The 56,682-nt window shown below is 72.0% G+C and carries 53 protein-coding genes and 1 riboswitch (2 of these 54 running past the window's edge); of the genes, 27 read left to right on the plus strand and 26 right to left on the minus strand.

Annotated elements, in window-relative coordinates; all coding sequences use genetic code 11:
- Together EDD93_RS24270 and EDD93_RS24275 are read right to left on the minus strand one after the other, a co-directional pair.
- Positions 1–444 carry the start of an agmatine/peptidylarginine deiminase gene (locus EDD93_RS24270; RefSeq protein ID WP_123527155.1) on the minus strand. 714 nt of this gene lie to the left of the window's left edge, so the window shows 444 of its 1,158 coding nt (coding positions 1–444); the start codon lies at positions 442–444; the stop codon falls past the left edge of the window.
- A 228-nt stretch (positions 445–672) separates the two neighbouring features.
- Positions 673–1,314, minus strand: a complete 642-nt coding sequence (locus EDD93_RS24275) for a TetR/AcrR family transcriptional regulator (protein WP_123527156.1) — start codon at positions 1,312–1,314, stop codon at positions 673–675.
- A gap of 182 nt (positions 1,315–1,496) precedes the next feature.
- Here EDD93_RS24275 and EDD93_RS24280 point away from each other — a divergent pair, with 182 nt between their 5' ends.
- From EDD93_RS24280 to EDD93_RS24330, 10 genes are all read left to right on the plus strand, one after another.
- Positions 1,497–2,078 (plus strand): TetR/AcrR family transcriptional regulator, encoded by a 582-nt coding sequence (locus tag EDD93_RS24280; RefSeq protein WP_123527157.1) that lies wholly within the window; start codon positions 1,497–1,499, stop codon positions 2,076–2,078.
- 349 nt (positions 2,079–2,427) lie between these two features.
- Positions 2,428–3,144, plus strand: a complete 717-nt coding sequence (gene ureA, locus EDD93_RS24290) for an urease subunit gamma (RefSeq protein ID WP_123527159.1) — start codon at positions 2,428–2,430, stop codon at positions 3,142–3,144.
- Positions 3,141–4,889, plus strand: coding sequence for an urease subunit alpha (locus EDD93_RS24295; RefSeq protein WP_185092428.1), 1,749 nt, complete (start codon positions 3,141–3,143; stop codon positions 4,887–4,889). Before ureA ends, EDD93_RS24295 begins: the two co-directional genes overlap by 4 nt.
- Positions 4,890–4,970: 81 nt before the next feature.
- Positions 4,971–5,984 (plus strand): agmatine/peptidylarginine deiminase, encoded by a 1,014-nt coding sequence (locus tag EDD93_RS24300; protein ID WP_123527160.1) that lies wholly within the window; start codon positions 4,971–4,973, stop codon positions 5,982–5,984.
- A 13-nt stretch (positions 5,985–5,997) separates the two neighbouring features.
- Positions 5,998–7,653, plus strand: coding sequence for an ABC transporter substrate-binding protein (locus EDD93_RS24305; protein WP_123527161.1), 1,656 nt, complete (start codon positions 5,998–6,000; stop codon positions 7,651–7,653).
- Complete coding sequence (locus tag EDD93_RS24310; protein ID WP_123527956.1) at positions 7,650–8,609, plus strand: ABC transporter permease; 960 nt, start codon at positions 7,650–7,652, stop codon at positions 8,607–8,609. The genes EDD93_RS24305 and EDD93_RS24310 overlap by 4 nt, the downstream gene beginning before the upstream one ends.
- A complete protein-coding gene (locus EDD93_RS24315) occupies positions 8,606–9,463 on the plus strand; it encodes an ABC transporter permease (RefSeq protein ID WP_123527162.1) in 858 nt (285 codons plus the stop codon). The genes EDD93_RS24310 and EDD93_RS24315 overlap by 4 nt, the downstream gene beginning before the upstream one ends.
- A complete protein-coding gene (locus EDD93_RS24320; RefSeq protein WP_123527163.1) occupies positions 9,460–10,437 on the plus strand; it encodes an ABC transporter ATP-binding protein in 978 nt (325 codons plus the stop codon). Before EDD93_RS24315 ends, EDD93_RS24320 begins: the two co-directional genes overlap by 4 nt.
- The gene (locus EDD93_RS24325) at positions 10,430–11,227 is read left to right on the plus strand and encodes an ABC transporter ATP-binding protein (protein ID WP_123527164.1); all 798 of its coding nucleotides are present in this window, start codon (positions 10,430–10,432) and stop codon (positions 11,225–11,227) included. The genes EDD93_RS24320 and EDD93_RS24325 overlap by 8 nt, the downstream gene beginning before the upstream one ends.
- 87 nt (positions 11,228–11,314) lie before the next feature.
- Positions 11,315–12,484, plus strand: coding sequence for an agmatine/peptidylarginine deiminase (locus EDD93_RS24330; protein WP_123527165.1), 1,170 nt, complete (start codon positions 11,315–11,317; stop codon positions 12,482–12,484).
- 117 nt (positions 12,485–12,601) lie between these two features.
- Here EDD93_RS24330 and EDD93_RS24335 read toward each other — a convergent pair whose 3' ends face one another.
- Positions 12,602–13,018, minus strand: coding sequence for a hypothetical protein (locus EDD93_RS24335; RefSeq protein WP_148083900.1), 417 nt, complete (start codon positions 13,016–13,018; stop codon positions 12,602–12,604).
- Here EDD93_RS24335 and EDD93_RS24340 point away from each other — a divergent pair.
- From EDD93_RS24340 to cobM, 3 genes are all read left to right on the plus strand, one after another.
- Positions 13,017–13,247: a hypothetical protein gene (locus EDD93_RS24340; RefSeq protein ID WP_148083901.1), complete on the plus strand. Its 231-nt coding sequence runs from the start codon at positions 13,017–13,019 to the stop codon at positions 13,245–13,247. The two genes, EDD93_RS24335 and EDD93_RS24340, sit on opposite strands and share 2 nt — an antisense overlap.
- A 150-nt stretch (positions 13,248–13,397) precedes the next feature.
- Positions 13,398–14,699 (plus strand): precorrin-6y C5,15-methyltransferase (decarboxylating) subunit CbiE, encoded by a 1,302-nt coding sequence (cbiE, locus tag EDD93_RS24345; protein WP_123527168.1) that lies wholly within the window; start codon positions 13,398–13,400, stop codon positions 14,697–14,699.
- Positions 14,696–15,445 (plus strand): precorrin-4 C(11)-methyltransferase, encoded by a 750-nt coding sequence (gene cobM / locus EDD93_RS24350; protein ID WP_123527169.1) that lies wholly within the window; start codon positions 14,696–14,698, stop codon positions 15,443–15,445. Before cbiE ends, cobM begins: the two co-directional genes overlap by 4 nt.
- Before the next feature lie 26 nt (positions 15,446–15,471).
- Here cobM and EDD93_RS24355 read toward each other — a convergent pair whose 3' ends face one another.
- On the minus strand, positions 15,472–16,587 hold the full coding sequence (locus tag EDD93_RS24355; protein WP_123527170.1) for a cobalt-precorrin-5B (C(1))-methyltransferase: 1,116 nt from the start codon (positions 16,585–16,587) through the stop codon (positions 15,472–15,474).
- A gap of 11 nt (positions 16,588–16,598) precedes the next feature.
- Between EDD93_RS24355 and EDD93_RS24360 the strand changes: the two genes are divergently transcribed.
- Entirely contained in the window at positions 16,599–17,360 is a 762-nt protein-coding gene (locus EDD93_RS24360) for a cobalt-precorrin-6A reductase (RefSeq protein WP_123527171.1), read from the plus strand.
- Here the strand turns inward: EDD93_RS24360 and EDD93_RS24365 are convergent.
- The 3 genes from EDD93_RS24365 to cobG form a co-directional block, all read right to left on the minus strand.
- Positions 17,345–18,856, minus strand: coding sequence for a precorrin-2 C(20)-methyltransferase (locus EDD93_RS24365; RefSeq protein ID WP_123527172.1), 1,512 nt, complete (start codon positions 18,854–18,856; stop codon positions 17,345–17,347). The genes EDD93_RS24360 and EDD93_RS24365 overlap by 16 nt on opposite strands.
- A 2-nt stretch (positions 18,857–18,858) precedes the next feature.
- Positions 18,859–19,485: a precorrin-8X methylmutase gene (locus tag EDD93_RS24370; protein ID WP_123527173.1), complete on the minus strand. Its 627-nt coding sequence runs from the start codon at positions 19,483–19,485 to the stop codon at positions 18,859–18,861.
- Between the two features lie 137 nt (positions 19,486–19,622).
- Positions 19,623–20,960 (minus strand): precorrin-3B synthase, encoded by a 1,338-nt coding sequence (gene cobG / locus EDD93_RS24375; protein ID WP_185092520.1) that lies wholly within the window; start codon positions 20,958–20,960, stop codon positions 19,623–19,625.
- Positions 20,961–21,064: 104 nt separating this feature from the next.
- Positions 21,065–21,140, plus strand: a riboswitch (cobalamin riboswitch).
- A gap of 91 nt (positions 21,141–21,231) precedes the next feature.
- Between cobG and cobN the strand changes: the two genes are divergently transcribed.
- Positions 21,232–24,828 carry a cobaltochelatase subunit CobN gene (cobN, locus tag EDD93_RS24380; protein ID WP_123527175.1) on the plus strand — a complete coding sequence of 1,199 codons (3,597 nt, stop codon included), beginning with the start codon at positions 21,232–21,234 and terminating at the stop codon, positions 24,826–24,828.
- A 94-nt stretch (positions 24,829–24,922) separates the two neighbouring features.
- Here the strand turns inward: cobN and EDD93_RS39685 are convergent, their stop codons facing one another.
- Positions 24,923–25,159 carry a hypothetical protein gene (locus EDD93_RS39685; protein WP_185092528.1) on the minus strand — a complete coding sequence of 79 codons (237 nt, stop codon included), beginning with the start codon at positions 25,157–25,159 and terminating at the stop codon, positions 24,923–24,925.
- 71 nt (positions 25,160–25,230) lie between these two features.
- On the opposite strand from EDD93_RS39685, the gene EDD93_RS39935 reads away from it, so the two are divergent.
- The 3 genes from EDD93_RS39935 to EDD93_RS24395 all read left to right on the plus strand — a co-directional run bounded on the left by EDD93_RS39935 (position 25,231) and on the right by EDD93_RS24395 (position 28,105).
- On the plus strand, positions 25,231–25,407 hold the full coding sequence (locus tag EDD93_RS39935; RefSeq protein ID WP_221217332.1) for a hypothetical protein: 177 nt from the start codon (positions 25,231–25,233) through the stop codon (positions 25,405–25,407).
- A 131-nt stretch (positions 25,408–25,538) separates the two neighbouring features.
- Positions 25,539–26,597: a vWA domain-containing protein gene (locus EDD93_RS24390; protein ID WP_123527176.1), complete on the plus strand. Its 1,059-nt coding sequence runs from the start codon at positions 25,539–25,541 to the stop codon at positions 26,595–26,597.
- 122 nt (positions 26,598–26,719) lie between these two features.
- Positions 26,720–28,105 carry a rhodanese-like domain-containing protein gene (locus EDD93_RS24395; protein WP_123527177.1) on the plus strand — a complete coding sequence of 462 codons (1,386 nt, stop codon included), beginning with the start codon at positions 26,720–26,722 and terminating at the stop codon, positions 28,103–28,105.
- 9 nt (positions 28,106–28,114) lie between these two features.
- Here the strand turns inward: EDD93_RS24395 and EDD93_RS24400 are convergent, their stop codons facing one another.
- Positions 28,115–28,393, minus strand: coding sequence for a metal-sensitive transcriptional regulator (locus EDD93_RS24400; protein WP_073737603.1), 279 nt, complete (start codon positions 28,391–28,393; stop codon positions 28,115–28,117).
- A gap of 95 nt (positions 28,394–28,488) precedes the next feature.
- Between EDD93_RS24400 and EDD93_RS24405 the strand changes: the two genes are divergently transcribed.
- Complete coding sequence (locus EDD93_RS24405; RefSeq protein ID WP_123527178.1) at positions 28,489–29,088, plus strand: rhodanese-like domain-containing protein; 600 nt, start codon at positions 28,489–28,491, stop codon at positions 29,086–29,088.
- A gap of 109 nt (positions 29,089–29,197) precedes the next feature.
- Here EDD93_RS24405 and EDD93_RS24410 read toward each other — a convergent pair whose 3' ends face one another.
- From EDD93_RS24410 to EDD93_RS24435, 6 genes are read right to left on the minus strand one after another with little or no spacing between them, the layout of a single operon-like run.
- Positions 29,198–30,430, minus strand: coding sequence for a cytochrome P450 (locus EDD93_RS24410; protein WP_123527179.1), 1,233 nt, complete (start codon positions 30,428–30,430; stop codon positions 29,198–29,200).
- A gap of 8 nt (positions 30,431–30,438) precedes the next feature.
- The gene (locus tag EDD93_RS24415) at positions 30,439–31,653 is read right to left on the minus strand and encodes a cytochrome P450 (protein ID WP_123527180.1); all 1,215 of its coding nucleotides are present in this window, start codon (positions 31,651–31,653) and stop codon (positions 30,439–30,441) included.
- Positions 31,650–32,282 (minus strand): ATP/GTP-binding protein, encoded by a 633-nt coding sequence (locus tag EDD93_RS24420; protein ID WP_185092429.1) that lies wholly within the window; start codon positions 32,280–32,282, stop codon positions 31,650–31,652. Before EDD93_RS24420 ends, EDD93_RS24415 begins: the two co-directional genes overlap by 4 nt.
- On the minus strand, positions 32,260–32,613 hold the full coding sequence (locus tag EDD93_RS24425) for a DUF742 domain-containing protein (protein ID WP_123527181.1): 354 nt from the start codon (positions 32,611–32,613) through the stop codon (positions 32,260–32,262). The genes EDD93_RS24420 and EDD93_RS24425 overlap by 23 nt, the downstream gene beginning before the upstream one ends.
- Entirely contained in the window at positions 32,610–33,032 is a 423-nt protein-coding gene (locus EDD93_RS24430; protein ID WP_123527182.1) for a roadblock/LC7 domain-containing protein, read from the minus strand. The genes EDD93_RS24425 and EDD93_RS24430 overlap by 4 nt, the downstream gene beginning before the upstream one ends.
- Before the next feature lie 2 nt (positions 33,033–33,034).
- Positions 33,035–34,447 (minus strand): ATP-binding protein, encoded by a 1,413-nt coding sequence (locus tag EDD93_RS24435; protein WP_123527183.1) that lies wholly within the window; start codon positions 34,445–34,447, stop codon positions 33,035–33,037.
- A gap of 770 nt (positions 34,448–35,217) precedes the next feature.
- Here EDD93_RS24435 and EDD93_RS24440 point away from each other — a divergent pair.
- The 3 genes from EDD93_RS24440 (at position 35,218) to EDD93_RS24450 (ending at position 39,202) form a co-directional block, all read left to right on the plus strand.
- Entirely contained in the window at positions 35,218–36,126 is a 909-nt protein-coding gene (locus EDD93_RS24440; protein ID WP_123527184.1) for a helix-turn-helix transcriptional regulator, read from the plus strand.
- Positions 36,127–36,415: 289 nt separating this feature from the next.
- Positions 36,416–37,759 carry a helix-turn-helix domain-containing protein gene (locus EDD93_RS24445; RefSeq protein WP_260255845.1) on the plus strand — a complete coding sequence of 448 codons (1,344 nt, stop codon included), beginning with the start codon at positions 36,416–36,418 and terminating at the stop codon, positions 37,757–37,759.
- A 189-nt stretch (positions 37,760–37,948) separates the two neighbouring features.
- The gene (locus EDD93_RS24450; RefSeq protein ID WP_123527186.1) at positions 37,949–39,202 is read left to right on the plus strand and encodes an FAD-dependent monooxygenase; all 1,254 of its coding nucleotides are present in this window, start codon (positions 37,949–37,951) and stop codon (positions 39,200–39,202) included.
- A 74-nt stretch (positions 39,203–39,276) separates the two neighbouring features.
- On the opposite strand, the gene EDD93_RS24455 is transcribed toward EDD93_RS24450, so the two are convergent.
- The 7 genes from EDD93_RS24455 to EDD93_RS24485 all read right to left on the minus strand — a co-directional run bounded on the left by EDD93_RS24455 (position 39,277) and on the right by EDD93_RS24485 (position 48,554).
- Entirely contained in the window at positions 39,277–40,005 is a 729-nt protein-coding gene (locus tag EDD93_RS24455; RefSeq protein ID WP_123527187.1) for an ABC transporter ATP-binding protein, read from the minus strand.
- An 11-nt stretch (positions 40,006–40,016) separates the two neighbouring features.
- Entirely contained in the window at positions 40,017–40,865 is an 849-nt protein-coding gene (locus tag EDD93_RS24460) for an ABC transporter ATP-binding protein (RefSeq protein WP_123527188.1), read from the minus strand.
- Complete coding sequence (locus EDD93_RS24465) at positions 40,862–42,901, minus strand: ABC transporter permease subunit (RefSeq protein ID WP_123527189.1); 2,040 nt, start codon at positions 42,899–42,901, stop codon at positions 40,862–40,864. Before EDD93_RS24465 ends, EDD93_RS24460 begins: the two co-directional genes overlap by 4 nt.
- 1 nt (position 42,902) lies before the next feature.
- Positions 42,903–44,105 (minus strand): ABC transporter substrate-binding protein, encoded by a 1,203-nt coding sequence (locus EDD93_RS24470; protein ID WP_123527190.1) that lies wholly within the window; start codon positions 44,103–44,105, stop codon positions 42,903–42,905.
- A 97-nt stretch (positions 44,106–44,202) separates the two neighbouring features.
- Positions 44,203–44,607 carry a roadblock/LC7 domain-containing protein gene (locus EDD93_RS24475; protein WP_123527191.1) on the minus strand — a complete coding sequence of 135 codons (405 nt, stop codon included), beginning with the start codon at positions 44,605–44,607 and terminating at the stop codon, positions 44,203–44,205.
- Complete coding sequence (locus EDD93_RS24480) at positions 44,604–47,054, minus strand: nitrate- and nitrite sensing domain-containing protein (protein WP_123527192.1); 2,451 nt, start codon at positions 47,052–47,054, stop codon at positions 44,604–44,606. The genes EDD93_RS24475 and EDD93_RS24480 overlap by 4 nt, the downstream gene beginning before the upstream one ends.
- Positions 47,055–47,738: 684 nt before the next feature.
- The gene (locus EDD93_RS24485; protein WP_123527193.1) at positions 47,739–48,554 is read right to left on the minus strand and encodes an SAM-dependent methyltransferase; all 816 of its coding nucleotides are present in this window, start codon (positions 48,552–48,554) and stop codon (positions 47,739–47,741) included.
- A 255-nt stretch (positions 48,555–48,809) separates the two neighbouring features.
- Between EDD93_RS24485 and EDD93_RS24490 the strand changes: the two genes are divergently transcribed.
- Positions 48,810–50,216, plus strand: coding sequence for a lipase family protein (locus EDD93_RS24490; RefSeq protein WP_123527194.1), 1,407 nt, complete (start codon positions 48,810–48,812; stop codon positions 50,214–50,216).
- Positions 50,217–50,326: 110 nt separating this feature from the next.
- Here EDD93_RS24490 and EDD93_RS24495 read toward each other — a convergent pair whose 3' ends face one another.
- Both EDD93_RS24495 and EDD93_RS24500 read right to left on the minus strand, forming a co-directional pair.
- Positions 50,327–50,695, minus strand: a complete 369-nt coding sequence (locus EDD93_RS24495; protein WP_123527195.1) for a metalloregulator ArsR/SmtB family transcription factor — start codon at positions 50,693–50,695, stop codon at positions 50,327–50,329.
- Positions 50,696–50,712: 17 nt separating this feature from the next.
- Positions 50,713–51,159 carry an SRPBCC domain-containing protein gene (locus EDD93_RS24500; RefSeq protein ID WP_123527196.1) on the minus strand — a complete coding sequence of 149 codons (447 nt, stop codon included), beginning with the start codon at positions 51,157–51,159 and terminating at the stop codon, positions 50,713–50,715.
- A gap of 204 nt (positions 51,160–51,363) precedes the next feature.
- Here EDD93_RS24500 and EDD93_RS24505 point away from each other — a divergent pair, with 204 nt between their 5' ends.
- Together EDD93_RS24505 and EDD93_RS24510 are read left to right on the plus strand one after the other, a co-directional pair.
- Positions 51,364–52,005 (plus strand): CatB-related O-acetyltransferase, encoded by a 642-nt coding sequence (locus EDD93_RS24505; RefSeq protein WP_123527197.1) that lies wholly within the window; start codon positions 51,364–51,366, stop codon positions 52,003–52,005.
- 236 nt (positions 52,006–52,241) lie between these two features.
- Positions 52,242–53,420: a macrolide family glycosyltransferase gene (locus EDD93_RS24510; protein ID WP_260255846.1), complete on the plus strand. Its 1,179-nt coding sequence runs from the start codon at positions 52,242–52,244 to the stop codon at positions 53,418–53,420.
- 171 nt (positions 53,421–53,591) lie between these two features.
- Here EDD93_RS24510 and EDD93_RS24515 read toward each other — a convergent pair whose 3' ends face one another.
- Both EDD93_RS24515 and EDD93_RS24520 read right to left on the minus strand, forming a co-directional pair.
- Positions 53,592–54,554 carry an electron transfer flavoprotein subunit alpha/FixB family protein gene (locus EDD93_RS24515; RefSeq protein WP_123527198.1) on the minus strand — a complete coding sequence of 321 codons (963 nt, stop codon included), beginning with the start codon at positions 54,552–54,554 and terminating at the stop codon, positions 53,592–53,594.
- Between the two features lie 52 nt (positions 54,555–54,606).
- On the minus strand, positions 54,607–55,392 hold the full coding sequence (locus tag EDD93_RS24520) for an electron transfer flavoprotein subunit beta/FixA family protein (RefSeq protein WP_123527199.1): 786 nt from the start codon (positions 55,390–55,392) through the stop codon (positions 54,607–54,609).
- 107 nt (positions 55,393–55,499) lie between these two features.
- Between EDD93_RS24520 and EDD93_RS24525 the strand changes: the two genes are divergently transcribed.
- A complete protein-coding gene (locus tag EDD93_RS24525; RefSeq protein ID WP_123527200.1) occupies positions 55,500–56,219 on the plus strand; it encodes a TetR family transcriptional regulator in 720 nt (239 codons plus the stop codon).
- A 188-nt stretch (positions 56,220–56,407) separates the two neighbouring features.
- A protein-coding gene (locus EDD93_RS24530; RefSeq protein ID WP_123527201.1) for a Zn-ribbon domain-containing OB-fold protein crosses the window boundary here: on the plus strand, positions 56,408–56,682 show its 5' portion. The gene runs 136 nt beyond the window's last position; 275 of the gene's 411 nt are visible here — the first part of the coding sequence; its start codon is at positions 56,408–56,410; its stop codon lies off the right edge, out of view.

Genomic DNA, 56,682 nt, shown 5'->3' on the forward strand with positions numbered 1-56,682 from the left:
GTCGATACCGAGGAGGTCGTCCCCCTCCTCGACGAACACCGGAACGGTGTCGCGGGCCCAGAGATCGTCGACGGCCAGGGGAATGACCTCGACGCCCGAGCCGCACGCGCGCTGCGCGGCCGCCCGCTGCTCGGGCCTGGCCATCATGACGACGTACTCGTACTCGGCGACGGCACGGGCGATGCGGGCGATGTCCTCGCGTACGTAGGGGAGGTCCTCGCCCCACACCGACTCCAGCGCCGGCCACGACATGAAGGTACGGGTGTGGCTCTCCCACTCGGCCCCGAACCGGCGCTCGGTGTCCGTCGCGGCGTCTTCGGTGGTGGGGGAGGACCCGGCTGACGAGGAGCCGCCGGGGCCGCAGGCCGCCGCGCCGGAGACCAGGGCGCCTACTCCGGCCAGGACGCGGAGGGTCGCTCGCCGGGTGGGGGGACGACGGTGCACGGTGGAACTCCGATCGTGATCTCTCAACACTACGAGGTGGCTGCCGTCCGGGCGCGGTGAGGCGCGGCAGGGGCGGCGGGGATGTGGCGGGGATGGCGGGGGGCGAGGGGCCGGAAGGGCGCGCCGCAGGTGCTGCGACGGCCGGTGGCGTCATCGCCTCACCCTCATGTCCCCACTCTGACACTGACTGGAAATTCAGTCAAACATTGCGAGGGTGACCTTGCCCCGTCAGTGCAGCGTGTACTCCGCGACGGTTTGGCGCGGCAGGCCTCCGAGGGGTGCGGGCCGAGGCTGTCGGTCCAGATGGGCCAGCTCCACCGCGACGGCTTCGCGCAGCAGGCCGCGCGCCCTCTCCAGCGGCAGGATTCCGCTCAGCCAGCGGGCGCTCACCCCTTCGACCAGTGAGGTCAGACGTTCCGCAGCCGCGACGAGGGCCAGGTCCGGGGGGCCGGGGCTTGCCCGGCCGAGGAGGTCCGCCACCTCGCGGACCCAGCGGCGGCCGGCTCGGGCCAGGTCGTCCCGCAACCGGGGGTCGAAGACCGCGCTGGCCTTCAGCTCGCCCCACGCGATGCTGTTCTCCCGCACCTCGTCCTTGTTCTGGAACTCCAGCAGCAGGACCCTCTCCAGCTCCTGGCGGGCTCCGGCCGGAGGGCCCGGGTCCGGCCGCTGCCCCGTTCCGCGCCCCGCCCGGGTGTTGATGAATTCGAGTGTGTGGCGCAGCAGGTCGGCCCGGTCCGCGTAGTGGTGGTAGATCAGCGCCTTGGACACCTGCGCCTCGGCCGCCACCTCTTCCACCCGCAGCGCTCGGGCTCCTCGGCGCGAGAGGGTGCTGGCTGCTGCCCGCAGGATGGCTGTTCTGCGTTCCGGCACTGTGTGCTCCTTCTTTCGCTCCTGACTAATCGCTCTCCATATTGACTGAATCTTTAGTTAGAGGCACGATCGACTTCTGTTCAGTCCTTTAGTTAGAGGCACGATCGACTTCTGTTCAGACCGCCTCGCCGCGTGGCAGCCCGGATCATGTGGCCGAACGCGGCCGGATAAGGTGGGTGGTCATGGCGTCGCGCAGCACTCAGATCCTCGAAGCGGCCGCCCGGGTGATCGCCCGGCGCGGGGTCCGCGGTCTCCGTGTGGAGGAACTCGCCGCGGAGGCGGGCGTCTCCACCGGGCTGATCTATTACCACTTCAAGGACCGGACCGGGATCCTCCGCCACACGCTCGAGTTCATCAACGACCGCGCCGAGCGCTACACCACCGCGCACGTCGCCGAAGCCGGGCCGCTCGGCCCGCGCGAGGAGCTCGACCAGATCCTCCTGCTGGAGCTCCAGGACACCCCAGAGGTGCGTGAGAACAGCTCGGCCTGGGGTGAGTTGCGGGCGAGCGCCGTCTTCGAAGAGGTGCTGCGCGAGGACCTTGCCAAGGCGACACTCGTCTGGGTGCAGGAAGTGGCGGGCCTGCTCGGTCAGGTGCAGCCGATGGCTTCTCCCGCCGCGCTGGCCGGCGCCGCCGAGCGGCTGACCGCCCTGCTGGAGGGGCTGAGTATGCGGTGGCTCAGCGGAGGACTGCGTATCGACCATGCGCGGGACCTGATGCACGATGCCGTCGAGGCTGAGCTCGGGCAGCTGCGGCAGGCGTAGCGCCGCCGTCCCCGCCGCCGCTCTCCGTTTCCGCCGGGACCCCCGTTCCCGCTGAGGTCCCTGCTCCGGCCTGAGCCTCCGCTCGACGTCGGAACTCCTGTTCGCTCAGCTGTAACCAGAGTATTGACTGATTTTTCAGTCAGTGCCACAGTGACTCCACTGCCGCAGCGGCAACCCGCCGCTCGCTCGCTTCCTGGGTCACGTCGACCGCGTCGAAGCGGCCCGCACCGCGCTTTCCCGTAACGGGTATCCCGCGCGGCGGGGCCGGCAGTCTGCCGACTTCCCGGAGAAGGAAGACCATCATGTACCCGACCGGCATTTCAGTCCGGGCAGTCGATCGGGGGCCGGCGTGCCCCTGATGCCCAACGAGCGGGACCGCCTGCTGCTGTTCACCGCCGCCGAGCTCGCCAGGGCCCGCCGGGGCCGGGGGCTGCGGCTCAATGTTCCCGAGGCCACCGCGCTGATCGCGGACACCGTCTGCGAGGCGGCCCGCGACGGGCTGCGCCTGACCGACGCCGTCGAACGCGGACGCCGCCTGCTGGGGCCCGAGGACGTGCTGCCCGGGGTGACCGACGTGGTCACCGAGATTCAGGTCGAGGCCGTCTTCGACGACGGCACCCGCCTCGCCGTGATCAGCCGGCCGTTCGGCGCCCAGGGCGGATGGATCGCTGACGACGACGAGGCGCCGGGCGCCGTGCTGCCGGCCCCGGCCGGTGTGCGGGTGCCGGAGCCCGCGGTGAGGGTGGCCGTGCGCAACACCGCGGAGGTGCCGATCAGCGTGACGTCGCACTTTCACTTCTTCGAGGCCAACCCCCGGCTGGACTTCGACCGGGCGGCCGCCTACGGCATGCGCCTGGCCGCGCCCGCCGGATCGTCCACCCGGTTCGACGCGGGCCATCGCGTCGAGGTCGGCCTCGTCCCGATCGGTGGGGCCCGGGTGGTGATCGGCTTCGCGGGACTCGTCGACGGGCCCCTCGACGCCCCGGGCGCCAAGGAGGCCGCCCTGCGCAAGGCGGCGGCCTGCGGCTACCGCGGCGTGACCGCACCGGAAGGAACGGACGTATGAGCAGGCCCACCCGGCACAGTGACCACTGCGGCCCCGGCAGCCGGCACATCGACCGGCATGAATACGTGTCCGTGCACGGGCCCCGCGCCGGCGACCGGGTCCGGCTGGGGGACTCCGGGCTGGTGGTCCGCGTCGAGTCGGACAGCCAGCTGGAGGGCGATGAGTTCCTGGCCGGGTTCGGCAAGACCGCGCGTGACGGGCTGCATCTGAAGGCGGCCGCCGTCCGCGACACCTGCGATGTCGTCATCAGCAATGTGCTGGTCATCGATGCCGTCCTGGGTATCCGGAAGGTCTCCGTCGGGATCCGCGAGGGCCGCATTCACGCAATCGGCCGGGCCGGGAACCCGGACACGCTCGACGGGGTCGATGTCGTCGTCGGCACCGGGACGACGATCATCTCCGGCGAGGGGCTGATCGCCACCGCCGGGGCGATCGACACCCATGTCCACCTGCTCTCACCGCGGATCATGGAGGCCTCGCTGGCCAGTGGCGTCACCACGATCATCGGCCAGGAGTTCGGGCCGATGTGGGGTGTCGGCGTCAACTCACCCTGGGCGCTGCGGCACGCGTTCAACGCGTTCGACGCCTGGCCGGTCAACATCGGTTTCCTGGCGCGCGGTTCGTCCTCCGACGACGCACCGCTCGTCGAGGCGCTCGCCGAGGGAGGAGCCTGCGGGTTCAAGGTCCACGAGGATCTCGGAGCGCACACCCGCGCCCTGGACACGGCACTTCGGGTTGCCGAGGAGCACGACGTGCAGGTGGCCCTGCACAGCGACGGGCTGAACGAGTGCCTCTCCGTCGAGGACACCCTGAGCGTCCTTGACGGGCGGACGATCCACGCCTTCCACATCGAGGGCTGCGGCGGCGGGCACGTACCGAACGTGCTGAAGATGGCGGGCGTGCCGAACGTCATCGGCTCCTCCACCAACCCGACGCTCCCCTTCGGACGGGACGCGGTGGCCGAGCACTACGGGATGATCGTCTCCGTTCACGGCCTGAAGACGGATCTGCCCGGGGACGCCGCCATGGCGCGTGACCGGATCCGGGCCGGGACGATGGGTGCCGAGGACGTCCTGCACGATCTCGGCGCGATCGGGATCACCTCCTCCGACGCGCAGGGCATGGGACGCGCTGGCGAGACCGTACGCCGCACCTTCGCCCTGGCCGGCAAGATGAAGGCCGAGCGCGGCCCGATGGACGGCGACGACGTCGGCCACGACAACGCCCGGGTGCTGCGCTACATCGCCAAGCTGACCATAAACCCCGCCATCGCCCATGGGCTCGCCCACGAGATCGGGTCGATCGAGGTCGGCAAGATGGCGGACATCGTGCTCTGGCGGCCCCCGTTCTTCGGGGCCAAGCCCCAGATGGTCATCAAGAACGGCTTCCCCGCCTACGGCGTCACCGGCGATCCCAACGCGGCCACCGACTCCTGCGAACCGCTGGTCCTCGGCCCCCTGTTCGGCGCCCACGGGGCGGCGCCGGCCGATCTCTCCGTCGCCTTCGTCAGCAGGGCGGCGGCCGAGTCCGGGACGTTCGGCCGGCCCCATGACGCAATGGCCACCCGGCGCCGCCGCGTCGCCGTGCGCGGCACGCGCGGCATCGGTCCGGCCGCCATGGTCGGCAACAGCCGGCTGGGCGAGGTGGACGTCGACGCGCGTAACGGCCTCGTCACGCTCGACGGGGAACCCCTGCGGTCCGAGCCGGCGCACGAGGTCTCCCTCAGCCGCCTCTATTTCATCTGACCTTATTCATTTGACCTTGCTCTTGACTGAAAATTCAGTCAATGCGTGCCCAGTCATGACGACCAGACGATGAGGAAAACCATGAGTCCCTTCCGTATGCCCGCCGAATGGTCCGAGCACGAGGGCTGCCTGATGGCCTGGCCCACCCGCGAGGACCTCTGGGGCACCGTCCTCGACGAGGCCAAGGGGGAGTACGCCGACGTCGCACGGGCCATCGCGGCCTTCGAGCCCGTCACCATGGTCGCCCCGCCCGGCTTCGGAGACGACGCCCGTGCCCGGTGCGGCGAGGGCGTGACCGTGGTGGAACTGCCCCTGGACGACTCGTGGTTCCGGGACTCGGCCCCGCTGTTCGTGCTCGACGGCGACGGCCGGCGCGCGGGCGTCGACTTCCGTTTCAACGCCTGGGGCCGCAAGCACCACCCCTACGACGCCGACGACCGCGTCAGCGGCGTGCTCCTCGACCACCTCGGCATCGACCGCATCGCCTCCGACATGATCCTGGAGGGCGGCGCCATCACGGTCGACGGTGAGGGAACGCTGATCACCACCGAGCAGTGCCTGCTCCACCCCAACCGCAACCCCGGCATGGACCGGGACGGGATCGAGGCCGAGCTCACGTCGCGGCTCGGCGTCACCAAGGTGATCTGGCTGCCCTACGGCGGACTCCTGGACACCGAGACCGACGGACACGTCGACGGCTCCTGTGCCTTCGCCGCCCCCGGGAAGGTCGTCGTCTCCCTGCCCGGCGACCCCGCCCACCCCGACCACGCCCGGATGCGCGCCAACCGCGCCGTGCTGGAGGCCACCCCGGACGCCCGGGGCCGGCGGCTGGAGATCGTCGAGGTGCCGCAGTCCGCGTTCGTCACCATGACCGGCGGCGAGGTCGAGGTCTCCTACCTGAACTACTACGTGGCCAACGGCGGCGTCGTGGTCCCCGTGGCCGGGCTGCCCCAGGACGAGGAGGCGCTCGCGGTGATCGGCTCGGCGTACCCCGGCCGCAAGGTCGTCGGTGTCCGGTCCCCGGCGATCGCGTACGGCGGCGGCGGCGTCCACTGCATCACCCAGCAGATTCCCGTGGCGCGCCCCCGTGGCTGAACGGACCACGACGATGACCACACGACCGCGCACGGCCGGGCGCCGTTCGCCCCGCCGGCGGGGAGCCGCCGTGCTCGCCGCGCTGGCCTCGGCCGCCCTGCTCGCGACGGGGTGCGCCGGCCCTCCCCGTATCGGAGCGGACGCGTCCTTCTTCGCCCTGTCCGAGGGCACACCCCGCGCCGGGGGCGACATCGGCTCCTTCACCTGGGCCGTCTACGCGGAGCCGCTCACGCTCGACTACACCATGGCGTTCGACTACCCCCAGAACACGATCCTGTCCAACGTCTGCGAAAGCCTGATGCGCTGGACCCCGGGGCTCACCCTGGAGCCGGGGCTCGCCCGCAAGGCGTCGAACCCCGACCCCACCACCTGGGTCTACGACCTCCGCAAGGGGGTGCGCTTCCACGACGGACGGACCATGACCGCCGACGACGTGGTGTTCAGCCTGGCCCGGCAGACGGACCCCGACAACGCCGCCGCCTGGGCACAGACCTTCCAGAACGTCGCCCGCGTGAAGAAGACCGGCCCCCTCCAGGTCACCGTCCGGCTGAAGAAGCCCGACTCCCAGTTCCCCCAGTACATGGCGACCGCAGCCGGCGTCGTGGCGTCCAGGGCCGGCGTCGAGAAGGCCGGCCGGAACTACGGGACCACCGGCGGCCTCGCCTGCACCGGCCCCTTCGAACTCGGCACCTGGCGCAAGGGCCAGTCCCTGGAACTCGACCGCTTCGACGGCTACTGGGGCCACCGGGCCAAGGCCGGAAAGGTGGTGTTCCGTTTCCTCACCGACGCCTCCGCCCGGACCAACGCCATGCTCAGCGGCGAGGTGGACGGCGGCTATCTCATTCCGACCGAGAGCTACGCCCGGCTGCGCGAGAGCGGCAACGGCACCCTCTACTTCGGGGAGGGCCTCAGCACGGTCAACGTCAACATCACCAACATGAAGGGCCCGCTCGGGGACGTCCGCGTGCGACGCGCCCTGTCCCTGGCGCTGGACCGCTCCGGCTTCGTCACGGCCGGCCTCGGCGGCGGCGGGAGCCCTACCACCTCCGTCACCACCCGGGCCGCCTGGGCGGGCGCGTCGAAGCGGATCAGGCAGTCCGCGTTCGGCGTACTGCCGCCGCCCGCACGGGACCTCGCGAAGGCCAGGGCGCTCATCGAGGAAGCCGGTGCCGGCGGGGCGCATCTGACCGTCGCGACCAGCTCCATCGGCCAGGACGTCTCGCTCCTCGCCACCGCCGTCCAGGCGGCCGGCACACAGATCGGCCTGAACATCCGGCTCAAGTCGATCGCCCCCAACGCCTTCTCGGCACTGTTCACCGACCCCGGAGCGCGCGAGGGAATCGACATGTTCCCGCTCACCTACTACGAGTCGATCACCGACCCGCTCGACCTGCTGACGAACTTCAGGACCGGCTCCTACCTGAACTTCGCCGGGTACAGCGACAAGCGCTACGACGAACTCGTCGACCGGGCCACCGCCGTCTACGACCCCGACCGGCGCATGCGGATCGAGTCCGGGCTCCAGCGGCTCGCCGCCGAGCAGCTGCCGTGGATACCGGTCGCCGAGTGGCCCACCGCGGTCTTCCTCAACAAGAGGATCAGCGGCGCCCCCACCACCATCGCCTACATGTACTACCCGTGGGCCGCCGACGTGGGGGCCGCGTCGTGAACTTCCTGAGATTCGCCCTGAGACGGACGGCGGAGATGGCCGCCACCCTCTTCGTCGCGTCGTTCGTGGTCTTCGGCGCGATGTACCTGGCACCTGGCAGCCCGGCCTCCTTCCTGCTCTCCGGCCGCTCCGCATCCCCCGACGCCATCGCCGCGATCAACGCCCAGTACCACCTGGACGACCCCTTCCACGTCCGGTACTTCCGCTGGCTCGGCGGCATGCTGCAGGGCGACTTCGGAAGGTCCATCACCTACCGCACCGACGTCTCGCGCCTCCTCACCGACCGCCTCCCCACCACGTTGCTCCTGATCGCCATGGCGCTTCTCGTGGTCGTGAGCGTCGGCCTGCTGCTCGGCACGGTCGCGGCGGTACGGGGCGGTGCCACCGACAACGCCGTCCTCCTCACCACGACGATCGCCGTCGGCACCCCGTCCTTCGTCGCGGCCGTCCTGCTCCAGGGCCTGTTCGCCGTCAGGCTCGGCTGGTTCCCCAGCAGCGGTGCGGGCGACGGCTTCGCGGACATGCTCCGGCACCTGGCCCTCCCGGCCCTCGCCCTCGCCCTCTACCTGATCGGCATGCTCGCCCGGGTCACCCGCTCGGCCATGCTGGAGGCACTCGACAGCGAGCACGTCACCGTCGCCCGCAGCCGGGGCGTACCGGAACACCACGTCGTCCGGCGCCACGTCCTGCGCAACTCGCTGGGCACCGTACTGACCACCGGCGGCCTGATCGTCTCCACCCTGATGGTCTGCACGATCCTGGTGGAGACCGCGTTCAGCATCGGGGGCATCGGCCAGCTCCTCGAACTGGCCACCACCACCAAGGACTTCCCGACCGTCCAGGCCATCTCGCTGATCATCGTCGCGCTGTTCATGGCCGTGAACCTCGTCGTCGACCTGGCGCTTCCCCTGGTCGATCCACGGATCACCCTCGGCGTACGGGGGGCGGCCGCATGACCACCGTCCTCACCCGCCGCCCCGGCCTCGGCGCGATCCGGGCAGCGGCCGGCTCCCCGCTCCACCTGATCTGCCTCGGCTTCGTCGCCCTCGTCGTCACCGCCGCCGCGGTCGCCCCCTGGGCCGCGCCCCACGCCCCCAACTCCGTGGACCTGGGCAGCGCGCTCGCCGGCCCCTCCGCCGGCCACTGGCTCGGAATGGACACGGCCGGCCGCGACACCCTGTCCCGGCTGCTCATCGGCGCCCGGACCTCGCTGCTCGGCCCGCTCGGCGTGGTCGTATTCTCCACCGTCGCGGGCGTCGCCGTCGGCACGGCCGCCGCATGGCGGGGCGGCTGGCTCGACTCCCTGCTCTCCCGCAGCACCGAACTCGTCTTCGCGTTCCCCGGTCTGCTGCTCGCGATCCTCATCGTCTCCGTCTACGGAGAGGGGCTCCTCGCCCCCGTGACCGCCCTCGCCGTCGCCTACCTGCCCTACGTCAGCCGCCTGACCCGCTCCCTCGTCCTGGCCGAACGCCAACGCCCGTACGTCAGCGCCTACCTGGTCCAGGGCCACTCCGCACTCCAGATCTGCCTGCGCCACATCCTGCCCAACATCGCCCCCGTCGTCCTCGCCCAGTCCACCATCAACTTCGGCTACGCCCTGATGGACCTCGCGGGGCTCTCCTTCCTCGGCCTCGGAGTCCCCGCGCTCACCCCCGACTGGGGCCGCATGGTCTTCGACGGACAGACCGCCGTCCAGTACGGATACCCGCTCTCGGCGATCCTGCCGTGCGCCCTCATCGTGCTCACCGTCGTCGCGTTCAACGTGGTCGGCGAACGCTGGGCCGACCGCGTGGCCAGGAGGGACGGATGAACACACTCGACATCCAAGGGCTGCGGATCACGCTGCCCGGCACCGCACGGCCGGTTCTCGACGGCGTCGACCTCACCGTCGCCGCCGGTGAGACCGTCGCCCTCGTGGGCGAATCCGGTTCCGGGAAGACCCTCACCTCACGCAGCGCGCTGCGGCTGCTGCCGGACCGCGCCGTCACCGAGGGCGCGGTCCGGGTCGCCGGGCACGACGTACTCGCCATGGACGCGGGCCAGTTGCGCACCCTGCGTACCGGTACGGCGGCCATGATCTTCCAGGACCCGCGCGCCGCCCTCAACCCGCTGCGCCGCATCGGTGACTTCCTCACCGAGAGCGTCGTCCTGACCGGGGTCATGAACCGGGCGGACGCGACGGCCCGCGCCACCGGACTGCTCCAGCAGGTCGGCCTGGACGCGTCGGCGCTGCACCGGTACCCGAGCGAGGTCTCCGGCGGCATGCTGCAACGCGTCATGATCGCGGCCGCCCTGATGGGGGAGCCCGCGCTGCTCCTCGCGGACGAGCCGACCACCGCGCTCGACGTCACCACCCAGGCCGAGGTCATCGCCCTGCTCGGCCGGCTGCGCCAACGCCACCGTACCGGGCTGCTGTTCGTCACCCACGACCTCGACCTGGCCGCAGCCATCAGCGACCGCGTCTACGTCATGTACGCCGGACGCATCGTCGAGAACGGTCCCGCGGCCGCCCTCTTCGCCCGCCCCCGGCACCCGTACACGGCGGGCCTGCTCGCCTCCACCCCCCGCCTCACGGCACCGGGCGGCAGGCTCGCCGCGATCCAGGGGCAGCCCCCCGACCTGCGCACGGCCCCGGCTGGCTGCGCCTTCGCCGCCCGTTGCCCGCTCGCCACCGAGATCTGCGACGAGCGGGTCCCCGACTCACGGACCGCGCCCGGCCGGCCCGCCCACCACGCCGCCTGCCACCACAGCGACCGGCTCCCGAAGGGTGCCATCGATGCCTGAGCACGTACTCGAAGCGACGGACGTCCGGCGCGCCTACGGAGCCGTCCGGGCCGTGGACGGCGTCTCGTTCGTCCTGCCGGAGGGCGGCTCCCTCGGGATCGTCGGCGAATCCGGCTCCGGCAAGACCACCACCGCCCGGATCGTCGTCGGCCTGGAACGGGCCGACGCGGGCGAGGTCCGCGTCCGGGGCCGGTCCAGGACCGGCCGGGCACGGGGCCGGGCGCAGCGCCTCGCCCGCGCCCGCGAGGTCCAGATGGTCTTCCAGGACCCCTACCTCTCGCTCGACCCGAGGATCAGCGCACGGGCGGCCCTGCACGAAACCCTGCGCCTGCACTTCCCGCGCACGGACCACGCCGGACGCGTCCGCGAACTCCTGGACCAGGTCGGTCTGGGCGCACGGGCCGCCGAGGCGCTGCCCCGGCAGCTCTCGGGCGGGCAGCGCCAGCGCATCGCCATCGCCCGCGCCCTCGCGGTGGAGCCCGCCGTCCTCGTACTGGACGAAGCGGTCGCCGCGCTCGACGTGTCCGTGCAGGCGCAGATCCTCAACCTGCTCGCCGACATCCGTGAACAGACCTCGATCGGCTACCTGTTCATCACCCACGACCTCGGAGTAGTGCGCTGCGTCACCGACGAGGTGATCGTCATGCGGCGCGGCGCCGTCGTCGAGTCGGGCGCGACCGCCGAGGTGCTCGCACAGCCGCAGCACCCCTACACCCGGCTCCTGCTGGAATCGGTGCCGCGTCCCGGCTGGGACCCCGAAGCGATCGCGACGGCCCGCCGCACCCTGTGAGGCCGCCGGACCAGCCCCCCAAAGCCAGCAAACCGCCCCCCGCGGAAAGCCCGCGCGCAGTGAGAACCCGCCACACAGGAGGCAGAAGTGAACGATCACGTTGTCGACCGCCCCTCAGTATCCGGTCCGAACAGGCGCAGGTTCCTGGCGGCCACGGGCCTGACCGCCGTCGGAGCGGCGCTGGCCGCGGCGACCCAGGGCCGGGCCGGCGCCGCGCCCCGCACACAGCGGACAGCCGCCCCGGCCGGCGCCTTCACCGTCCCGGCGGAGGACGCCCCGCACACCCGTACCTGGATGGCCTGGCCGGACAGCACCACGATCTGGGGCCGGTCCCTGCTCGCCGGGGTCCAGGCCGACATCGCGCTGATCGCGCGGACGGTCGCAAAGTACGAGCCCGTCGTCATGTGCGCCAACTCCGCGAGCGCCGCCAAGGCCCGGTCGATGTGCGGGGCCTTCGTCACCGTCATCACGTCCGTGCCGGTCGACGACTGCTGGATGCGTGACACCGGCCCGGTCTTCCGTACCGACGGCGCCGGCGGCCTGGACGCGGTCGGCCTCAACTTCAACGGCTGGGGCAACAAGCAGACCCACGCCAAGGACGCGCGGGTCGCCGCCGGGATCGCCTCCTACGCCAAGGCGGCCTACACCTCCGCAGCCCTGGTGGGCGAGGGCGGCGCCGTCGAGCAGGACGGCCGGGGCACCCTCATGGCGACCCGCAGCAGTCTCGTCAACCGCAACCGGAACCCCGGAAAGACACAGCGCCAGCTGGAGACGGCCCTGTGCGACGCGTACGGGGCGTCCAAGGTCATCTGGTTCGACGGTGTGAACGGCCAGGACATCACCGACGACCACGTGGACGCCACCTCACGGTTCCTGGCGCCGGGGGAGGCGCTCGTGCAGATGCCCCTGGCGTCGGACAACGACGTCTACGCCAAGGACGCGCGCCAGCAGTACCGGATCCTGACCGAGTCGACGACATCTGCCGGCGCCCCGATGGGCGTGGCTCAGCTCCAGGGACCCGACTACGGCAGGATCCGCTCCGGCGACCCGGAGTTCCTCGCCTCCTACGCCAACTACTACGTGTGCAACGGCGCCGTCATCAGCGCCCAGTTCGGCGACACCGGGGCGGACACCGCCGCCAGGGCGACCCTGGGCCGGCTCTTCCCGGGCCGGACCGTCGAACAGCTCGACATCGACCGCCTGGGCACGGGCGGCGGCGGAATCCACTGCGTCACCCAGCAGCAGCCCCGCCCCTGACCGCCCGCAGCGGTTGAGGAGGGAAGCGACGCGGGAGCGCCCCCGGTGCCGGTATCGGACCCGGCTCCGGGGGCGCTCTGCTCCGGCTCGTACGGCCGGGCCGTCGACCACGGGCGCTCAGCTCCGGTCGGTGCCGGCTTCCCGCCGCAGCCGGAACCAGACGACTCCGGCGACCGCCACGCCCAACAACACGTAGAGCCGGCCCAGCCCGGCCGTGCCGTCGGGGCCGGACGCCGAGAGGACGCCCGCGCCGACGACGGCCACCACGGGGATCCAGGACCGGCTGCGCGGCCTGCGGATGCCCCGGCGGGCGCGGTTGCTCGCGATCAGAACCCAGGCGCCGATGGCCAGGGCGAGCCCGATGAGCGGGTACATCAGGCCCAGCCCCGTGTCACTTGGCCCCTGCAGGGCCACGGCGGCACCGAACATGACCGCGCACAACGGCGGCACCCAGCCGTCCAGGGGCCGGCTCCCCCGGGCGCGGGGGGACCGGTGGGCTTGTCCGAGGCTGCTGGCGGCTTCCGCTGTGTCCATGCCGGCCATTGTGGCAGTCGGCATTCGGCCGGTGGGGGTCGCGTTCCCGGTCCGGGGCCCGGTTCAGGGACCGGTCCGGTGCCAGGTCCCGGCGGCCGGATCGCGCCCGCAGGCCGGCCGTCCGCGCCGGGAGGCCGGGGGATCCTTCGTGCACCTGCGCGTCACCCTCACCGACACACACGGGGCGCGGGTGAGCCAGACGGTCGTCCGCGCGTACGAGGTGCGCTGAGTCCCCGAGCCCCTGCTCCGGGCCCTCGGGCCGCGTACGTGACGAGGCGCGGCAGCGAAGGGGCGGCGCACCCACCTGGCCGGTGTCCTGACAAGGCCGGACAGTAGAGTTCGGGTGCGCCAGCCCCCCCCGAACACCGAGGTATCGTCCGTGACTCCCGAACCCGCCGACCGTCCCGTGCCGCCCGCAGTGAGCGTCGTGGGAATCGGAGCCGACGGCTGGTCCGGGCTGACCGACGCCTCGCGCCGCGAACTCATCGGTGCGCAGGTGCTGATCGGCGCCGAACGGCAGCTCGGCCTGCTCCCGCCGCAGTGCGCGGGACGGCGCGTCGCCTGGCCCTCGCCGCTGCGGCCGGCGGTCGCGGGCCTGCTCGCCGCGCACGCGGGGAGCAGGGTCGCCGTACTGGCCAGCGGCGACCCGATGTTCTACGGCATCGGCCGGGCGCTCACCGAAGAGCTCGGGGCGGACGGGCTGCGCGTCCTGCCGCACCCCTCGTCCGTCTCCTACGCCTGCGCCCGGGTCGGCTGGCCCGTCGAGGACACCGAGGTCGTCACGCTGGTGGGCAGGCCCGCCGCCCGGCTCGCGGCCGCCCTGCACGACGGCCGCCGGCTGCTGGTCCTCAGCGCGGACGCCGGCACCCCCGCCGTGGTCGCCGCGCTGTTGCGCGAACACGGCTTCGGGCCGAGCCCGTTGCGCGTCCTGGAACAGCTCGGCGGCGAGGGCGAAGCGTGTACCGAAGGGACCGCGGACACCTGGGCGCACCCACCCGGCGACCCGCTGAACGTGATCGCGGTCGAATGCCGCCCCGCCCCCGGAACCGTGCGTCTCGGCGCGGTGCCCGGCCTGCCCGACGAGGCGTACGAACACGACGGCCAGCTCACCAAGCGCCACATCCGGGCCGCCACCCTCGGCACGCTCGCACCGGCACCGGGCGAGCTGCTGTGGGACGTCGGCGGCGGTTCCGGGTCCGTGGCGATCGAGTGGATGCGCGTCCACCCCTCGTGCCGCGCGATCAGCGTGGAGCGCGACCCCGTGCGGGCCGAGCGCATCACCCGCAACGCCGCACACCTCGGGGTGCCCGCCCTGCGCGTGATCAGCGGCGGGGCCCCGGGGAGCCTCGCCCGGCTTCCCACGCCCGACGCCGTGTTCATCGGTGGCGGGCTGACCGTGCCCGGCCTGCTCGACGCCTGCTGGGAAGCGCTGCCGGCCGGCGGCCGGCTGGTCGCCAACACCGTCACGCTGGAGTCCGAGGCGCTGCTCACCGAGTGGTACCGCCGGCACGGCGGCGAGCTCGTTCGCCTCGCCGTCGCGCACGCCGTGCCGGTCGGCGGCTTCACCGGCTGGCGGCAGGCGATGCCGGTCACCCAGTGGTCGGTGCGCAAGCCCTCGGCCGGTCCGGCCGCGCGAGCCGCGGCGCAAACCCGTACAGAACATTCAGGAGACAACAGATGACCGTGTACTTCATCGGCGCGGGTCCGGGTGCGGCCGACCTGATCACCGTGCGCGGCGCGCGTACGCTCGCCGCCTGCGGGGTGTGCCTGTACGCGGGCAGCCTGGTGCCCGCCGAACTCCTCGCCGAGTGCCCCCCGGACGCGCGGCTCGTGGACACCGCGCAGCTCGACATCGGACAGATCACGGCCGAGCTGACGGCCGCGCACGAGGCCGGTCACGACGTGGCGCGGCTGCACTCGGGCGACCCCTCGGTGTTCAGCGCGGTCAACGAGCAGATGCGGCGCCTCGACGAGGTGGGCGTCCCCTACGAGGTGATCCCGGGCGTGCCCGCGTTCGCGGCCGCCGCCGCGGCACTCAAGCGGGAGCTGACCGTGCCCACGGTCGGCCAGACCGTCATCCTCACCCGGATCGCCAACCGGGCCACGGCGATGCCCGAGGGGGAGGACCTGGCGACGCTGGGCCGCAGCGGGGCCCTGATCGTCCTGCACCTCGCCGCCAGGTACGTGGACCGGGTCGTCGACGAGCTGCTGCCGCACTACGGGGCCGACTGCCCGACGGCCGTCGTCGCCCTCGCCTCCCGCCCCGACGAGCTCATCCTGCGCGGACCCCTCGACGGCATCGCGGAGCAGGTGAAGGCGGCGGGCGTGATCCGTACCGCCGTCATCATGGTCGGCCGCACGCTCGGCGCCGACCAGTTCCGCGACAGCCACCTCTACTCGCCAGGACGCGACCGGCACGCCTGCTGACACACCCGGCGGCACCGGACGCCGGGTCAGCGCACCGAGCTGCGCCCGACGACCGTGCCCGCCCGGTCGATGCAGATGACGTCGACGGCGACCGGCGAGCCGCGCAGCACGGCCAGTGCCTCGTCCCGGGCGGCCACCGCCACCAGGTCCCCGAGAGGGACACCGTGCTCCTGGCAGGAGCGGAGCGCCGCGAGGCCGGTGTTGGCGGTGGCCACCTCGGCGGCCAGGGCCTCGTCCGCGCCGCCCCGCCGGGCCAGCCCGGCCAGGAAGGGTTTGTCGACCTGGGAGCGGGCCGAGTGCAGGTCGAGGTGGCCGGCGGCGAGCTTCGACAGCTTGGCGAACCCGCCGCAGATGGTGAGCCGGTCCACCGGGTGGCGGCGCACGTACTTCAGCACGGCGCCCGCGAAGTCCCCCATGTCCAGGAGCGCGATCTCCGGCAGCCCGTACTCGGCCACCACGGTCTTCTCCGACGTCGAGCCCGTACAGCCCGCCACATGGGTGTGACCGGCCGCGCGCGCCACGTCCACGCCCCGGCGGATCGAGTCGATCCACGCCGAGCAGGAGTACGGCACCACGACCCCGGTCGTGCCCAGGATCGACAGGCCGCCCAGGATGCCCAGGCGCGGGTTCCAGGTCGAGCGGGCGATCTCCTCGCCGTGGTCGACGGAGACCGTGACCTCGACGTCGCCCGTACCCCGGTGTGCCGCGGCGACCCGCGCGAGGTGGTCGCCGATCATCTGGCGGGGCACCGGGTTGATGGCGGGCTCGCCCACGTCGAGCGGGAGTCCCGGCAGGGTGACCGTGCCCACGCCAGGACCCGCCCTGAACACCACGCCCGAGCCCGCCGGCAGCCGCCGCACGGTGACCCGTACGAGAGCGCCGTGGGTGACGTCCGGATCGTCCCCGGCGTCCTTGACCACACCGGCCGTCGCCCGCTCCCCGGCCAGCTCCTCCACCGCCAGCGCGAACGCCGGGGTCTGGCCCCGGGGGAGCGTGATGGTGACCGGGTCGGGGAAATCGCCGGTCAGCAGGGCCGTGTACGCGGCCGTGGCCGCCGCGGTCGCGCAGGCACCGGTCGTCCAGCCGGGCCGCAGACCGGTGTGTTTGAGTTGGGCGCCGCGCCCGCCCTTCGCCTCACCCATGGATGGACCCCATGCACGTACTCGTACTCGGCGGAACCACGGAGGCCCGCCGCCTCGCCGAGCTCCTGGCCGCACAGCTGCCCGGCGCCCGGGTGACCAGTTCGCTCGCGGGGCGGGTGGCCAGCCCCAGGCTCCCGCCGGGCGAGGTGCGCGTCGGCGGTTTCGGCGGCGCCGAGGGCCTTGCCGCGTGGCTGCGCACGCACCAGGTGGACGCGCTCATCGACGCCACCCATCCTTTCGCCGGGACGATCAGTTTCAACGCGGCGACAGCCGCCTCGGCTGCCCATGTTCCCCTGCTGGCACTCCGCCGCCCCGGCTGGGTGCCCGGCCGGGGCGACGACTGGCACCCGGTCGGCTCCCTCGACGAGGCCGCACGGGCACTGCCCGCGCTCGGGCGCCGGGTCTTCCTCACCACGGGGCGCATGGGACTGGCCGCCTTCGCCGGGCTGGACGAGCTGTGGTTCCTGGCGCGGTCGGTCGACGCGCCGGAGCCCCCGTACCCCGCCCGGATGGAGGTCCTGCTCGACCGGGGCCCCTTCACCCCCGAGGGGGAGCGCGAGCTGATCCGCCGCCACCGCCTCGACGTCCTCGTCACCAAGGACAGCGGCGGCGCCGCCACCGCCCCCAAGCTCGCCGCCGCCCGCGAGGCCGGGATCCCGGTCGTCGTCGTGCGCCGCCCGCCGGTTCCCGAGGGCGTCGCGGTGGCCGGCACCCCGGACCTGGCCCTCGCCTGGCTGCGCGGGACGGGGCCCGGGGCTCAGCCCTCCGGGTAGCGGCGCGGGGTCCAGACGATCTGCTCCCCGTCGCCGCGCCGCACCCAGCGCGTCTGCGAGGACCCGACGATCAGGATCGTGCGCATGTCGACCTCGGCCGGGTCGAGATCGGCCAGCCGCACCGTGCGTACGCTCTCGGCCGGCCCGCCGACGTCCCGGCCGAGCACCACGGGGGTGTCCGGCGAGCGGTGCTCCAGGAGCAGGTCGCGCGCCTTGCCGACCTGCCAGGTCCGGCTGCGTGAGCCGGGGTTGTACAGCGCGAGCACCAGGTCCGCCGAGGCCGCGGCCCGCAACCGCTCCGCGATGACCTCCCACGGCTTGAGCCGGTCCGAGAGCGAGATCGTGGCGTAGTCGTGGCCCAGCGGCGCTCCCGCTCGGGCGGCGGCCGCGTTGGCCGCGGTCACGCCCGGCAGCACCCGGACCGGCACGTCCGCGTACCGGTCCTGGGAGGCCACCTCGAGGACGGCCGTCGCCATGGCGAAGACCCCGGGGTCGCCGCCGGACACCACGGCCACCCGCCGTCCGCGACGCGCCAGGTCCAGGGCGAACTCGGCGCGCTCCGACTCGACCTTGTTGTCGGAGCCGTGCCGGGACTGCCCCGGCCGGACCGGCACCCGCTCCAGATAGGTGGTGTAGCCGACCACGTCGTCGGCGGCGGCCAGCACCCCGCGCGTCTCGGGCGTCAGCCACAGCGGTCCGGCGGGGCCGGTGCCGACCACGGCGACCTCGCCGCCGTCCGCGGTGCCTTCGGCCTCGGGCCGCGGAGCGTCGATCCTGCTGGGCAGCACGGCGACCGCGAAGTACGGCACGGAGCCGGGATCGATCCCGGCCAGTTCGCCCGTGCGTTCCCCGGCCATCGTGGCGCGCTCCACGTAACGGGCCTCGGGCAGCCGCCCCGACGTCTCGAAGGCGCGGCGCACCGCCGGGAACGTACGGCCCAGCTTCATCACCACCGCGGTGTCCGTGGCGGCCAGCCGGGCGGTCAGCTCCTCCTCGGGCAGGGTGCCGGGCAGGATGGTCAGCACCTCCTCGCCCTCGACGAGCGGGGTGCCGAGCCGGGCGGCCGCGGCGCTGACCGAGGTGACGCCGGGGATCACCTCGGTGGGGTAGCGGTCGGCGAGCCGCTTGTGCATGTGCATGTACGAGCCGTAGAACAGCGGGTCGCCCTCGGCGAGCACCGCGACCGTGCGCCCCGCGTCGAGGTGCACCGCGAGGCGGGCCGCGGCCTCGGTGTAGAAGTCGTCCAGCGCGCCCCGGTAGCCGCCCGGATGGTCCGTGGTCTCCGTCGTGACGGGGTAGACCAGGGCCTCTTCGATGTGGTCGGGGCGCAGGTGCTCCGCCGCGATGGACCGGGCGATCGACCGTCCGTGCCGGGCGCTGTGGTAGGCGACGACATCGGCCTGGGCGATGACCTGGACCGCGCGCACGGTCATCAGGGCAGGATCGCCGGGGCCGAGCCCGACCCCGTACAGCCGGCCGTTCTTCTGCTCGCTCACGCTTACTCTTCCTCGCTGGCGATCGCGTTGAGGGCGGCGGCCGCCATGGCGCTGCCGCCCCGCCGGCCGCGCACGATCAGGTGGTCGAGCCCGGACGCGTGTGCGGCCAGGGCGTCCTTGGACTCGGCCGCGCCGATGAAACCGACGGGCACACCGATGACGGCGGCGGGGCGCGGCGCGCCCTCCTCGATCAGTTCGAGCAGCCGGAACAGGGCGGTGGGCGCGTTGCCGACGGCGACGACCGCGCCGTCCAGCCGGTCGCGCCAGAGCTCCAGGGCGGCCGCGCTGCGGGTGGTGCCGAGCTCCGCCGCGAGACCGGGCACCGCCGGGTCGGACAGGGTGCACACGACCTCGTTGCCGGCGGGCAGCCGCTTGCGGGTGACACCGCTGGCGACCATGGCCACGTCGCACAGGATCGGCGCGCCGGCCCGCAGCGCCGCACGGGCCCGCGACACCACGTCCGGGCTGAAGGCCAGATCGCGTACGAGGTCGACCATGCCGCAGGCGTGGATCATCCGGACCGCCACCTGGCTCACATCGGCGGGCAGCCCCGAGAGATCGGCCTCCGCGCGGATCGTGGCGAACGACTGCCGATAGATGGCCGGTCCGTCCTTCTCGTACTGGTGCACAGTGCTGTCGCTCTCTTCATCGGCGTGGAAAGTCGGGCGTGGAAGTGGCGTGGAAAGTCGGGCGTGGAAAGTCAGGTGAACGTCACGTTCGGCAAGTCGGGTGTGGAGAGGCCGGTCGGGTCCGGGGGCGGGACGGTTCAGGTGCCGAGGCTGCCCCGGGCCGTCTCCACGGCGGCCGCGAGATCGGACGGGCTGTCGGCGACGGGCAGCGGGGCGTGCCGTTCACCGTCGCGCACCAGGGAGACCCGGTAGCCGTCCGGAGTGGCGACCACGTCGACCCATTCGCCCCGGGGATGACCGCACCGGCGCTCGCACCCCGACCAGTACACCGGCAGCGCCCCCACGGGCCCCAGGGCCGCTGTCGCCCCGGCCCGCACATCGGCGAGTGACTTGGCGCAGCCGGGACGCCCGATGCAGGCCCCCACCCCGGTCCAGGGGGAGAGGGGGCCGGTGATCAGTCCGGCGGCCCCCAGGGCGTCCAGTGCCTCCGCGGCCCGCGCACGCTCCACCCCCGGCACGACGACGCCGCGCCACGGGGTAAGCCTGAGTTCGCCGCCGCCGCCACCGCCACCGTCCCGCTGCCGGGACGTGTCCGTCAGCGCCCGCCACTGTCGCGCGCCGAGGCGTCCCAGGGGTACGCCGACGGACAGCGCGACCGTGTCGTACGGGCCGTCCACGACACCGAACGCGGGAGCCGCCGACTCCGAGGGGCGCACCGGCCCGGCGGTGCGCGTGGCAGGGATCCCGGCCCGAGCCAGCCGCCGGACCACCTGGTCCCGGAGGATCCCGCCGTCCGCGCGCAGGTCCGTCACGCGCCAGACGCCCGAGCCGCGCGCGGTGTCCACGAAGGTCTCGGCGGCGACGAGCGCGGCCCGGGGGGCGTGCGCGCCGGATACCCGCAGAACTGATTCGGCCGGACCGATCCGCAGAGCCGCGTCGCCGTCGGCCCGTGCCAGCAGGGTCACATCGGCGCCGAGCGCGTCCACATCGCCCCGGCCGTCGTCGAGTGCGAACAGGAACCGGCCCGACAGCTCGGTCGTCAGCTCGCTCGCGCACACCAGCTCGTCCAGCGCGGACAGCCACGGACGGACGTCGCGTTCTCCCCGGCCGTCGAGCCCGGAGAGCGGGGAGGCCACGATGTTGCGGACGCGCTCGTGGCGCTCGGAGGGCAGCAGCCCCGACTCACCCAGGCGGGAGGCCAGTTCGCCGCCGCACTCCGGCCGCAGACCGCGCAGCTGCACATTGCCGCGCGAAGTGAGATGCAGCTCACCATCGCCCAGCCGCTCCGCCAACTCCCGCAGCACATCCGCCCGGGTCGCGCTCAGTACCCCCCCGGGGATCCGGACCCGGGCCAGCGCACCGTCGTGCGCACTGTGCAGCCGCAGCGTGCCGGGGCAGGCGTCACCGCGGTCACGGACGGACGCGGCTCCTGTGGGCACGGGCAAAGTGGCTGGCGGGGGCATGGCGGCGAGCATACCGACCATCTCATCAGATCCGTATGCCTCCCAGTTCTTGACCGCCCCTTACTATGCCTAGCGACGGACCTTCCGGTCCGTTGTCGCCACAGACGGCGACAGGGGAGGAAGCCCGGTGCGATTCCGGCGCGGTCCCGCCACTGTGAGCCCGGCCCCACCGGCCGGGCGAGTCAGGAACTCCCTTCCCCGAGCCACTCGGCCCGTCCGAGCAGGGGAGTCCCATTCCGACACCGCCCGGGGCGTGGATACCCCGAGGAAGGCCAGACGCCGCATGATCCTGCTCCTGTCGACGTCAGACACCGACCTGCTCAGCGCCCGCGCCTCCGACGGCCCGGTCGCCTATCGCTACGCGAACCCCTCCCGGCTCCCGCTCCAGGACCTCCCCGAGCTCCTCGACGGCACCGACCTGGTCGTCGTACGCCTCCTCGGCGGGGTCCGCGCCTGGCAGGACGGCCTCGACCAGGTCCTGGCCACCGGGCGCCCCGTCGTCGTTCTCACCGGGGAACAGGCCCCCGACGCCCAGCTGATGGCCGCCTCCACCGTCCCGATCGGCATCGCCGCCGAGGCCCACGCCTACCTGGCGCACGGCGGCCCCGGCAACCTGGAGCAGCTCGCCCGCTTCCTGTCGGACACCGTCCTGCTCACCGGCCACGGCTTCGAACCGCCCGCCCCGGCGCCCTCCTGGGGCCCGTTGGAGCGCACGCCCCGCGCGACGGACGGCCCCACTATCGCGGTGCTCTACTACCGCGCCCACCACATGAGCGGCAACACCGCGTTCATCGACGCCCTGTGCGGCGCCGTCGAGGACGCGGGCGGCCGCGCGCTGCCGCTGTTCGTCGCCTCGCTGCGGACGCCCGAACCCGAGCTGATCGATGCCCTGCGGGCCGCCGACGCGATCGTGACGACCGTGCTCGCGGCGGGCGGTACCCGGCCCGCCGAGGCGTCGGCCGGCGGGGACGACGAGTCCTGGGACGCCGGGGCCCTCACGGGCCTGGACGTGCCGATCCTCCAGGCGCTCTGCCTCACCGGTTCGCGGTCCGACTGGGAGGACAACGACGAGGGCGTCTCGCCGCTGGACGCCGCGAGCCAGATCGCCGTCCCCGAGTTCGACGGCCGCCTGATCACCGTCCCGTTCTCCTTCAAGGAGATCGACGAGGACGGCCTGCCGGCCTACGTGGCCGACGCCGAGCGCGCCGCCCGGGTCGCCGGGACCGCCGTGCGCCACGCGCGGCTCCGCCACATCCCGAACGCCGACAAGCGCCTCGCCCTTGTGCTGTCCGCGTACCCGACCAAGCACTCCCGGATCGGCAACGCCGTCGGACTCGACACCCCGGCGAGCGCCGTCGCGCTGCTGCGCCGGCTCCGCGCCGAGGGGTACGACTTCGGCGACGAGGAGGTGCCGGGCCTCGCCTCCGGTGACGGCGACGAGCTGATCTACGCGCTGATCGAGGCGGGCGGGCACGACCAGGAGTGGCTCACCGAGGAGCAGTTGGCCCGCAACCCGGTCCGTATCCCGGCGGCCGACTACCGGCGCTGGTACGCGACACTGCCGGCCGAACTCCGCGAGGCCGTCGAGGAGCACTGGGGCCCGGCCCCGGGCGAGATGTTCGTGGACCGCTCGCGCAACCCCGAGGGCGACATCGTCCTCGCCGCGCTGCGCCGGGGCAATCTGCTCATCCTCATCCAGCCGCCGCGCGGCTTCGGCGAGAACCCGATCGCGATCTACCACGACCCCGATCTGCCGCCCTCGCACCACTACCTGGCCGCCTACCGCTGGATCGCCGCCTCCGCCGACGACAACGGATTCGGCGCCGACGCGATGGTCCACCTCGGCAAGCACGGCAACCTGGAGTGGCTGCCCGGGAAGAACGCCGGACTGTCCGCCGCGTGCGGGCCCGACGCCGCACTGGGCGATCTCCCGCTCGTCTACCCGTTCCTGGTCAACGACCCGGGCGAGGGGACCCAGGCCAAACGCCGCGTCCACGCCACGCTGGTGGACCACCTCGTGCCGCCGATGGCCCGCGCCGAGAGCTACGGCGACGTGGCCCGGCTGGAACAGCTCCTGGACGAGCACGCCCAGATCGCGGCGATGGACCCGGCGAAGCTCCCGGCCATCAGGGCCCAGATCTGGACCCTGATCCAGGCCGCGAAGCTCGACCACGACCTGGGGCTCGAAGACCGTCCCGAGGACGAGGGCTTCGACGAGTTCATCATGCATCTCGACGGCTGGCTCTGTGAGATCAAGGACGCACAGATCCGCGACGGACTGCACGTCCTGGGCGGCGCGCCGGCCGGCGGCGACCGGGTCAACCTCGTCCTGGCGATCCTGCGGGCCCGCCAGATCTGGGGCGGGACCACGTCCCTGCCCGGCCTGCGCGAGGCGCTCGGCCTCGACGAGTCGGCGGCCACCCGTACCGCCGCCGACGAGATCGAGGAGCAGGCGCGCGCCCTGGTCCAGGCGATGGAGGACGCCGCGTGGGCGCCGGACGCCGTCGCCGGGGTCGCGGCCGGGCACCCGCAGGCCGTGGCCAACATCCTGGCCTTCGCGGCCGGTGAGGTCGTACCGCGCCTGGCGGCCACCACTGACGAACTCGACCACGCCGTCCACGCGCTGAACGGCGGCTTCGTCCCCGCCGGGCCCTCCGGCTCCCCGCTCCGGGGCCTGGTCAACGTCCTGCCGACCGGACGCAACTTCTACTCCGTCGACCCCAAGGCGGTGCCCTCCCGCCTCGCCTGGGAGACCGGACAGGCGCTGGCCGACTCTCTCCTGGAGCGCTACCGCACCGACAACGGCGACTGGCCCACCTCGGTCGGCCTGTCCCTGTGGGGCACCAGCGCGATGCGTACGGCCGGCGACGACGTCGCGGAGGCCTTCGCCCTGCTCGGTGTCCGCCCGGTCTGGGACGACGCCTCACGGCGGGTCACCGGCCTGGAGGCCGTCCCGGCCGCCGAACTGGGGCGCCCGCGCATCGATGTGACGCTCCGCATCAGCGGCTTCTTCCGCGACGCGTTCCCGCACACCATCGGCCTCCTCGACGACGCGGTCCGCCTCGCGGCCTCGCTGGAGGAGCCCGACGAGCAGAACTACGTACGGGCCCACACCCAGGCGGACCTGGCCGCCCACGGTGACGAGCGCCGCGCCACCACCCGTATCTTCGGATCCCGCCCCGGCACCTACGGCGCGGGCCTGCTCCAGCTCATCGACTCCCGGGACTGGCGTACGGACGCCGACCTGGCCGAGGTCTACACGGTCTGGGGCGGCTACGCCTACGGCCGTGAACTCGACGGACGCCCGGCCCGCGAGGAGATGGAGACGGCGTACAAGCGCATCGAGGTCGCGGCCAAGAACACCGACACCCGCGAGCACGACATCGCGGACTCGGACGACTACTTCCAGTACCACGGCGGCATGGTCGCCACCGTGCGCGCGCTCAAGGGCACCGCCCCGGAGGCGTACATCGGGGACTCCACCCGGCCGGAGACCGTCCGGACCCGCACCCTGGTCGAGGAGACCTCACGCGTCTTCCGCGCCCGCGTCGTCAATCCCAAGTGGATCGAGGCGATGCGCCGCCACGGCTACAAGGGCGCCTTCGAGCTGGCCGCCACGGTCGACTACCTCTTCGGCTACGACGCCACGACGGGCGTGGTGGCCGACTGGATGTACGACAAGCTCACCGAGACCTACGTCCTGGACCCGGCCAACCGCGAGTTCCTCCAGCGGGCCAATCCCTGGGCCCTGCACGGCATCGCGGAGCGCCTGCTGGAGGCCGAGTCCCGCGGCATGTGGGAGAAGCCCGACCCGGAGATCCTCGCCGGCCTGCGTCAGGTCTTCCTGGAGGCGGAGGGCGACCTGGAGGGAGAGGACTGAGCCACGGGGCCGGTGATCCCGCCGGAGGCGACCAGGCCGGCCCGTCAACAACCTTCAGCGGCGGGGCGATTCACCCCGCTCCGCCGCTGTCGGCTCACCACGAGCCGTCGGGCCTGGGCACGAACCGGCTCAGCCGGTAGGTGGTCGGCTGAACCAGCCGCCCGCAGAGCGCTTCCATCCGGACAGCCGTCCAGCCGATCTGCCCGTTCTCTGCCCGTCGTGTCTGAGGACGGGCGGCGGGTACGAGGTGCGCCGGCACGACGTCGCCACTGATCCGCCCCGGGAGCCGGGGACGTCCGATCTGGTGCACGCCCGGCTCGTACTGGTCCATGTACCGGGCGGGGCACGGGCGTTGGCCGCGATGGCGGACGTCGCCGCGACGGGCTCCTTCCCGTTCGGCGGGTGGGCCTGCGGCCGGCTGGAGGCCCGCCCGTCCGGCACGTCCGCGGCGAACTGCTCACGGCCGGCCCGGCCGACGAGGCCGAGATCGACGCGCACCTGGCCGCCATCGACGCCGGTGAACTCGGGCTGACACGCGCGTCGTTGATCTCGGCATGGGGGCGCCGTCCGGCCGGGTAGCCGCCGGCGGCCGGTGAGGGCCTCCGGCTCTCACCGCGCGGCTCGTGGTGATGACGCGTCGAACTCCGTTGTCAGTGCCTCCCCATAGAGTTCAGGTATCACTCGGGGAGCTTCGGAGAAGGAGCAGAAACGTGTCCGCCAACAGGATTCAGCACAAGGTGAATCACGTCGCGCTGGTCGTGGACTGTTCGGGTTCCATGCGTCCGCACCAGGGTCAGCTCATTCGTGTCGTGGACGAGTTCGTGGCCGGTCTGAAGGCCGAGTCGGACAGCCTCGGTCATGAAACCCGGATCAGTCTCTATTCCTTCGACCACAGGGTGGAGAACCTGGTCTGGGACATGGACGTGAAGCATCTGCCGTCCATGCGGGGCCTGTACAGGGTCAATAACGGTGCGACGGCCCTCATCGAGGCTTCGTTGAAGTCCCTGGACGATCTGGGTCACATCTGGGAGGAATACGGCGAGCACAGCTTCCTGCAGATCGTGGTGACGGACGGCGAGGAGAACGCCTCCGGCGGCGACCGGCGGCACGACGGCGACATGACCGTCCTCGGCCCCTGGCTCGACCGGATCGCGGCGAAGATGGGCGGCCTCCCCGGCCACTGGACGTCCGCGATCCTCGTGCCGAACTCGCTGGCCAAGCGCACCGCCCAGAACTACGGCTTCCCGGCCGGGAACATCGCCATCTGGGACGCGGATTCGCAGGAGGGCGTCGAGGAGGCGATCGGCACCGTGCGTGCCGCCGCCACGAGCTTCCTGCGCGGCCGCGAGCAGGGTGTGCGCGGCACAAAGAACCTGTTCGCTGTCGGCCAGGGCATATCGGTTGACGAGGTGCGCGCGAATCTCGACCCGATACCGGCCGACAAGTACCGCCTCCTGAAGGTCGACAAGGAGATCGAGATCCGGCCCTTCGTCGATTCGCATCCGGGTGTGACGTACGAACGCGGCTCTTGCTATTACCAATTGGGCGCCCGCGCCCAGGTGCAGCCCAACAAGGAGGTAATCGTCGTCGAGAAGGACACCGATCGCGCCTATACGGGCGATGCCGCGCGCAATCTCCTTTTCGGTACGGGAATCCAGGGGACGGTCTCGGTGAAGGCGGGAAACAATCCCGCGCTGGAGGTGTATGTGCAGAGCCGTTCGGTGAACAGGAAACTCAAACCGAAGACGCGTCTGCTCATCATGCTCTGAGCGGGGCGGCCCGAGCGGGTCCAGCGGCCCACTTCCAGGCCTTGGGAAATACCCCGGGGGGTATCACTGTTACAGTGGACGAAGATACCCCCCGGGGTAAATCGCTATGGAGGGAGACGGCCGTGTTCTTCGTGGACACCCTGGAGACCGAAGGCCTGGGCAACCGCAGCTATCTCGCGGGCGGGGCGTCGACGGCGGTGGTCGTCGACCCGCCGCGCGACGTGGAGCGAGTCCTGGCGGCGGCCGCCGGGAGAGGGGTGCGGATCGGGTACGTGGTGGAGACGCACATACACAACGACTACGTCACCGGTGGACTGGAACTGGCCCGGCTGACCGGTGCGCGGTATCTGGTGCCCGCGTCGGCCCGGGTCTCCTTCGACCGGGTCCCGGTCGAGGACGGCGACAGCGTCAGCGTCGACACCGGGCTGAGCCTGCGGGCGCTGGCCACCCCCGGACACACCCCGCACCACACCGCGTACGTGCTGGTCGAGGACGGGCGGGAGGTGGCCGCGTTCACCGGCGGCTCGCTGCTGATCGGCGCGGTGGGCCGTCCCGACCTGGTCGAGCCCCGGCTGACCGAGGAGCTGGCCCGCTCCCAGTACGCCTCCGTCCACCGGCTGGCAGGAGAGCTCCACGACGAAGTCCGGGTGCTGCCCACCCATGGCTTCGGAAGCTTCTGCTCCGCCTCCCGGGCCGGCGGCGATGCCACCACCATCGGCAAGGAGCGGGCCGGTAACGACGCGCTCACCCTGGACGTCGACACCTTCGTGGCGCAGACACTCGCCGGTCTTGAGGACGTGCCCGCCTACTACGCGCACATGGGCCCGATCAACGCGAACGGCCCCGCGCCGGCGGATCTGACCCCGCCCCGGACCGCCGACGCCGAGGAGATCGCCCAGCGCCTGGCCGCCGGGGAATGGGTGGTCGACCTGCGCAGCCGTACCGCGTTCTCGCGGGGCCATGTCGCCGGGACGTTCAACTTCGAGGCCGCGGGCAGCCTCGCCACCTATCTGGCCTGGCTGATCCCCTGGGGCAAACCCGTCACCCTCCTGGCCGCCTCCGCCGAACAGCTCGCCGGCGCCCAGCGGGAGCTGGTGCGGGTCGGCATCGAGCGGCCCGCTGCCGCCGCCACCGGTGAGCCGTCCTCCTGGCTGCGGCCGGGACAGGAGCTGCGCTCCTTCCCGCGCGCGGACTTCGCCGCCCTGGAGCAGGCGCTCGGGCGCGGCGATGACGTCGTGGTGCTGGACGTACGCCGCGACTCCGAACGCGCCGGCGAGTACGTGCGCGGATCGGTGCACATCCCCTTGCACGAACTGCGCGAGCGCGCCGCCGAGGTTCCGGCCGGAGTGGTGTGGGTGCACTGCGCGGGCGGGATGCGCGCCGCTACAGCCGCGTCCCTGCTCGACGCCGAAGGCCGTGACGTGGTCGCCGTCGACGACGGTTTCGACGCCGCCCGGAGCGCCGGTCTGACCGTCACCGCCGCAGCCGGGAGCGGTCCGGCGGCTTGAGCGCCACCGTCAGGCCAGCGAGAGGAACAGCTTCTCCAGCCGGGCACGCATCTGGTCCCGGTCACCGGCCGCCTGGCCGCCGTCGGCCATGCACTGCTGCAGGCCCGTCGCGATGATCGCGAACCCGGCCCGGTCGAGGGCACGGGAGACCGCGGCCAGCTGCGTGATCACGTCCTCGCAGTCCCGGCCGTCCTCGATCATCTTGACGATCCCGGCGATCTGGCCCTGGGCCCGCTTCAGCCGGTTGAGCACCGACTTCAGCTCGGCGGCCGCCATGTCCAGCTCCACGCTTCCTCCTCCGTACGCACCATGAATACCCCTAGGGGTATCCTATCGTGTTCGGGACCCCCGGCCCCGGCCCGCACAGAAACGGAACACCGCACATGACCACCCCCACACCCGCCCCCGTCTCCGCGCCCGGCCCCGCCGCCGTACTCCCCGCGCAGGCGGCGGCCCGGCTCGGCCACTACGCCGTCATCGACGTCCGCACCCCCGGCGAATACGCCTCCGGCCACGTTCCCGGCGCTCACAACGTCCCCCTGGACCGGATACGCGCGGCGCTTCCGGCGCTGAGGGCGGCCGCGGCCCGCGGCGACCTGCTGATCGTCTGCGCCGCCGGCAACCGCTCCGCCACCGCCCGCGCCGAACTGGCCGCAGCCGGTGTCGCGGCGGCCACCCTCACCGGCGGCACCACCGCGTGGGCGGAACAGGGCCACGCCCTCGACCGGCCCGAGGGCGCCTCCCGGGTCTGGGGCATGGAACGCCAGGTCCGCCTCGCCGCCGGCTCCCTCGTGGTCCTGGGTCTCGCCGTCGGCACCCGCTACCGAGGTGCCCGCGGGCTCTCCGCCGCGATCGGCGGCGGCCTCGTCTTCTCCGCGCTCACCAACACCTGCGGCATGGCCGCCGTCCTCGCCAGGCTGCCGCACAACCGCCCTCGCGCCGCCGACCTCGACGCCACCCTCGCCGCGCTCCGGCAGCGGTAGCCCGCAAGCCGTCCCACCCGGGCGGGCGGCCGTCGAACCGGCCTCCCGCCCGGGGCGCGCCGCCAGAGGGGCCGCAGCCCCGGCGCGGCCACGCTCCGGTGCGTCCCGGTCAGGCCCCGGCCGGGACGGGCCGGACCGGCAGGGTCTGGTGGCCGTTGCTGATGAGAGAGTGCAGCGGCTTCAACTCGCTCGTCGGCACAGCGAGTTCGAGGTCGGGGAAGCGCTCGAACAGCAGCCGCAGCGCCGCGGCGATCTCCATCCGGGCGAGCGGGGCGCCGATACAGAAGTGCACGCCGTGCCCGAAGGCGAGGTGCTCCGAGGACGGCCGGGTCAGGTCGAAGCGGTCGGCGGACTCCCCGTGCCAGCCGGGGTGCCGGTTGGCCGCCGCGTAGGAGACGAGGATCGCCTCGCCGGCCCGGATCGTCTGTCCGTCGGGCAGGGGCAGGTCCTCCAGCGCGCAGCGCAGCGGGAGATGCTTGACGGCGGGCTCGAAGCGCAGGGTCTCCTCGACGACATCGCTCCAGTTGGCGCGGCCGGCGCGGACGTGGGCGAGCTGCTCGGGGTTGGTGAGCAGGGCCGTGATGCCGTGGTCGATCCCGTTGACCGTCGTCTCGTACCCGGCGCTGATCATCAGCAGCAGCGTGTCGCGCAGTTCGTCGTCGGTCATCGCGCCGCCGTCGCCCTCGGTGTCCCGGGCGGCGATGAGGAGCGAGGTCATGTCGTCGCCCGGCGCGGCGCGCTTGGCGGAGATCAGCTCGTCGAGCAGTTTGTACAGGGCGGCCGTGTTCGCCGCGGCCTCGTCGGCGGCGAGCGCGGTGGAGAAGACTCCGTCGACCACGCTTCGGAAGCCCTGGCGATGGTCGTCGGGGACGCCCATGAGCCGCCCGATCACCGCGATCGGCAGTGGATAGGCGAGCTCCTCGCGGAGGTCGACGACCTCCCCGGCCGGCCGGGACCCGATGGTGTCCAGGAGGGACGTGACGATCGCCTCGATGGTGGATTCCATGGTCTGCACCCGGCGTGCGCTGAACGCGGGCGCGACCATGCGCCTGAGCCGCCGGTGGTCACCGCCGTACGCGGTGAACATGTTGTTGACCGCGATCCACAGGGCCAGGGGCCAGGTCGTCACGGCGTCGGCGAAGCCCGGCCAGTGAGCGCGCGCGTCCTTGGAGACCCGGGAGTCCGTCAGGAGTTCCTTGAGCAGGACCGGGTCGGTCACGGACCACGCGGTGACGCCGAGAATGTCGACACGGGTGGCCGGCCCGCGGGAGCGAAGGGCCTTGTGTTCGGCGTGATGGTCCGCCGCGGAGGGGTCCAGAACGAGTATCGGCTGTTCGGTCATGGTGCTCCTCAGCGAGTGGCGGGGAAGACGACGGGGAGGGATTCCAGGGCACGGTGGAAAGGACCGGGCCGCCAGCGCACCTCGTCGGCGGGGACCGCCAGGTCCATCTCCGGGAAGGCGTCCGCGAGATAGGTGATGGCGGTCTCGGCGATGAGATAGGCGTGGGAGCGGGCCGGACAGGTATGCGGTCCGGTACTCCAGGACAGATGGGCGCGGTTGCCGACGAAGGCCTCCGGCGGGAGTCCCGCGGTGAGCGCCGGGTCGTTGTTGCAGGCGGCCATCGAGATGACGACCGGCTGGTGCGCCGGCAGCAGGGTGCCGTCCACGTCCGCGTCGTAACGCGGATAGCTGATGCAGTAGTTCGCCATCGGCGGGTCCGTGTACAGGACGGTGTCCAGGGCGTCGCGGATCGTGGACTCGGCGGAGTGCAGCGTGGCGGAGAACTCCTCGTCGGTGAGGATCCTCCACCAGGTGTTGACGATGAGGTTGGTCAGCGGTTCGATGCCGGCGCCGTACAGCGTGACGATCTGGTGCCCCATCTCCTCATCGCTCAGCCCCGCCGGGTGGCCTATCAGCCGGGACGTCACATCGTCCGCCGGATGGTGCCTGCGCAGGCTCACCAGGTCGGCCACCGCCGTGCCGAGGATCTCGTTGCCCCGGACGGCGTCGGTGGTCTCGAAGATGCGCGACATGCCGTCGGCGATCCGGGCGCCGATCTCGTCGGGGCACCCCAGCATCGAGCTCAGCACCCGGAAGGCGATCGGGAAGGCGTACTGAGCGGCGAGGTCCGCGCGGCCGGTGGAGCCGAAGCCGGTCACGGCGTCGGCGGCGACCTTCTCCACCAGGGTACGCAGCTCGTGCTGGTCGATCGCGTCGATGCTCGCGGTGTTGGCCGAGCGGTAACGGGAGTGCTCGGTGCCGCCGCTGCGCAGGGCGTTGGGCCGCCACTCCATCATCGGCCGCACCGGACACGACGCCGGCACCTGCTGCTCCCACACCCGGGGATCGGCGGGGAAGCGCAGCGGATCGTTGAGGATGCTGCGCGCCTGGAAGTAGCCGATCACCAGGGTGGCGGGGATACCGGGGGCCAGTTCGACGGGCGCGAACGCGCCGAAGGTGCGCCGCATCTGCTCGTACGCGGCGTGCGGGTCGGCGGCGAAATCGGGCCCGTACAGGGGATACCGGGCCGGCCCGGTCAGTGGCTCGGTGCTGATGGGGTTCATCGCAGGGGCTCCAGGGGCTCCAGGGGTGCGGCTGGTCGGTGTTCCACGAGGTGGTCCATCAGGGCGACGAGAGCGTGGAGCGAGGAGGTGCGGTCGCGGGCGTCGCAGGTGATGAGCGGCGTGGCGGCGTCCAGGGCGAGGGCCTGGCGGAGTTCGCCCAGGTCGTAGCCGGGGGCGCCGGGGAAGGTGTTGATCGCGACGGCATACGGGATGCCCTGTGCCTCCAGCAGGCCCAGCGCGCCGTGACAGGCGTCGAGGTCGCGGGTGTCGGCCAGCACCAGGCACCCGAGTGCCCCCTCGGCCAGGTCCTCCCAGAGCAGCTGGAAACGCTCCTGCCCCGGCAGCCCGAACAGATAGAGCACCAGGCGGCCGTCGGCCAGATGGATGCGGCCGAAGTCCATGCCCACGGTCGTCGTGGTCTTCGCGGGCGTGCCGCTCAGGTCGTCCACATCCGCGCTGTCGACGGTGATGGGCTCCTCCATACGGAGCGGCGTCACCTCGGACACGCTGCCGATGAAGGTCGTCTTGCCCACGCCGAAGCCCCCGGCGACCACGATCTTCGCGGACTCGGTCACCGCGGCCGGTACAAAGGTGACGGTCGTCTGTTCAGACCAGGTCTCGGAGGCCATCGCGCACCCTTCGCAGGAGGTCGGATTCGGGTCGGTCGCGGACAGCCGCGACCGGACTGGTCAGATGGCCGCTGTCCATCAGGGTGGAGACGAGGATCCGTACCGTGGACGGGGGCATCTGCAGGGCCGCGGCGATGTCCGCGACGGCGAGACCGCCGTGACCGCCGGCGAACAGACCCATTAATCCCCGCGCGTCGGGTCCGAGCGCGTTCGTCGGGCCGTTCGCGGCGATGACCACGCTTTCCAGGCGCACGTCCTGTCGCGGACGGACCCGTCCCCCGGTGCGTACGTACGGCCTGACCAGATCCGCGTCACGCCGCGGCCCGCTCATGCCGCGGAGCCGCCGTCCGTCTGCGACGGAACGCGTTCCGCGGTGCTCAGCTGCCTGCCCACCTGCACCGCGAGCTGCGCCATCTCGCGGCTGATCAGACCCACGTCCGCGTGCGGACCGGTGGTGCAGACCGACAGCATCGTGTTGTCCCCGGCAGCCGTGGTCAGCCCGATGTTGTCGATGCACTCGATCATCTGCTGGCGGACCCCGCCACCACCGGTGAAGTCGTCCCACGCCTTTCCGGCGGCACGCATGGCGGCCGTCAGCGCGGCGAACTTCTCGCCTTCCTCCTGGCTCATCGTTCTGGTGCGCGCCTTCAGCAGGCCGTCGCTGCTCATCAGCACGGCGAAGCGGACGCCCTCGATCTCACCGAGCTGCTCGTCCAGCAGCCAGCCAAGGGAGTTGATGGTGGTCGACATGGTCAACGTCCTTCGGTCTCAGGGGGAGTGCCCGGCGTGTCGCGGACGCTGCGGGCACCGTTCAGCCAGGCGGTCGCCACCTCGGGCCGGCCGGGCTCCACGGGCGCCGCGGCGGCCGCGTGGCGTCGGGAGGGCGGCGCGGACCGCCGGCGGACCGTCAGCCCGCTCACCGTGGTCGAGGACTCCGCCTGCGCCGGTTCGGGGGCCCGGACGGGCTCGGCGACCGGGGCCGGTTCGGCGGCGGGAGCGTGCTCGGCCACGGGAGCCGGCGCGGGGGCGGCCGGGGCCTGCCTGCGACGGGGCGCGGGCGGGGTGGCGGGGACGGCCGGCCGGGGGGCCGGCGGCGCGGTGAGCAGCTTCTGCGGCAGGACGATGAAGGCGCGTGTGCCGCCGTAGACGTTGGGGGCCGTCACCTCGACGCGGTATCCGTAGGACGCGGCGAGGACGCCGGCCACGCGCAGACCGGTCTGCGGGTAGGCGCCCAGCTTCGTGATGTCGTCGCGCTCCTCGCTGGACATCACCCGGCGGGCCCACTCCAGCCGCTCGTCCTCCATGCGCAGACCGGCGTCGTCCACGATCAGGAAGACCGCGTCGTTGCCGTGCTCCAGGGATACGTGCACACGGGTGTTGGGCGCCGAGTAGCGCAGGGCGTTGTCCAGCAGGATCGCGAGGGTGTGGATCACCGCTTCCACGGCCCGGCTCTCCACCGCGAAGGTGTTCATGTCCGCGTGCTGCACCCGCTGGAAGCCCTCGACCCGGCCCATCGCGGAGCGCACGATCTCGCCGAGCGCGGTCACCGGGTGGCGCCGCGAGAGCTTGTCGCCCGCGAGCACCGAGTAGCCGCTGGCCGTCAGCAGCATCTGCTGGGCCAGGTGGTCGATCTCGACCAGGGTCTCGTACGCGTCGTCCGAGACGTGCTGACGCACCCCGGCACTGACCTTGGTCCCCAGCTTCGACGCCCGGTGGACCGTTCCGGCGGCGAAGGACCTCACCGCCGCCCGTGCGACGTCGACGGCCTCCTTGCGTACGTGGGCGACCTGCTCGGCGGTCTCGCGGCGGGCCAGTTCCACCCGCTCCTCGGCCGTTCTCCCGGCCATGGTGACGGCGTGCGAGAGCTGTCCGGCCAGCGCTCCGACGGCCTCGGCGACGGGGTTGCCGACCAGCTGCGGCGGAACGGTCACCTCGATGCCGCGGGCCTCGCCCGTCCCGGACCCGTCGGCCGCGGCCGGGACGGCGGTGGTCGCCAGGTGTCTCACGAAGTACTCGGTCATCTGTATCTGCTGGGCGAGCCGCTCGGAGTGCTCGTGCAGCTGTCCGGCCCGTTGTTCCGCCCGGCGTGCCGCGCCGCGGAAACGGACCGCCAGCACCGAGCCGGCCACTGCCAGCACCGCGAGGACCACCGTCAGCGCAAGCATCAGACCCCCGCGAACGTGAGGGAAGCGGCTGCCCGGCCGGGGCCCCGGAGGCGGAGCCGGCCGGCCAGGCCGTCGTCACGGACGTGCGATCCGGTCTGCGTGCCGCCGGTCGGCAAGTGCTGCTCGATACACGGGAGATGGCGTTTCATGATGTCCGTACTCCGTAGTGCCGGGATAACCGGTTCTGTGGGCCGGGGCCGCCGGGGCGGCCTGCGGATGGCATGGTGCGGGCGCGCGGCCCGGCGGTTCGCGGGGCCGGCGGCAGGGAACGGCGGGAGGCGCGGCACGACCGTGCGACGGGCGGGGGCATCACACGCTCCGCGGGGCGCGATCGGCCGACCGGAACGGGCCGACGGCTCTGCGCCGTAGGGCGTGTCCGCCGTCGGCGGCGGGCGCGCACGGGCAGCCGGTGCGCGACGGGCCAGCCGGCCTCCGGCGGGCGGCGGGGCGAGCTCTCAGAACCTCGCAGCGATGATTCGCTGCGTGGTTGCTCGTAGGGTGGCCCATCGCGGAAGTCCTTGTAGTGGAGACGATCGACGCCAGACCACTCGGAACGGGTTCGAAGTGGCCTGTGTTTCTACTGAGGTTTCTGCCGAGTTGGAGTATGGCCCTGGATCTTTCCCGGTGTAACGCTCACTGAGTAAGTGTCCGCATGAGCGTTGCGTGTGCGGGCGCGGCGGCAGCGCGATCCTGGTGCCGCACGGTAACTTCCTTGTGGCTGTTACGCGTCGGCGGGGAGGCCGGGGCGGCATGTCCAAGGGGGTAGTGCCATGACCGAAGGGATGACGGTGCCGGCCGGGGCTGCGGATCCCGCCGCAGGAATGGGACCGGTCACACGACGGCGGCAGCTCGGAGTCCGGCTGCTCGCCCTGCGCGGCACCTGCGGACTGTCGGCCGAGGAGGCGGGCGAGCGCGCAGGGGTGTCGAAGGCGACGGTCAGCCGGTACGAGCGGGCCAAGGGGAATGTGCGGTGGAACCAGGTCGACCAGCTCTGCCGCGCGTACGGTGCCTCGGACGAGGAGCGTCAGCGCCTCGTCGAGCTGGCCAAGAACAGCAGGGACACCGAGGTCTGGGGGATCCCGTTCGCCGCGAAGCTCCCGGACCGGATGCGGATGCTGCTCGCGCTGGAGAACGAGGCGTCGTGCATCAGGCACCACACCGTGGGCGTGGTGCCCGGCCTGCTCCAGACGCCGAGATACGCCCAGGCGATCAAGGCCACCCCCGGGAACACCTTCCCGCCGCAGGACCTCCAGGAGTTCCTGCGGATCCGCATGCTGCGTCAGCGCATCCTGGACCGCGCGACGCCGCCGGCCTACCACGTCGTCCTGGACGAGGCGGTCCTCCGGCGCAGGGTCGGGAGCGGTGAGGTCATGGCGGCCCAGCTCGACCATCTGCTCGCCCGGGGACGGCAGCCGAACATCAGCGTCCAGGTGCTGCCGTTCTCCGCGGGTGCGTACAGCGCCGCCCTCAGCACGTTCACCGTCTTCGGCGGCCCCGACCCGTCCCTGGACGTCGTCTTCCTGGAGAACCAGACCGGTTCGCTGTTCCTGGAGGAGCCCCTGGCGTTGAAGCAGTACGCCGAGGCGACGGCCTTCCTGCGCCAGGAGGCGCTGGACACGACCGCCTCCGCCGAACTGATCGCCGAGGCGAGCGCGACACACCTGCGCAACCGGAAGTAGCGAGGAAGGTGTGCATGGCCCGACAGCTTCACGCCCCGGCATGGGAAGAGTTCACCGCATCCCCGCGCGGCGACGGCCCTCAACCCCGCTGACCTGCAGCCCTGTTCGCCGGAGCCTGCCCCGCAGCAGTGGCGGAGGAGGTCAACACCCCTCCGTGACAGCCCCGATCACAGGGCCCCTGCCGGAATCGCCGCGCCCGGTCTCCTGGTTACAGTATTCAGTCCGAGCAGGACATGGCCGGGGCAGGATCAGCCGCATCGGCCGATGATGATGCAGACAGTCCGCAACCGTGGCAGCTGTCCGCATCACCGCGCCGATGGAAGAGGAAATGCCGCAGAAGCCGAAGCTCCTGGACGACACCGAGTCCGCACGCGCCTGGTGGGGCAAGGAACTCCGTAACTGGCGGAACGTCAGATCGCTCTCCTCGAAGGGGCTGGGGAAGAGAGTCCACCTCAGCGGCACGATGATCGAACGCATCGAGAAGAACGAGCGCCTGTGCGACGCCGGGCTGGCCCGCAGGCTCGACGACGCCCTGGAAGCCGGTGGAGCCCTGCGACGGCTGTGGCGCCTGGTCGAGGAGGAGGCCGCCGGGCGGTCCGACGATGCGGACAGCTCCGTTCCGGTGCACCGCCCGGCCGGAAGGGCCGGGCAGGCCGATTGGGTGTTAGACGGGTATCCGCCCGGCCTCATCGACCCGGGGCGTGGCGAATCCCCCTCGGTCGTCCGCCCCGAGGACATCGCCCAAGTGCTCGCCGCCGCCTCGGTCATCGCCGAGTGGGACAACCTCTACGGGGGCGGCGGCATCGTGCGCAGCTCCCTGTACGGCCAACTTCTCTGGGCGCGGGGCCTCCTCGCCGCCGATTACCCGTCCGCGCTGGAGGCGGACCTGTTCGCCGCGGTCGGCCGGCTGTCCGTGGTGCTGGGGGCGAGTGCCTTCGACGCGCACGAGCACGAGGATGCGACCCGGCTCCTGCGGTTCGGCCGCTGGTGCGCCGAACGTGCCGATGACTGGCACCTGCGGGCGGCCGCCCTCAACTGGCTTGCCCGGCAGTCCATTTGGTGCGGCATGCCGGACGAGGGGCTCACCCACGCGGAGGACGGGCTGGTGCGCGCGGACCGCCTCACGCCCCGGGAACAGGCCATGCTGCACAACGCCCGTGCCCGAGCATGGGCGAAGATGCGGCGCCCCGGCCAGGCCCTGGCCGCCATCAGCCGCTCCGACGAGGTCTTCGGACCGGCCAGGGAGAACGAGGACGTCGTCTGGATGAGCTTCTACGACGACGCACAGCACCACGGCGACACCGGGCACGCCGCCTTCGATCTGGCCCTGCTCTCCGGGCAGTCGCCCGCGGAGGCGACGGCCAGGCTCACGAAGGCGATGGACGGGTACACCGACGCCTATGTGCGCTCACGCGCGCTCTGCGGCACCAAGCTCGCCACACTGATCATGGCGACGGGCGACCCGGGGGAGGCCCTGACGGTGGCTCACCGGGCCCTGGACGAGCTGGGGCGCCTGCGCTCGAACCGTGCGGTCGAGGACGTGATGGACCTGTCCAAGGAGTGCCGGCGGCACGCCGACGACGCGGAAGTCGTCGCACTGCGTGAACGGATCGCGGCCGCCGTCCGCTCGTGACCGCCCCACGCGGCGGGCCGGTGTGCGCGCGGCTCACCGGCCGACGGCCGCTGGATAGGATTCCCTCCGTGCCCTGACCTACCGAAACAGCACAACGAGCCTCAGTGCTTGTGGATTTCCGACCGGTCGCGCCGACGTGGCAGAGCCCCCGAACGGCGGCCGGAACGCCAAGTGAGTGGAGTACCAGTCATGCGTGGAGGCAGCATCGCCGTGGTCGGCGGCAGCATAGCGGGGTGTGCCGCGGCCCTGGCCGCGTCGCGCGGGGGAGCCGGCGAGGTCACCGTCTTCGAACGTGCGGACGCCGAACTCCGCGACAGGGGCGTGGGCATCGCCCTTCACAGCGACCGCTACGACGAGCTGAGGGACGCCGGGTACGTGGCCCCCGAGATGCCCTGGGCGCCGCTGGACCGGCGGGTGTGGAGCGTACGGGAGGGCGACGCGGAGCACGGCCGGTCCGTCGGCGAGCAGCCGTTCCCCTTCCGGGCCTACAACTGGGGTTCGCTGTGGAGCGAGTTGCGCCGCCGGGTGCCCGAGGACGTCACCTACCGGTCCGGCTCCGTGGTCTCCGCCGTGCAGCCGGACCCGGACGGTGTGATGCTGCGTCTGGCCGACGGCCACGAGCAGCGCTTCGACGTCGTGATCGGTGCCGACGGCTACCGCTCCGTCGTCCGCGAGGCCATGTTTCCCGGCACCGGGGCGACGTACGCCGGATACATCGGCTGGCGCGGCACCTCGCCGGACGTCGACGGGCTCCCCTCGGACGGCCTGTCCGCGCACAACGTCGTCTTCCCCGGCGGCCACTGCATGATCTACCGCATCCCGGACGGCACCGGCGGGCACCGGCTCAACTGGGTGCTCTACACCGTGCCCCCGCAGACCGACGCCCTCCAGGCCGACCTGCGGACGCCCACCTCGCTGCCGCCGGGCCGCCTGAACGCCGAACTCACCGCACACCTGCGTGCCCTGGTCGCGGACAACTTCCCGCCGTACTGGGCGGCCAGGGTCCTGAGTACACCCGCCGAGACCACCTTCATCCAGCCGATCTACGACCTGGAGGTGCCGCACTACACCTCGGGCCGGATGCTGCTCGTCGGTGACGCGGCCAGCGTCGCCCGGCCGCACATCGGCGGCGGCAGCGTGAAGGCGCTCCAGGACGCCACCGCCCTGGAGGCCGCCTGGCTGGCCGGGGACAGCTGGAAAGAGGTTCTGGAACGGTACGACTCCGGCCGTGGCGCCGTCGGGGCGGCCATGGTCGCGCTCGCCCGGAGGATGGGCAGCGCACAGGTCGAGAACACACCGGACTGGTCCGCCATGGAACAGCCGCAGTTCGACGCCTGGTGGCAGGACCAGAACAGCGGCTCCGACCGGCGCAGCGGCTTCGGCGGCCACAGCATGAAGGCAGGACAGGCCGGACAGGCAGGACAGGCAGGACAGGCCGGCTAGGACGGCTGGTCCTGAGCGTTACGGGGGCGGTGACGGCACACGGTCACCGTCCCCGGACGCGCCCGGGACCGTCCTCAGGGGGCCGTCGGCACCAGTTCGAGCGCGGCATGCAGGGCACCCGCATCGGCACGCGCGTCCGCGCCCTCAAGACGGAGCGTGGTCCTCCCCGACGTGAGCACCGTGAGCGTGTCGGCGCACTCGGCGGCCTGCGCCGGGCTGGGGGACACCAGCAGTACGGCGATGCCCTCGCCGGCCAGCGTGGTGACCAGCTCGTGGACCTGACGGACGAGGGCGGGCGCGAGGCCCTCGGTCGGCTCGTCGAGCAGCAGCACGCTCGGTGAGCCGAGCAGCGCGCGGGCCAGGGCGAGCATCTGCTGCTCGCCGCCGGACAGGTCCGCCCCCCGGTTGCCCCGGCGCTCGCCCAGCCGGGGAAGTAGCTCAAGCACCCGGGCGGGCGTCCACACGCTCGGGCGCGTGGTGTCGCCCCGGCGCGGCGGGCGGTAGGACAGCCGCAGGTGTTCGGCGACGGTGAGTCCGGCGAAGACCCTGCGGCCCTGGGGCACGAGGCCGATCCCGGCACGGGCGATCCGGTGCGCGGGCCGGCCCGTCAGGTCCCGGCCGTCGAGCCGTACGGTGCCGGCCCCGGGCCGCATCAGACCGGCCACGGTGTGGACGAGGGTGGTCTTGCCCGCGCCGTTGTGGCCGACGACGGCGTGGACGCTGCCGGCGGGCACCGCCAGGTCGACCCCGTGCAGGACGGTGCCGCCGTGGTAGCCCGCGGTCAGTCCGGTGAGTTCGAGCATCGTGGGCCGGGTCATCCTCTCGCGTCGGTGGTGGACGGCCCGGCGACAGCGGCGCCGGATTCCGCCGCCTCGTCCCGTGCCCGGCCCGCCGCGCCGGTGTTGTGGTAGGCGTCGCGGACCTCGGGATGGGCGAGCGCCTCCCGGGTCGGCCCCGTGACCAGGACCCGCCCGGCCGCCAGCACGGTGACCGACGTGGCCAGTTGGGCGACGACCTCGACGTGGTGCTCGACCAGGATGATCGCGACGCTGTCCGGCAGACCGCCCAGGATGCCGAGGAGCCGGCCGATGTCACCGTCGGTCAGACCGGCTGCGGGCTCGTCCAGGAGGAGCAGCCGCGGGTCCCCGGCCAGCGCGGCAGCGAGGTCGAGCATGCGGCGCTGCCCGTGGGAGAGCGTGGCGGCCGGCCGGTGCGCGAGGTCCGCGAGGCCGACGGTCTCCAGATGACGGACCGCGGACTCGGTGTGCAGCCGGTAGCGGGACGGGCTGCGCCAGGCACCCCGGCGCTTCGGGTGGTGCGGCCAGCCGGCCAGTACCACGTTGTCCAGCACCGTCAGCTCGGAGATCACCGTCGGCTGCTGGAAGCTGCGGGCGATGCCGAGACGGCTGCGCCTGGCGGTGGCCGTCCGGGTGATGTCCGTGCCGTTCAGTGCGATGGTGCCGTGGTCGGCCCTGTCCGTACCCGCGATGAGGTTGAGCAGCGTGGTCTTGCCGGCGCCGTTGGGGCCGATGACGGCGTGCCGGGCTCCTGCGGGGAGCCGCAGGCTGACGTCGTCCACGGCGGTGAGGCTGCCGTAACTGCGCCTGAGATGGGCGAGATCCAGCACCGGGGGCGGCGGTGCCGCGGTCTTCGCGGACGTCATGATGAGACCTTCCCGGCGGCGGGCGGGGCGGATGCGGGCGTGGTGGTGGCCGGGTTCCGGCCGTCCGGCGCCGGCCCGCCCCGGCCGGGTCCGCCGAGCAGGCCGGCCAGGCCCCGGGGCAGCAGGTACACGGCGGCGATGAACAGCGCACCGAGCAGCAGCGGCCCGTGGCCGGGCCACGAACCGGCGACCCAGTCCCGGGTGAAGACGATGAGTCCGGCTCCCAGCAGAGCGCCGATCACCGAGGTGGTGCCGCCGATGACGGTCGCCAGCAGTGCGAACGCGGCGATCTCGAATCCGACGTCGGCGGGGGAGAGGTACTGCTGGACGCTGACCATCAGCGAGCCGCCGACCCCGGCCAGTGCGCCGGCGCAGACGTGTGCCACCAGCAGGTAGCGCCCCACGGGGTGCCCCGAGGCGCGCATCCGCGCCTCGGCGCCCCGGGTGCCGGTCAGCAGCTTCCCGGCCGGCGAGCGCAGCACCAGCAGCGTGACGGCGACGGCGACGACGGCGACGACGAGCGCGTAGTTGTACAGGTCGCTCTCGTCGGTCATCCCCTCACCGCCCCACAGCGCCAGGGTGGACGGGAATCCGACGAGACCGTCGGCGCCACCGGTGACGGACTTGACCTGGTTGATGACCGCGCCGGTCAGCTCACCGACGGCAAGCGTGATCATCAGCACGGTGGTGCCGCGGGCCCGGATCACGGCGGGCCCCGTCACCGCCGAGAACACCGCTGCGGCGAGCGCCGAGAGGACGATCTGGACGGGGCCCACCGTCCACCCCGCGTCCGCGAGGTTCGCGGTGGCGTACGCGCCCACGGCGAACGGCGCGGTCTGCCCGAGCGTGGGCAGCCCGGCGTAGCCGGTGAGGATGGTGACGCTGACCGCGAGGAGCCCCAGCGCCAGCGCGGAGCCGGCCAGCGAGATGCTGTACGAGTCGAGGATCGATGGCAGGGCGATCAGCAGCGCGAGCAGCACGAGCAGGGGAGCGGCCTGCCGCCACGCGGCCCCGCGCACCGGCCGGGCAGGCGCGGTCACAGTGGCGGCCCCGGTCACAGTCGCGGCCTCGGTCGCCGTCGCGGTGGCGGTCCGGCGCGCTCTCAGCCGTGCGGCGAGGTGGCGGCGCAGCCGGGCGACCGGGTCCGGGTCGGGGTCCTGCGGGCCGTGCGCCGTCGCCGGCTCCGCGAAGCGGGAGCGGAACACCAGCACGGCCGCCATCGCGGCGAAGAGCAGGTACGGGGCCAGGTCCGGCAGCACCGAGACGCCGAGGGTCTGCACCTCGCCGACGACGATCGCCGCCGCGACCGTCGCCCACAGCGAGCGCAGCCCGCCGAGGACGACGACCACGAGGGACAGCATGAGCACGTTCTCGGACGTCCCCGGCCCGGGGCCGATGATCGGTGCCCCGAGGACTCCCGCCGCCCCGGCCAGCGCCCCCGCCACCGCGAGGACGCCGGTGTGCACCGCCCGGGGGCTGCGGCCGGTCGCGGCGAGCATCTGCGGATCGTCGGCACAGGCCCGTGCCGCAGCCCCCACCCGGGTCCGGGTCAGCACCCACGTACCGAGCCCCGCCAGCAGCAGGGCCATCACGATGAAGCAGAGCCGGTAGGCGGGGTAGCGGTGGCCCAGCAGCCGCACCGAGGTGTCGAGTGCCTCGGGGACGCGTACCGGGAGCTCGTCCGCCCCGAAGAGCTGGATGAGCAGATCACCGCCGACGAGCGCGATCCCGAACGTCAGCAGTGCCTGAGCGAGATGCCCACGACGGGCGAGCGGGACCGTCGCGGCGGACAGCCCCGCCCCGGCGAGGCCCGCCGCCGCGGTTCCGGCGGCCAGCCCGAGGACGAGGCCGCCCCAGGTCCCGTCGCTCAGCTCGGCGCCCGTGTAGGCGCCGATCGCGTACAGCGTGCCGTGCGACAGGTTGAGCACGCCCGCGGTGCCGAACGCGAGACTCAGGCCGGCGGAGACCACGAACAGCAGCAGCCCGTAGGCCACGCCGTCCACCGCCGGCACGAGGTGGGCATCAAGAAGCTCCATGTCAGCCGCCGAGCGTCGCCAGGTCCTGGACCATGACGTTGGCCAGCTGGTTGCCGTCCGGCCGCACCTGACGCAGGTACCAGGTCTGCACCGGCGAGTGCGCCTTCTCGCTGAACTCCCAGGCGCCGCGCGGACTGTCGATCTGGCCCAGGCCGGAGATCGCCTTGTTGATGGTCTGCGACGTCACGTCACCGTCCTTCGCCGCGTCGGCGATCGCCTTGTCCAGCACGGCGGCCGCGTCGTAGGACGACATCGCGTACGTGGTCGGCTGGGTGTCGTACTCGGCCGTCCAGTCGGCGGCGAACTTGCGGTTGGCCGCGTTGTCGAGGTCGGGGGCGTAGTTCAGGACCGAGTAGATGTCCTTCGCCGCCTTGCCCTGCGCCTGAAGGACACTGCCCTCGGTGACGAACGCCGTGTACAGCGGCAGGTCGGCGATGTCGGACTGCGCGTACTGCTTGGCGAAGTCGATCGCGGCCTTGCCCGCGTAGAAGCAGTACACCGCCTTGGCGTCGGTCTTGGCGATGTCGGCGAAGTACGGCATGAAGTTGGTCGTCTTCGGGAACGGCGTCCAGGTGGTCTTGCCGTCGGGGTTGGCGAGCTTGCCCTTGATCCGCTTGAACTCCTCGGTGAAGCCGCGCAGTTCGTCGTAACCGCCCTGGTAGTCCGGGCCGATCGCGTAGACCGGTCCGTCCACCTTCTCCTTGACGTACGGGGCGATGGCCTTGCCCGGTTCGTCGGACATGAAGCTCGTCGTCCACACGTACTCGAGGTCCTTCACGGGCGGCCGGGCGTTCGACCCCAGGAACGGGATCTTGGCCTGGTCGACCAGCGGCAGCACCGCGTTGACCGAGCCACCGCTGACGAGGCCCGTCAGTACGTCGACCTTGTCCTTCTTGACCAGCTTGGTGGCGGCGGGAACGGCGGTCGGGGGACCGTCGCCCTCGTCCGCCACGACGAGCTCGACCTTGCGCCCGCCGAGCTTGTTGTCATGCGTCTTCAGATAGAGCTCGAAGCCGGCTCGCAGGTCCGTTCCGACCGGCTTGTAGGTACCGGACAGCGAGGCCACCAGGCCGACCTTCACCGTGTCGCCGCCGGAGCCGCTGTCGCTGCTGCACCCGCTGACGGCTGCCAGGCCGAGGGCGAGGGCGGCAGCGCACACCGGCCGGAGTCTGCGGTGACGTGGGCTGGATATACCGAAGAACATGAGGGCTCTCATCGCGAGGAGTGGGCAGAACGGGATGACTCGGCCGCCGAGCGGAGCGGACGGACGTGTCGGGGTGGCGGTGGGGGGCCGCCGGTACTCAGTGCGTGGGCGAGATGCTCGGGGCGCGGACGTGGGGAGACAGCGCGTCACCGACCTGGTTGATCAGTTCGGACATCATGTAGCTGACCTCGCCGATGTCCGCGTCCCTGGTGGTGGTCACCAGGAGTGAGGCGCCGCTGGAGACGGCCATCGAGAACATGTAGCCGCCCTCCATCGCGGTGAGGCTGTGCTCGACGGGGTCCGTGTTCGTCAACTGGGCTGCGGCGGAGAGCAGGTTGACGACGCCGGAGGCGATGGCCGCCAGCCGGTCGGCGTCGTCACGCTCCACACCGGTGTAGGCCAGTGCGAGTCCGTCCACGGACACGGCTATCGCCTGGGTGACCTCCGGAATGCGTCCGGCGAAGTCGCTCAGGATCCAGCTCAGGTCGGTGGGTGAGGTCATTTCTTGGTCCGTTCGGTGTTGTCGTCGGTGGCGGGACGCCCGCGGGTGTTCGTACTCCGGTTGATCCCCTGGGCGTAGGCCGCGAGGACGTCGGATACCTGCCGGGAGTCCCGGCGGCGGGGCGACGGCCGCGGTGCGGCGGCGCCGGACCGCTGATCGGTGCCGCCCCGTTTGCCCAGGCTGGGCCACTGCTGGGGCGTGTTGCGCTGCCTCAGGGGCAGGCCGGACGAGCTGACTCCCGCGACACGTGAGACCGGCTCGTCATGCACGGGATGCGGAGCCGGCGTGGTGGCGCGCCCGCGCCCGCCGGTGGCGGAACCCGCGTCGTGGGCGCCGGCGGACGAGGCGTCCCCGTCGCCCGGATGGCCGGACCTCGCCGCGCCCGAGGGGGCACCGCCCGTCCGGGCGCCGGCACCCGCGCCGACGGGCCGGACCGGCCGGCCGGCCACGTCGCCCTGCTGCCTGCGGCCCGGCTGTCCGAGTGCGCCGACCGGACGCGGCGCCTCGTAGCGGACGTCGTCGCGACGTTCCCCGCCCGGCGAGCCCGGTGCCGTCTCCTGCGGGATCTCGGTCAGCACGTTCGCCGGCAGGGTGACCTCGGCGATGGTGCCGGGGCCGGAGGAGTCGCGCAGTTCGACAACGATGCCGTGACGCGCCGAGAGCCGTGCCACCACGTGCAGACCCATGGACCGGACGTCCCCGATGCCTGCCTGCGGCTCGCGCAGCGCGGCGTTGTGGACGGCCCGGCGTTCGGGCGTGATCCCCACTCCCTCGTCGACGATCTGCACGACGGCCCGGTCCCACAGCCGCCACACGGCGACCCCGACCTGCGCGTCGGGAGGCGAGAACCGGGTCGCGTTGTCGAGGAGTTCGGCCAGGATGTGCGCCACGTCGTGCACGGCACGGGCGGCGATGCCGATACCCGCTTCGATGACGCCGAGGGACACTCGGTCGAATCGCTCGATCTGCTGGGCCGCCGCCACGATGACCGTGGAGCAGCCGATGTCGGCCGAACGCACCCGGGCGTTCCCGTAACCACCCAGGACCAGAAGGTTGTTGGTGTTGCGCTCCATGCGGATGGCGAGGTGGTCGAGGGCGAAGAGCGTCTGCATGCGGTCGGGGTCGGCCTCGTCGCGCTGCACCGTGTCGAGCTCGGACACCATGACGCTGGTCAGCTGTGCGCCCCTTCGGGCCACGCGGACCAGGGTCTCCGCGAACTGCTCGTGCACCCGGGCCTGCTGGGCGGCGAGCCGGACGGCCTCGTGATGGACGGCGTTGAACGCCTCGCCGACCTCACCGATCTCGTCCCCGCCCGTGGTCTTGACCGGGTTGCCCGACCGCTCGGCGACCTGTTCGGGCGTGGAGCCGCTCAGCGCGCCCGGCCGGGACAGCTCGCTCATCACGGCGGGGAGCGCGGTGTGGGCCACCTCGTGCGCGGCGTTGCGCAGATCGCGCAGCCGCCGGATCATGACGCGCCCCAGACGGACGGCGACGACGACGACGCCCACGAGAGTCAGCAGCACCAGGGCGACCTCGGCACCGGCGGTCCACAGGAGCCTGGTGCGCTCCTTGGAGACCGTCACGATGACGGACGCGTCGATCCGCTTCTCCACCGAACGCAGCAGCGTCTGGCGGTCGTCGGAGGCCTTCTGCCACTCCTGGGGGGTGACGTCGATGTCCTTGCTGGTGCCCGTACGCCCGATCCGGTCCTCCAGCTCGCGGGCTGCCAGCGCCTTCGGGCCGGAGAGCGTGCGCTCCAGCCAGGTCCGCCACTCGGCGGGGCCGAGGCCGAACATGGCGCCGGTCGACTCCGTGTAGCCCAGCCGGCTGGCGTCGAAGGTGCGTTGCGAGGCGATGGTGAAGCCGCCTGCGGCCTGCGCCCTCATCACGGTGACCTGCTGCTGCGCCGTGTGCTCGGCCGCCTCGGACAGGGCTGCGGCGGCGCGGATGCGGTCCGCGATGTCGGCGTCGACCCCGTCGGCCTGCGCGATGCCGTCGCGGTAGCCGTTGAGGTCGGCGATGACGATCCGGTAGCCGAAGGCGAGCGCGGAGATGGTCGTGCTGCCCGAGCGCACCTGGGCACGCAGGGCGGGCATCTCTTCCACGAAGCGCTGGATCCGGGTCAGTGCGGTCCGGGCGCTGCCGGGCACCTCGGACAGCTGACCGGTCCTGCTGTTGAAGGCGGTGATGCTCTTGTCGGTGGCGTTGGAACTCTTCAGGAACGCGTCCGCTGATCCCTGTCCGGAGACCAGCGCGGTGGCGGTGGCCCGCTCCCGCTGTAACTGATGGGTCAGATCACCCGCGGCGGCGGCGACATCGACCATCTCCGTCAGCCGGTCGGCCTGGAGCGCCTGGGTGGTCGCCGGGGCGAGGGCGAGGACCGAGAAGGTGACCGCGACCGTGAGGGGCGCGGTGACGAGCAGGACAAGACGACGATTGATTTTCACTGCGCGGCTCCATCACCGGAACCGGTGCTGAGTATCGGTGACACACAGATACCTGTTAACGGGGTGTGGGGGTATTGGTAGGGACGTTGGTGCAGCGTGTGCACAGTTGCAGTTGGGACAAGCGGGGCGGGCGGGACCCCGGTGGCGCGGCTTGATCCTATGCCGTGGCACGCAACTACCGACGCGTACATCGGCGAAAGTTTGCGCTCACGCAGCAATACGGAAGCGGCCCAACTCGATCGTAATTGTTCAGAAGATGCACCCCGCGAGCACAAGCGGAATCTCATCAGAGCTTCGGCTGGAACGCCGTGACCGGCATGGAACCCGCAACTGATGGTTGATCAGATATGTATGTGGAATGCGCTTCTGATCCAGCCGGCCGTGCGGCGGGCAGTCGGCAGTTGCCGGTGCGCCGTTGTGGAAAGGTTAGATCCGATTAACGATGGTGACCGTCCCGGACGGGCTGTTGTCCGCCACTGTGGGCCTCGGTCCGGCAGGTGGGGCCCGGGGGGAGACGGCCGTCACACGTACCTTTCGGCAAAGGGTTGATGCCGATGCACCAGGTTCTGGCACGAATCACGCGTGATGTCGTGCGGTGACTGAAGTGGCCCTCTTTCTCCGGCTCCGGAACGCGGCCGCCCCCGCGCGTGGCGGGGGCGGTGGCGATCGGTGGAGCGGTGGTCCCTACGGCTTGCGGCCCACCGCCACGTATCCCGCACTGATGATGTCGTCCTGGCCGGGGACCGGTTCGCCGAGCTCGGGGTGCCAGGCCTCGGCGGCCACGATGCCGGGCTCGACGATCTCCAGTCCGTCGAAGAAGGCGGCGAACTGCTGGCGGTTGCGCGGCGCCAGCGTGAGCGTGTTGGCCTTGTACATCTCGTCGACCTTCCGCGCCTCCTCCGGGTGGAAGTCGGCGGTGAGGTGCGAGATCACCATGTGGCTGCCCGGCGCCAGGACGTCGCAGAGCCTGCTCGTCAGCTCGTACGCGCCGTCCTCGTCGCTCACGAAGTGCAGCAGCGAGATCAGCGAGAGGGCGACCGGCTTGCTGAAGTCCAGGGTTTTGCCCGCGTGTTCGAGGATGGCCTCGACGTCGCGGGCGTCCGCCTGCACGTAGTCGATCGCGCCCTGCGGGGTGCCGCTCAGCAGGGCCTCGGCGTGGGCCAGCACGATCGGGTCGTTGTCGCAGTAGACGACCCGGGTGGCCGGCTCCGAACTCTGCGCCACCTGATGCAGGTTGGGCTCGGTGGGTATGCCCGTACCGATGTCGAGGAACTGCCGGATGCCCTGGCTCGACAGCCAGCGGGTGGCGCGGTGCATGAAGGCCCGGTTCACCTTCGCCATCACCGGAATGCCCGGTTCGAGCGCGAGCATCTGGCGTCCCATCGCCTCGTCCACCGGGTAGTTGTCCTTGCCGCCGAGGAACCAGTCGTACATCCGCGCGGGGTGCGGTTTGCTGGTGTCGATATGCAGGGAGGTGGCGTCGTTCGCCGGTCGGGACATGGTGAACTCCAGGGTGCGTGAGGCATTGGGCGATCAGCTCGCCCCAAGAATAGGGAACTTGCGCGCTCCGGCACTCCGCTTCGGCCGCGCGTCCGGCGCCCTCCGTCGGGCGGGAGGGCGCCGCCCGGTCCCCGATCGCGGCGCACGCACGCGCCGTAATGGTTACCGCAGCGTAACTTACTGGTGGGTTACCTTCGGTAAGTTCCGCTGCTAGCTTGCGCTCACCCGCATTCCGAGCAGAGCGAGGAGTGAGCTGTGAGCCGCAAGAGCACCCGTTCGCGTTCCACCTTCGAGGCCGCCGACTCGGCTGTTTCCGCACGTCGTTCGCCCTGTGCCGGCGCCGCGCGCGTACTGGCCGTCGCCGTGACGGCGGCCGCCTGCGCGATCACGTACGCCGTACCCGCCACCGCCGCCGATGGATCCGAGCCCGTGGTGTCCCGGGGGGTGACGATCCCCGGCTTCTACAACCCGCCCGCCGAACTGCCGTCCGCAAACGGCGCTTTGATCCGCCAGGAGCCGCTACCGCTGGGGCTCGGCATCCCGGGCCTGGACGGCCGCCCGATGCCCGGCACGGCCACCCGGCTGATGTACAAATCGACCGACTCCAACGGGCAGCCGGTCGCGGTGACCGGCGCCTATATCGAGCCGTCGGCCGCCTGGAAGCGTGGTGGACCGAGGCCGTTGGTGGCGGTGGCCGCGGGCACCATGGGCCAGGGCGACCAGTGCGCGCCCTCGATGGCACTCCAGTACCCGCTGACCCTGAACGGCGAGACGGTGTCGGTCGGTTACGAGGCCCTGGCCATCTACCGGCTGCTCGCCGCCGGTACCGCGGTCGTGGTCACCGACTACGTCGGACTCGGCGCGACCGACCGGCTGCACACCTACGTCAACCGGGTCGATGAGGGTCATGCCCTGCTGGACGCGGCCCGCGCCGCACACGCCGTGCCCGGCGCCTCCGTCACCCCCGAGTCGCGCACGGGTCTCTACGGATACAGCCAGGGCGGCGGGGCCAGCGCCGCGGCCGCCGAACTGCAGCCGTCCTACGCACCCGACGTCGAGCTGTCCGGCACCTACTCCGGGGCGCCGCCCGCCGATCTGACCGCTGTCATGAAGGGCATCGACGGCAGCGCGCTCGCCGGGGCCCTGGCCTGGTCGATCAACGGCTTCGCCCAGGCCGACCCCGACGTCCGGGCCGTCGTCGATGCCAACATCAACGCCGCGGGCAAGGCCGCGCTGAAGGACGCCTCGACCATGTGTGTCGGCGACGCGATCCTCGGCTACGGCTTCGCCAGGAGCAGCAAGTGGACCAACAGCGGCAAGTCCATCGGTGACGTCATCGCCGCCGAGCCCCGCGCGCAGGCCGCTCTCGACCGGCAGCGCATCGGCACCCTCAAGCCGGCCGGTCCGGTGCGCCTGGCGACCGGCGTCCAAGACGACATCGTGCCCCACGGACAGGCCCGGCAGCTGGCCGTGGACTGGTGCCGCAAGGGCGCCGACGTCACCTATGACGCCATCGTCCTGCCCAACCTGGGTGACAAGATCCTCACCAACCACGTGGTCCCGCTCATCACCGACCAGGGCGATGCGATCTCATGGCTGACCGACCGCCTCGCGGGCCGGGCGGCCAAGTCCAACTGCTGGTCCATGCCGATCCAGCCCTGATCCGGTCCTGTGAACCGTTGACGCCGTGCTCCTGCGGTCTCCTTCAGCAGGCTCGCCGCTCCCACCGGGCTGTCGGCCCGGTGGGAGCGGGGTGCGCGTGCCGCGAAGGGTCAGCGCGCATCCCGTTCCGCCGCCTCGGCGACGCGCTTGATGTGCGCCAGCCGCCGGTCCCAGTCGGCTGCCAGTCCCGCCATCCACCGGGCCGTCGCGTTCAGTGCGGCGGGCCGCACCGAGTACCGCACCTCGCGGCCGACCCGGCCTCCGGTGACCAGGCCGGCCGCGTCCAGCACGGTGAGGTGTTTGACCACCGCCTGGCGCGAGACGGGGAGCTGGCCGGCCAGCGAGGTCGCGGTGGCCTCGCCCCGGGCCGCGAGCAGGTCGAGCAGCGCGCGCCGCGTCGGGTCGGCCAGCGCGCCCAGGACGCTGTCGACGGCCTCGGCCGAGGAGGCCGCGTCGGTGGCGTCGAGGGCGCCGGGCACGGCGGGGGATTCCTCCGTCACGAGGAAGGCTGTTCGGCACGCTTCTTGAGCGCGCCGAGCTCCATCGGCCAGCCCGCGGTGTTGTCCTTGAAGCTACGCCCGCGCAGCTCCTCGGACCCGGGGAGCGTGGCGAATCCGCTCTCGACGACGCGCAGCCGGGTCGCGGCGCCCTCCGGCGTCAGGGTGAACTCCACCAGCGTGCTGTTGTCCTCGCGCAGCTCCTGCCCGGGGAACGCGCTGGCCCAGCGGTAGGCCAGGTACGTCGGCGGCTCGACCTTCTCCACCCGTACCGGGAATTCGCCGTACTCGGAGCTCTTGGCCAGCATCAACTCGCCCTCCCTGGCCACGGTGCCGGGCAGGCTCGCCTTGTCGGCCGCCCAGAACCCGGGCTGCGCCACCAGCGACCAGACCCGGTCGAGGGGTGCTTCGATCAGGGTTTCGCTTTCGATCCGGTCCTCGCTCATGGGGAGACTCCTTGAGTGCCGTCGGTGAATGCCGCCGGCGGGCCCCTGTCGGTGGGCGCCGCCGATTGGTGCAACCCCAGAGTTGCACGTAACTGATCCGGGAGCAACCTGAAGGTTGCGCCTCGCTCGCGGATATCCGTTGCCGCAGCCGGGCGGCGACGCGATCATGGGCCGGTCCTGCCCCATCCCCGTAAGGAATCACCCATGCCAGTGCCCGCCGACCCCACGGTGCTCCACCCGATGCCCGGCCAGCCGAGGGTGGTGCAGCTCAAGCCGCTGGTGAAGTCCCCGCTGATCGACGTGGGGGAGTACTCGTACTACGACGACCCGGACGACGCCACCGCGTTCGAGACGCGCAACGTGCTCTACCACTACGGCCCGGAGAGGCTGGTCATCGGCAGGTTCTGCGCGCTCGGGACCGGGGTGCGGTTCATCATGAACGGCGCCAACCACCGGATGGACGGCCCCTCCACGTTCCCGTTCCCGACGATGGGCGGATCGTGGGCCGACCATTTCGACCTGCTGACCGGACTGCCCGGCCGGGGGGACACGGTCGTCGGCCACGACGTCTGGTTCGGCCACAGCGCCACCGTGCTGCCCGGGGTGCGGATCGGGAACGGCGCGATCATCGGCAGCGGCTCCGTGGTCACCAAGGACGTGCCGGACTACGGGATCGTCGGCGGAAACCCGGCGCGCCTCCTGCGCACCCGCTACAGCGAGGAGGACGTCGCCCGGCTGCTCGCGCTGGCCTGGTGGGACTGGCCGGCCGAACACATCACCGAACATGTGCGGACCCTCATGTCGGGAAGCGTCGACGAACTTGAAGCCGCAGCTCCGCCCGTGTGACACTCCGTGTGGAACCGGACACATGGCGTGCCGGAAATTCGCGTGCGGGTGTCCGGGACGCGGGTTAGGGTCTGCGGCATGTATCTCTTCCAGCTCTACGGCTGACGCGGACGGGGCAGTGCCCCGCCCGTGTCCGGCAGGTCCGCGCGCGCCCACGACCCGGCATCTCCGCCGGGGTGGCCGACGCGCCGGTCAGCCATGTCCTTCCCCCGTAGAGCCGAAAAGAGTGATCCTCCATGTCCGTCCGCCCTCGCGCACACATCGCCATGATCGGTGTCTCCGCCGTCAGCCACGTGCTGCCGAGTCTTCCCGTCATCCGTGAACTGGTGGCCCGCGGCCACCGGGTGACCTACGCCAACGGCCCGATGGTGGCCGACCGCATCGAAGCCACCGGCGCCGAACTGGTCCCGTGCGGGACCGTGCTGCCGGTCGCCGACAACAACTGGCCCGACGACCCCATCGCGGCGATGACCCTCTTCTTCGAGGACGCCGTCCAGGCCCTTCCGCAACTGCGGGCCTTCTACGACGACGATCCCGCAGACCTCTACCTGTACGACATCGGCGCATACGCCGCGCGTGCGCTGGCCGAATCGCAGAAGCGCCCTCTCATGCAGCTGTCCCCGGCCATCGTCGGCTGGGAGAGCTACGGGCGGGACGTGGCTGCGCAGTTGTGGAAGCTCCCCGGCGCCGACGCGTACCGGGAGAATTTCGGCCGGTGGCTCGCCGAGTGCGGCGCCTCCACCACCGACATGGACGTCTTCTGCAGCCGCCCCGCGAACACCCTCGCCCTGATCCCCTGGGCGATGCAGCCGCACGGCGACGACGTCGACACGGACACGGTGACGTTCGTCGGCTCGTGCTCCGGCCCGCGTGACGGCGAACAGTCCTGGACCCGCCCCGCCGACGCGGAGCGCGTCCTGCTGGTCTCGCTGGGGTCGGCGTACACCGACCGGCCCGAGTTCTACCGCCGGTGCCTGGCCGCGTACGGCGACCTGCCCGGCTGGCACGTGGTGCTCCAGGTCGGCAGGCACACCGACCGGCGCGAGCTCGGTGACATTCCGTCGAACGTCGAGGTGCACTCCTGGGTGCCCCAGCCGGCGATCCTGGAGCAGGCCGACGCCTTCGTGACCCATGCGGGCATGGGCGGCAGTGCCGAGGGACTCTTCGCCGGTGTCCCGATGATCGCCGTCCCGCAGGGCGCCGACCAGTTCATGAACGCCGACCGGCTCGTGGAGCTGGGCGTGGCCCGCCGTATCGACACCGAGGACGCCACGGCGGACGCGCTGCGCTCCGCCCTCACCGAGCTCGTCGACGACCCGGAGGTCGCGCGTCGCTCGGCCGAACTGCGGGCCCAGGTACGCGCCGAGGGCGGCACCACGAGGGCCGCCGACCTCATCGAGGAGCTGCTCACCTGATCCCGGCGGACCGGCCGGCACCGCCTCCGGGCCGTTGACCGTGAGGGGGGGGTGACGGGGCGGGGGCGCGGGCAGGCAGGCTGAGGGGCGAGAACGCGGTGCGGGGCCGCGCGGTGTGTTCACCGTGCGGCCCCGGGCCGTTGGATCGACGTGCTGGTCGTGCGGGTGGGGTCAGCCCTTGCGGGTGTTGACCTCTTCGGTGAGCTGGGGCACCACGTCGAACAGGTCGCCCACGACGCCGTAGTCGACGAGGTCGAAGATCGGGGCCTCGGCGTCCTTGTTGACCGCGACGATCGTCTTGGACGTCTGCATCCCCGCCCGGTGCTGGATCGCACCCGAGATACCCGACGCGATGTACAACTGCGGCGAGACCGACTTGCCCGTCTGACCGACCTGGTTGGTGTGCGGGTACCAGCCCGCGTCCACCGCCGCCCGCGAGGCACCGACCGCCGCACCCAGCGAGTCCGCGAGCGCCTCGATCACCGCGAAGTTCTCCGCACCGTTGACACCCCGGCCGCCCGAGACCACGATCGCCGCTTCCGTCAGCTCCGGACGGCCCGTCGACTCACGCGCCGTCCGCGACACCACCTTCGTACCCGTCGCCTGCGCGGAGAACTCCACCACCAGCTCCTCCACCGCACCCGCACCCGCCACCGGCTCCACCGGCGCCGAGTTCGGCTTCACCGTGATCACCGCGACACCCCGCGACACCCGCGACTTCGTCGTGAACGACGCCGCGAACGCCGACTGCGTCGCCACCGGACCCTCCGAACCCGCTTCCAGATCCACCGCGTCGGTAATGATCCCCGAACCGATCCGCACCGCGAGGCGCGCCGCGATCTCCTTGCTCTCCGCCGACGACGGCAACAGCACCGCCACCGACGACACCACACCCACCGCAGCCTGCAACGCGTCCACCTTCGGCACCACCAGATACTCCGCGAACTGCGACGCCTCCGACGTCAGCACCCGCACCGCACCGTGCTCACCCAGTACCTGCGCCGTGGCGCCGGCGCCGGCACCCACCGCCACCGCCACCGGATCACCCAGCCGCCGCGCCAGCGTCAGCAACTCCAGCGTCGGCTTACGGACCGCACCATCCACATGATCGACAAAAACCAGAACATCAGCCATGGAACTTCAATCTCCTGCACATCGAGACGGAAACAACGAGGAACGAACGGGATCAGATGAACTTCTGGCCGGCCAGGAACTCCGCCAGCGCCTTGCCGCCCTCGCCCTCGTCCTTCACGATCGTGCCCGCCGTGCGGGCCGGACGCGCGGCCGCGGAGTCGACCGCGGTCCACGCACCACCCAGACCCACCTCGTCGGCCTCGATCCCCAGATCATCCAGATCCAGCGACTGAACCGGCTTCTTCTTCGCCGCCATGATCCCCTTGAACGACGGGTAACGCGCCTCGCCCGACTGGTCGGTCACCGACACCACCGCCGGCAGCGACGCCTCCAACCGCTCCGAGGCCGTGTCACCGTCCCGACGGCCCCGCACGACCCCGCCCTCGACCGACACCTCCGACAGCAGCGTCACCTGCGGCACCCCCAGCCGCTCCGCGAGCAGCGCCGGAACCACACCCATCGTCCCGTCCGTCGACGCCATCCCCGAGATCACCAGGTCGTAACCCGTCTTCTCGATGGCCTTCGCCAGCACCAACGACGTCCCGATCACATCCGTGCCGTGCAGATCGTCGTCCTCGACGTGAACAGCCTTGTCCGCACCCATCGACAGCGCCTTGCGCAACGCGTCCTTGGCGTCCTCCGGACCCACCGTCAACACGGTGACCTCCGCGTCATCGGCCCCGTCCGCGATCTGCAACGCCTGCTCGACCGCGTACTCATCCAGCTCCGACAACAGCCCGTCGACATCCTCACGGTCCAACGTCAGGTCATCGGCGAAATGCCGGTCACCGGTCGCGTCGGGCACGTACTTCACACAGACAACGATCCTCAAGCTCACGCCGGCTCTCCTCACTGATGCGGTTCGTATGTCGACCCTATGGCACTCAGTACCCTGCGTAAAGGTACCAAGTGCCGGATGTCCATTTCGGGTGCTACGTTTCCGCCATGACTGAGGACCGCGGACCTGCCAAGAAGCCGCCCATGCGTGACGTGCTTGCCGAGGCGGCCTTCGGCCTCTTCATGGAGCGCGGGTTCGAGCGGACCACGGTGGACGACATCGTCGCCAGGGCGGGGGTGGGGCGGCGTTCGTTCTTCCGCTACTTCCCTTCGAAGGAGGACGCGGTCTTTCCCGATCACGAACGCTGTCTCGCGGACATGACCGCGTTCCTGGAGGCCGCCGACGGCGGCGGCGACCCGGTGGACACGGTGTGCGACGCGGCCCGGCTCGTGCTGCGGATGTACGCCGTGAACCCGGAGTTCTCCGTGCAGCGCTACCGGCTCACCCGGGAGGTGCCCGGTCTGCGCACCTACGAACTCTCCGTGGTGCGCCGCTACGAGCGGACCCTCGCCGGGTACCTGGAGCGGCGCGGCGCCGGTACCCGGGACGCCGCGCTCCGGGCGGAGGTGATCGCCGCCTCGGTGGTCGCGGCGCACAACAACGGCCTCCGGTCCTGGCTGCGTTCGGGCGGTGAGGGCGATGCCGGGGCCGAGGTGGACCGGGCGCTGGAGCTCGTCCGCACGGTGTGGGGCAGGGCGGCCGAGCCTTCCGCGGCGCCGCCCGCCGCGGCCTCCGGCGAGGACGAGGTGATCGTGGTGGTCGCGACGAAGAACGCCCCCATGTGGCGCGTGGTGCAGCGCATCGAATCGGCCCTCGGCAAGGACTGAGCCGGCGGGTCGGGGGCGTTCCCGGGGCCCGCGAGGCACTCCGGAAGGCGTTCCGAAGGCCATTCCCGAAGGCTGTTGGGCAAGAATCGGCACTCAGTACCTTTACGTGCTGGCACTAGGTGCCATACGGTGCCGGTGTGCCGTCGCCGGAGGTGCGGCGCACCGAGTCGAGCGCGGGAGGCCGAGACGTGTTCAGTACCGGAACCGATGTGGGGCGGACGGGGCGGACGGCCTGCGACACGGCGGAGCCGCACACCGTGGAAGGGCTGGTCTACCAGCTGTGCCGATGGTGCGGCACCGCGTCCTTCCGTAAACTCCTTTGCCCTGTCTGCGCGTCGAGCGATCTCGAACCGGAACGCAGCGACGGTCACGGCGTCGTCGTACGGTCCAGCGTCGTGAACCGCTATTCGCGGGTGATGCGGAACGAGTCGCTCGTGCGCTTTCCCGAGGGCTTCGTGTACCG

It is taken from the genome of Streptomyces sp. 840.1, from assembly GCF_003751445.1.
Taxonomy (GTDB): Bacteria; Actinomycetota; Actinomycetes; order Streptomycetales; family Streptomycetaceae; genus Streptomyces.

Excerpts from the sequence above, each read along its gene's own strand:
- EDD93_RS24335 (WP_148083900.1), bottom strand. The coding sequence starts at position 13,018 with ATGGACACAGCGGAAGCCGCCAGCAGCCTCGGACAAGCCCACCGGTCC.
- EDD93_RS24460 (WP_123527188.1), bottom strand. The coding sequence starts at position 40,865 with ATGACGTCCGCGAAGACCGCGGCACCGCCGCCCCCGGTGCTGGATCTC.
- EDD93_RS24475 (WP_123527191.1), bottom strand. The coding sequence starts at position 44,607 with ATGACCTCACCCACCGACCTGAGCTGGATCCTGAGCGACTTCGCCGGA.
- EDD93_RS24440 (WP_123527184.1), top strand. The coding sequence starts at position 35,218 with ATGACCGAAGGGATGACGGTGCCGGCCGGGGCTGCGGATCCCGCCGCA.
- cobG (WP_185092520.1), bottom strand. The coding sequence starts at position 20,960 with ATGCTCGCCGCCATGCCCCCGCCAGCCACTTTGCCCGTGCCCACAGGA.
- EDD93_RS24415 (WP_123527180.1), bottom strand. The coding sequence starts at position 31,653 with ATGAACCCCATCAGCACCGAGCCACTGACCGGGCCGGCCCGGTATCCC.
- EDD93_RS24325 (WP_123527164.1), top strand. The coding sequence starts at position 10,430 with ATGCCTGAGCACGTACTCGAAGCGACGGACGTCCGGCGCGCCTACGGA.
- EDD93_RS24360 (WP_123527171.1), top strand. The coding sequence starts at position 16,599 with ATGCACGTACTCGTACTCGGCGGAACCACGGAGGCCCGCCGCCTCGCC.
- EDD93_RS24515 (WP_123527198.1), bottom strand. The coding sequence starts at position 54,554 with ATGGCTGATGTTCTGGTTTTTGTCGATCATGTGGATGGTGCGGTCCGT.
- EDD93_RS24430 (WP_123527182.1), bottom strand. The coding sequence starts at position 33,032 with ATGTCGACCACCATCAACTCCCTTGGCTGGCTGCTGGACGAGCAGCTC.
- EDD93_RS24470 (WP_123527190.1), bottom strand. The coding sequence starts at position 44,105 with ATGTTCTTCGGTATATCCAGCCCACGTCACCGCAGACTCCGGCCGGTG.
- EDD93_RS24455 (WP_123527187.1), bottom strand. The coding sequence starts at position 40,005 with ATGCTCGAACTCACCGGACTGACCGCGGGCTACCACGGCGGCACCGTC.
- EDD93_RS24425 (WP_123527181.1), bottom strand. The coding sequence starts at position 32,613 with ATGAGCGGGCCGCGGCGTGACGCGGATCTGGTCAGGCCGTACGTACGC.
- EDD93_RS24315 (WP_123527162.1), top strand. The coding sequence starts at position 8,606 with ATGACCACCGTCCTCACCCGCCGCCCCGGCCTCGGCGCGATCCGGGCA.
- EDD93_RS24295 (WP_185092428.1), top strand. The coding sequence starts at position 3,141 with ATGAGCAGGCCCACCCGGCACAGTGACCACTGCGGCCCCGGCAGCCGG.
- EDD93_RS24435 (WP_123527183.1), bottom strand. The coding sequence starts at position 34,447 with ATGCTTGCGCTGACGGTGGTCCTCGCGGTGCTGGCAGTGGCCGGCTCG.
- EDD93_RS24510 (WP_260255846.1), top strand. The coding sequence starts at position 52,242 with ATGTCCGTCCGCCCTCGCGCACACATCGCCATGATCGGTGTCTCCGCC.
- EDD93_RS24320 (WP_123527163.1), top strand. The coding sequence starts at position 9,460 with ATGAACACACTCGACATCCAAGGGCTGCGGATCACGCTGCCCGGCACC.
- cobN (WP_123527175.1), top strand. The coding sequence starts at position 21,232 with ATGATCCTGCTCCTGTCGACGTCAGACACCGACCTGCTCAGCGCCCGC.
- EDD93_RS24410 (WP_123527179.1), bottom strand. The coding sequence starts at position 30,430 with ATGACCGAACAGCCGATACTCGTTCTGGACCCCTCCGCGGCGGACCAT.
- EDD93_RS24355 (WP_123527170.1), bottom strand. The coding sequence starts at position 16,587 with ATGGGTGAGGCGAAGGGCGGGCGCGGCGCCCAACTCAAACACACCGGT.
- EDD93_RS24500 (WP_123527196.1), bottom strand. The coding sequence starts at position 51,159 with ATGAGCGAGGACCGGATCGAAAGCGAAACCCTGATCGAAGCACCCCTC.
- cobM (WP_123527169.1), top strand. The coding sequence starts at position 14,696 with ATGACCGTGTACTTCATCGGCGCGGGTCCGGGTGCGGCCGACCTGATC.
- EDD93_RS24340 (WP_148083901.1), top strand. The coding sequence starts at position 13,017 with ATGCCGGCCATTGTGGCAGTCGGCATTCGGCCGGTGGGGGTCGCGTTC.
- EDD93_RS24525 (WP_123527200.1), top strand. The coding sequence starts at position 55,500 with ATGACTGAGGACCGCGGACCTGCCAAGAAGCCGCCCATGCGTGACGTG.
- EDD93_RS39685 (WP_185092528.1), bottom strand. The coding sequence starts at position 25,159 with ATGGACCAGTACGAGCCGGGCGTGCACCAGATCGGACGTCCCCGGCTC.
- EDD93_RS24505 (WP_123527197.1), top strand. The coding sequence starts at position 51,364 with ATGCCAGTGCCCGCCGACCCCACGGTGCTCCACCCGATGCCCGGCCAG.
- EDD93_RS24485 (WP_123527193.1), bottom strand. The coding sequence starts at position 48,554 with ATGTCCCGACCGGCGAACGACGCCACCTCCCTGCATATCGACACCAGC.
- EDD93_RS24300 (WP_123527160.1), top strand. The coding sequence starts at position 4,971 with ATGAGTCCCTTCCGTATGCCCGCCGAATGGTCCGAGCACGAGGGCTGC.
- EDD93_RS24465 (WP_123527189.1), bottom strand. The coding sequence starts at position 42,901 with ATGGAGCTTCTTGATGCCCACCTCGTGCCGGCGGTGGACGGCGTGGCC.
- EDD93_RS24305 (WP_123527161.1), top strand. The coding sequence starts at position 5,998 with ATGACCACACGACCGCGCACGGCCGGGCGCCGTTCGCCCCGCCGGCGG.
- EDD93_RS24450 (WP_123527186.1), top strand. The coding sequence starts at position 37,949 with ATGCGTGGAGGCAGCATCGCCGTGGTCGGCGGCAGCATAGCGGGGTGT.
- EDD93_RS24405 (WP_123527178.1), top strand. The coding sequence starts at position 28,489 with ATGACCACCCCCACACCCGCCCCCGTCTCCGCGCCCGGCCCCGCCGCC.
- EDD93_RS24420 (WP_185092429.1), bottom strand. The coding sequence starts at position 32,282 with ATGGCCTCCGAGACCTGGTCTGAACAGACGACCGTCACCTTTGTACCG.
- EDD93_RS24280 (WP_123527157.1), top strand. The coding sequence starts at position 1,497 with ATGGCGTCGCGCAGCACTCAGATCCTCGAAGCGGCCGCCCGGGTGATC.